The sequence below is a fragment of the uncultured Barnesiella sp. genome (assembly GCF_946496565.1).
In the GTDB taxonomy this organism is placed as follows: Bacteria; Bacteroidota; Bacteroidia; order Bacteroidales; family Barnesiellaceae; genus Barnesiella; species Barnesiella merdigallinarum.
Genome location: NZ_CAMMHD010000009.1, coordinates 55,638 through 113,308, shown reverse-complemented (window position 1 = coordinate 113,308; position 57,671 = coordinate 55,638). Strand labels below are relative to the sequence as shown.

Annotated in this window: 40 protein-coding genes and 3 tRNA genes (2 of these 43 cut by a window edge); 29 read left to right on the top strand and 14 right to left on the bottom strand. The window is 55.9% G+C overall.

Annotated features, from left to right (window positions below):
* Window positions 1-357 carry the end of a methionine adenosyltransferase gene (gene metK, locus Q1K76_RS06610; protein ID WP_087407961.1) on the top strand. It extends 966 nt beyond the left edge of the window, so 357 of the gene's 1,323 nt are visible here — the last part of the coding sequence; its start codon lies off the left edge, out of view; its stop codon occupies window positions 355-357.
* A gap of 140 nt (window positions 358-497) precedes the next feature.
* Here the strand turns inward: metK and Q1K76_RS06605 are convergent, their stop codons facing one another.
* On the bottom strand, window positions 498-1,328 hold the full coding sequence (locus tag Q1K76_RS06605) for a phospholipase A (protein WP_087407962.1): 831 nt from the start codon (window positions 1,326-1,328) through the stop codon (window positions 498-500).
* 334 nt (window positions 1,329-1,662) lie between these two features.
* On the opposite strand from Q1K76_RS06605, the gene Q1K76_RS06600 reads away from it, so the two are divergent.
* The 11 genes from Q1K76_RS06600 (at window position 1,663) to Q1K76_RS06550 (ending at window position 20,019) form a co-directional block, all read left to right on the top strand.
* A complete protein-coding gene (locus Q1K76_RS06600) occupies window positions 1,663-2,733 on the top strand; it encodes a DUF4369 domain-containing protein (protein ID WP_300132000.1) in 1,071 nt (356 codons plus the stop codon).
* Window positions 2,734-2,766: 33 nt separating this feature from the next.
* Window positions 2,767-4,308 (top strand): YifB family Mg chelatase-like AAA ATPase, encoded by a 1,542-nt coding sequence (locus Q1K76_RS06595; protein ID WP_300131997.1) that lies wholly within the window; start codon window positions 2,767-2,769, stop codon window positions 4,306-4,308.
* Window positions 4,309-4,484: 176 nt separating this feature from the next.
* A complete protein-coding gene (locus Q1K76_RS06590; RefSeq protein ID WP_300131994.1) occupies window positions 4,485-4,955 on the top strand; it encodes a T9SS type A sorting domain-containing protein in 471 nt (156 codons plus the stop codon).
* Window positions 4,956-5,018: 63 nt separating this feature from the next.
* Window positions 5,019-6,425, top strand: a complete 1,407-nt coding sequence (locus Q1K76_RS06585) for a CotH kinase family protein (RefSeq protein WP_300131991.1) — start codon at window positions 5,019-5,021, stop codon at window positions 6,423-6,425.
* Between the two features lie 148 nt (window positions 6,426-6,573).
* Window positions 6,574-7,695 (top strand): DUF5009 domain-containing protein, encoded by a 1,122-nt coding sequence (locus tag Q1K76_RS06580; RefSeq protein WP_300131988.1) that lies wholly within the window; start codon window positions 6,574-6,576, stop codon window positions 7,693-7,695.
* A gap of 154 nt (window positions 7,696-7,849) precedes the next feature.
* Window positions 7,850-10,465 carry a DNA mismatch repair protein MutS gene (gene mutS, locus Q1K76_RS06575; protein ID WP_300131986.1) on the top strand — a complete coding sequence of 872 codons (2,616 nt, stop codon included), beginning with the start codon at window positions 7,850-7,852 and terminating at the stop codon, window positions 10,463-10,465.
* Between the two features lie 12 nt (window positions 10,466-10,477).
* Window positions 10,478-11,734 carry a peptidase U32 family protein gene (locus Q1K76_RS06570; RefSeq protein WP_258326926.1) on the top strand — a complete coding sequence of 419 codons (1,257 nt, stop codon included), beginning with the start codon at window positions 10,478-10,480 and terminating at the stop codon, window positions 11,732-11,734.
* A 2-nt stretch (window positions 11,735-11,736) separates the two neighbouring features.
* On the top strand, window positions 11,737-14,751 hold the full coding sequence (locus Q1K76_RS06565; RefSeq protein ID WP_300131983.1) for a tetratricopeptide repeat protein: 3,015 nt from the start codon (window positions 11,737-11,739) through the stop codon (window positions 14,749-14,751).
* A gap of 22 nt (window positions 14,752-14,773) precedes the next feature.
* Entirely contained in the window at window positions 14,774-16,441 is a 1,668-nt protein-coding gene (locus tag Q1K76_RS06560) for a porin (protein WP_300131981.1), read from the top strand.
* A gap of 130 nt (window positions 16,442-16,571) precedes the next feature.
* Window positions 16,572-18,902 carry a type I DNA topoisomerase gene (gene topA / locus Q1K76_RS06555; protein ID WP_087407972.1) on the top strand — a complete coding sequence of 777 codons (2,331 nt, stop codon included), beginning with the start codon at window positions 16,572-16,574 and terminating at the stop codon, window positions 18,900-18,902.
* Between the two features lie 199 nt (window positions 18,903-19,101).
* Complete coding sequence (locus Q1K76_RS06550; RefSeq protein ID WP_300131978.1) at window positions 19,102-20,019, top strand: WYL domain-containing protein; 918 nt, start codon at window positions 19,102-19,104, stop codon at window positions 20,017-20,019.
* A gap of 10 nt (window positions 20,020-20,029) precedes the next feature.
* On the opposite strand, the gene Q1K76_RS06545 is transcribed toward Q1K76_RS06550, so the two are convergent.
* A complete protein-coding gene (locus tag Q1K76_RS06545) occupies window positions 20,030-20,833 on the bottom strand; it encodes a DUF3108 domain-containing protein (protein ID WP_087407974.1) in 804 nt (267 codons plus the stop codon).
* Window positions 20,834-20,855: 22 nt separating this feature from the next.
* The gene (locus Q1K76_RS06540; RefSeq protein WP_300131975.1) at window positions 20,856-22,727 is read right to left on the bottom strand and encodes an Ig-like domain-containing domain; all 1,872 of its coding nucleotides are present in this window, start codon (window positions 22,725-22,727) and stop codon (window positions 20,856-20,858) included.
* A 348-nt stretch (window positions 22,728-23,075) separates the two neighbouring features.
* Here Q1K76_RS06540 and secDF point away from each other — a divergent pair, with 348 nt between their 5' ends.
* The gene (secDF, locus tag Q1K76_RS06535; RefSeq protein WP_300131972.1) at window positions 23,076-26,075 is read left to right on the top strand and encodes a protein translocase subunit SecDF; all 3,000 of its coding nucleotides are present in this window, start codon (window positions 23,076-23,078) and stop codon (window positions 26,073-26,075) included.
* 157 nt (window positions 26,076-26,232) lie between these two features.
* Here the strand turns inward: secDF and Q1K76_RS06530 are convergent.
* Window positions 26,233-26,304, bottom strand: a tRNA-Arg gene (locus Q1K76_RS06530).
* Between the two features lie 54 nt (window positions 26,305-26,358).
* Window positions 26,359-27,084, bottom strand: a complete 726-nt coding sequence (locus tag Q1K76_RS06525; protein ID WP_087407978.1) for a DNA repair protein RecO C-terminal domain-containing protein — start codon at window positions 27,082-27,084, stop codon at window positions 26,359-26,361.
* Between the two features lie 167 nt (window positions 27,085-27,251).
* Between Q1K76_RS06525 and Q1K76_RS06520 the strand changes: the two genes are divergently transcribed.
* The 12 genes from Q1K76_RS06520 (at window position 27,252) to Q1K76_RS06465 (ending at window position 39,935) form a co-directional block, all read left to right on the top strand.
* Window positions 27,252-28,070, top strand: a complete 819-nt coding sequence (locus Q1K76_RS06520) for an AraC family transcriptional regulator (RefSeq protein WP_087407979.1) — start codon at window positions 27,252-27,254, stop codon at window positions 28,068-28,070.
* An 88-nt stretch (window positions 28,071-28,158) separates the two neighbouring features.
* Window positions 28,159-28,911: an SDR family oxidoreductase gene (locus Q1K76_RS06515; protein ID WP_300131970.1), complete on the top strand. Its 753-nt coding sequence runs from the start codon at window positions 28,159-28,161 to the stop codon at window positions 28,909-28,911.
* Between the two features lie 11 nt (window positions 28,912-28,922).
* Window positions 28,923-30,098 carry an aldo/keto reductase gene (locus Q1K76_RS06510; protein WP_258326844.1) on the top strand — a complete coding sequence of 392 codons (1,176 nt, stop codon included), beginning with the start codon at window positions 28,923-28,925 and terminating at the stop codon, window positions 30,096-30,098.
* Window positions 30,099-30,328: 230 nt separating this feature from the next.
* A tRNA-Glu gene (locus tag Q1K76_RS06505) sits at window positions 30,329-30,400 on the top strand.
* A gap of 36 nt (window positions 30,401-30,436) precedes the next feature.
* Complete coding sequence (gene rpsT, locus Q1K76_RS06500) at window positions 30,437-30,688, top strand: 30S ribosomal protein S20 (RefSeq protein ID WP_008862907.1); 252 nt, start codon at window positions 30,437-30,439, stop codon at window positions 30,686-30,688.
* Window positions 30,689-30,738: 50 nt separating this feature from the next.
* Window positions 30,739-30,810, top strand: a tRNA-Glu gene (locus Q1K76_RS06495).
* 270 nt (window positions 30,811-31,080) lie between these two features.
* Entirely contained in the window at window positions 31,081-33,036 is a 1,956-nt protein-coding gene (gyrB, locus tag Q1K76_RS06490; RefSeq protein ID WP_258326843.1) for a DNA topoisomerase (ATP-hydrolyzing) subunit B, read from the top strand.
* 130 nt (window positions 33,037-33,166) lie between these two features.
* Window positions 33,167-33,436 (top strand): hypothetical protein, encoded by a 270-nt coding sequence (locus Q1K76_RS06485; protein WP_087407983.1) that lies wholly within the window; start codon window positions 33,167-33,169, stop codon window positions 33,434-33,436.
* A gap of 256 nt (window positions 33,437-33,692) precedes the next feature.
* Window positions 33,693-35,837, top strand: a complete 2,145-nt coding sequence (gene rnr / locus Q1K76_RS06480) for a ribonuclease R (protein WP_300131967.1) — start codon at window positions 33,693-33,695, stop codon at window positions 35,835-35,837.
* A 171-nt stretch (window positions 35,838-36,008) separates the two neighbouring features.
* Window positions 36,009-37,874, top strand: coding sequence for a DNA topoisomerase IV subunit B (locus Q1K76_RS06475; RefSeq protein WP_300131965.1), 1,866 nt, complete (start codon window positions 36,009-36,011; stop codon window positions 37,872-37,874).
* Entirely contained in the window at window positions 37,855-38,328 is a 474-nt protein-coding gene (coaD, locus tag Q1K76_RS06470; RefSeq protein WP_087407986.1) for a pantetheine-phosphate adenylyltransferase, read from the top strand. The genes Q1K76_RS06475 and coaD overlap by 20 nt, the downstream gene beginning before the upstream one ends.
* A 14-nt stretch (window positions 38,329-38,342) precedes the next feature.
* A complete protein-coding gene (locus Q1K76_RS06465) occupies window positions 38,343-39,935 on the top strand; it encodes a S41 family peptidase (protein ID WP_258326841.1) in 1,593 nt (530 codons plus the stop codon).
* Window positions 39,936-40,021: 86 nt separating this feature from the next.
* Here the strand turns inward: Q1K76_RS06465 and Q1K76_RS06460 are convergent, their stop codons facing one another.
* The 5 genes from Q1K76_RS06460 to Q1K76_RS06440 form a co-directional block, all read right to left on the bottom strand.
* Window positions 40,022-41,005, bottom strand: a complete 984-nt coding sequence (locus Q1K76_RS06460) for an acyltransferase (protein WP_300131962.1) — start codon at window positions 41,003-41,005, stop codon at window positions 40,022-40,024.
* Window positions 41,006-41,320: 315 nt separating this feature from the next.
* Window positions 41,321-43,411, bottom strand: coding sequence for a M3 family metallopeptidase (locus Q1K76_RS06455; protein WP_300131959.1), 2,091 nt, complete (start codon window positions 43,409-43,411; stop codon window positions 41,321-41,323).
* Between the two features lie 19 nt (window positions 43,412-43,430).
* Window positions 43,431-44,510: an endonuclease/exonuclease/phosphatase family protein gene (locus Q1K76_RS06450; RefSeq protein WP_087407990.1), complete on the bottom strand. Its 1,080-nt coding sequence runs from the start codon at window positions 44,508-44,510 to the stop codon at window positions 43,431-43,433.
* A 7-nt stretch (window positions 44,511-44,517) separates the two neighbouring features.
* On the bottom strand, window positions 44,518-45,423 hold the full coding sequence (locus Q1K76_RS06445; protein WP_300131957.1) for a rhomboid family intramembrane serine protease: 906 nt from the start codon (window positions 45,421-45,423) through the stop codon (window positions 44,518-44,520).
* Complete coding sequence (locus tag Q1K76_RS06440) at window positions 45,404-46,102, bottom strand: rhomboid family intramembrane serine protease (RefSeq protein ID WP_300131954.1); 699 nt, start codon at window positions 46,100-46,102, stop codon at window positions 45,404-45,406. The genes Q1K76_RS06445 and Q1K76_RS06440 overlap by 20 nt, the downstream gene beginning before the upstream one ends.
* A gap of 250 nt (window positions 46,103-46,352) precedes the next feature.
* Here Q1K76_RS06440 and Q1K76_RS06435 point away from each other — a divergent pair, with 250 nt between their 5' ends.
* Window positions 46,353-46,625: an HU family DNA-binding protein gene (locus tag Q1K76_RS06435; RefSeq protein WP_300131951.1), complete on the top strand. Its 273-nt coding sequence runs from the start codon at window positions 46,353-46,355 to the stop codon at window positions 46,623-46,625.
* 252 nt (window positions 46,626-46,877) lie between these two features.
* On the opposite strand, the gene Q1K76_RS06430 is transcribed toward Q1K76_RS06435, so the two are convergent.
* Entirely contained in the window at window positions 46,878-49,031 is a 2,154-nt protein-coding gene (locus Q1K76_RS06430) for a cation:proton antiporter (RefSeq protein ID WP_300131948.1), read from the bottom strand.
* Window positions 49,032-49,274: 243 nt separating this feature from the next.
* Between Q1K76_RS06430 and Q1K76_RS06425 the strand changes: the two genes are divergently transcribed.
* Window positions 49,275-50,279: an aspartate-semialdehyde dehydrogenase gene (locus Q1K76_RS06425; protein WP_300131946.1), complete on the top strand. Its 1,005-nt coding sequence runs from the start codon at window positions 49,275-49,277 to the stop codon at window positions 50,277-50,279.
* A 122-nt stretch (window positions 50,280-50,401) separates the two neighbouring features.
* On the opposite strand, the gene Q1K76_RS06420 is transcribed toward Q1K76_RS06425, so the two are convergent.
* From Q1K76_RS06420 to dgt, 3 genes are read right to left on the bottom strand one after another with little or no spacing between them, the layout of a single operon-like run.
* Window positions 50,402-52,903 (bottom strand): family 20 glycosylhydrolase, encoded by a 2,502-nt coding sequence (locus Q1K76_RS06420; protein WP_300131944.1) that lies wholly within the window; start codon window positions 52,901-52,903, stop codon window positions 50,402-50,404.
* A gap of 59 nt (window positions 52,904-52,962) precedes the next feature.
* A complete protein-coding gene (locus Q1K76_RS06415; RefSeq protein WP_300131941.1) occupies window positions 52,963-54,201 on the bottom strand; it encodes a YgcG family protein in 1,239 nt (412 codons plus the stop codon).
* A gap of 14 nt (window positions 54,202-54,215) precedes the next feature.
* Entirely contained in the window at window positions 54,216-55,547 is a 1,332-nt protein-coding gene (dgt, locus tag Q1K76_RS06410) for a dGTP triphosphohydrolase (protein WP_300132011.1), read from the bottom strand.
* A gap of 226 nt (window positions 55,548-55,773) precedes the next feature.
* Here dgt and dut point away from each other — a divergent pair, with 226 nt between their 5' ends.
* Both dut and Q1K76_RS06400 read left to right on the top strand, forming a co-directional pair.
* On the top strand, window positions 55,774-56,214 hold the full coding sequence (dut, locus tag Q1K76_RS06405; RefSeq protein WP_289540995.1) for a dUTP diphosphatase: 441 nt from the start codon (window positions 55,774-55,776) through the stop codon (window positions 56,212-56,214).
* Between the two features lie 19 nt (window positions 56,215-56,233).
* Window positions 56,234-57,671: the 5' portion of a tetratricopeptide repeat protein gene (locus Q1K76_RS06400; RefSeq protein WP_300131936.1), read on the top strand. Its footprint extends 314 nt past the window's final position; the window shows 1,438 of its 1,752 coding nt (coding positions 1-1,438); it begins with the start codon at window positions 56,234-56,236; the stop codon falls past the right edge of the window.

Sequence of the window (57,671 nt, the reverse complement as noted above, 5' to 3'; positions counted from 1 at the left end):
GTATCCGACGAGATTCTGGTGCAGGTATCCTATGCCATCGGGGTGGCCGAGCCGGTGAGCATCTACGTGAATACCTACGGCAAGTCGCATGTGCCGATGAGTGATGCCGAGATTGCCCGTCGCGTGGGCGAGATATTCGACATGCGTCCCCGGGCTATCGAGGAGCGGTTGAAGCTGCGTAACCCCATCTATGAGGAGACCGCGGCTTATGGCCACATGGGCCGTAAACCGCAGACGGTGGTCAAGACCTTCACGTCGCACTACAACACCGAGCCGGTGGTGCGCGAGGTAGAGCTCTTCACCTGGGAGAAACTCGACTATGTGGATGTAGTGAAGAAAGCCTTCAATCTCGACTGACCGATAGACCGGTCGAAACGGAACCATACGAAGGGTGTGCCTGCGATTTTCGAACGGGTGCACCCTTCGCTCGTTTTCGACAGGGGTAATTCGGCGAGGCTGTTGGGGGATGCCTTTAGTATTTTATCGGGAAAGAGAGATTAGAAGTTGCTGAAATTCTGGGGTTTGATGACGAACCCGATACGCAGCCGGGAGTGGAACTTGTTGTAGTCGAGCAGTCCCTCGCCGTAGCCGTTGTAATATTGCAGGAAGAGATACTGGTTCTCGTTGGGGAAGAGGCGGGCACTCAGCTCGACGACGGTGTTGAAGTTGAAGTTCCAGCCGCTGCGTTTGGTGAGGATGATGGAGGCTCCGAATCGGCGGTTGTCGCTCAGGTAGCTGCCGGCCAGTTGGAAGATGCCGCAATACTTGAGTATGTCGCGGTTGTTGCCGCTGTCGATAATGGGTATCCAGGTTTTGAATTGCAGCTCTACGTTGTGATCGACGGCAAGTGCACCCATAAGCGAAATTTTGTTCCAGCTGCGAGACCAGATACTGTCTTTTCCGTTCGACTCATGCTCGACGAGGAGCGTGACCTGTCCGATGAAGCGGTCGTGGTAGATGACCGGGTGCGTGAGGCCTATGCCCGGATTGAAGTTGAGGTCATACATGGGGAGCGACTCTTGGAATACGTTCCAAAAAGCCTTTTGCGTGTAGGTGATAAAGAGGTAGGTATCGAAGGGCAGCTTGCTCTTGGTGAGTCGCTGGCTGATACTCAACTGAAATTTTACATCCGAATTTTGTCCGGTGGGTCTCCCGCCCAGAGTAGAACCCACGATGAAATAGTTGTCTTTGAAAAGCGAGAAGTAGGGGCGCTTGTCCAGCTCTTCGCGTACGCTGTCGGGATTGTACTTGGGTACATTGTTGCGTATCTGGGCATTGGCGACGACTGCCAGAAGGAGCAAGGGGAGGAGAATGGCAAAACGTTTCATAGACAAGGTATAAGATATTTTGCAAATATATAGAAAGTCGGGAGTATAAAAATAAGCTCGCTTGATTTTTATACCAAAAGGTGTATCCTGTATTCTACCAAAAGGGAAAAGGATTAACCGCTACAAGTGAAAACCGCGTTTTCACATGGTGTTGCGTCGTACCTCCTTTTGGAGGTGCAAATATAGGCTAACTTCTCGGAGATATATAGTCAAAAAGGTCGTTCTTTTTTGTCGTTTTTTCCAGAAAGTTCGGGCTCGGTCGAGGGTTTTGACCGATAAAGTTTGGCTTCTCCCGCAAATCGAGTACATTTGCAAGAAAAGAAAAAGGTTTTACATGAGCAAAATAGGCGCAATATTGTGTGTGGGTGTGCTGCTGTTGAGCGGTTGTGGAGGCAAAAGTCACGAGTTTTCGGTCGAGGGGACCCTCAACAACCTGGGCGGTCGGCCTGTCTATGCGGTTTACAGCACCGAGAGCGGTATCGTGGTCGATACCCTGCGTCCGCAAAACGGATATATCGCCTTTAAAAATTCGTCGGCCGAGCTTATTCCCATTCAGTTTTATTATTTCGACAAGACTCCGTTTACCCAGATTTATGTGCAGAACGGCGACCGCATCGAGCTTTCGGGCGACGGGCAAGACCCCTTCGGCCTGAAGGTGAAGGGCAGTTCGCTGAACAAGGAGCTGTTCAAGTTCAACCAGGAGAACAAGGAGCTGTTGCAAACCTGGCTGGCTGAGCGTAACGCCTCGGCTTCGGGTTCGCGCACCCCTCGGTACGAACAGTTGTGCCGGGAGCTGCAGGGGGTGGTGGCCGACTATGTGGGCAAGCATCGCGACTCGCCCGTGAGCGCCATCCTGTTGAGCAACTATCTGCTGGGCGAGGCCGATCAGGCCCGTTGCGATTCGCTCATTGCCCTGCTCGACCCCGGGGTGCTGGCCGGTGGGGCCGGAGCTCCGTTGATGCGCTATCGGGAGTTTGAGAATACGTTGAAAGCCGATTCGGTATTGCCCTACCTCTCGCTGGTCACGGTGGCCGATACCTCGTGGATAATCGATGCCCAGGAGGCTCGGGCCACGCTGCTCTGTTTCTGGGCAGCCGAGACGGCCGGGACCCGCAGCTACGAAACTTTCCTGGGCGATATGGCCGCCCGCTACGATACCGCCGTGCAGGTGATAGATGTGTCGCTCGACCGCGACAGTGCCGTATGGCGCCGGACGGTATCCCCCGACACCGTGCAGTGGACCCGGTTGTGGGCCAAGGGGGGCTACCTCTATGCCGGGGTGAAGTGGCTCGACATACACCGCCTGCCCTATCTGCTGGTAGCCGATTCGACGGGCCGGGTGGTGGCACGAGGTCTGTCGCCCGACTCGACCCGGGCCTGCATCGACCGGATGATTAAACCCTAATCGGGTGTATATAACCTGCTTAAATCTATTACTATGTTGGTGAAAGTTTTCGGAGCAGCCGTGCAGGGCATCGATGCCCTGGTCGTCACCATCGAGGTGAACTGCTCGCAGGGAATTCGATTTCTCATGGTGGGGCTGCCCGATGCGGCAGTCAAGGAGAGCCACGAACGCATTGTCTCGGCCGTAGAGCACAACGGCTATAAATTTCCACGTCGACAAGTCATTGTGAACATGTCGCCTGCCGACATCCGCAAGGAGGGGGCCTCTTACGACCTGCCTCTGGCCATCGGCATCCTGGCCAGCGACGGCAAGGTGAAGAGCAACCGCCTGGGCGACTACATGCTCATGGGCGAACTCTCGCTCGACGGTTCCATTCTCCCCATCAAGGGAGCTCTGCCTATCGCCATCAAGGCCCGCGAGGAGGGATTCAAGGGGCTGATTATCCCGAAGGCCAATGTGCGTGAGGCGGCCGTGGTGAACAACCTCGAGGTCTACGGGGTGGAGAACCTCACCGAGGTAATCCGCTTTTTCGATGGAGAGATGGAGCTGGAACCGACCGTTATCGACACCCGGGCCGAATTTTTCAAGGAGTGTACCCGTTTCGACCTCGACTTCAGCGACGTGAAGGGGCAGGAGAGCGTGAAGCGTGCCTTCGAGGTCGCTGCTGCGGGCGGGCACAACATCATACTCATAGGTCCGCCGGGGGCAGGCAAGTCGATGATGGCCAAGCGGTTGCCGTCGATACTCCCGCCGCTCACCCTGCAAGAGGCCCTCGAGACCACCAAGATACACTCGGTGGCCGGCCGTATGGAGCGGGGCAGTTCGCTGCTGTCGCAACGTCCCTTCCGGGCTCCGCACCACACCATCTCGTCGGTAGCGCTGGTCGGTGGCGGTGCCTATCCCCAGCCGGGCGAGATCTCGCTGGCTCACAACGGGGTGCTCTTTCTCGACGAGCTGCCCGAGTTTTCGCGTCAGGTACTCGAGGTGATGCGCCAACCGCTCGAAGACCGCAAAATCACCATCGCCCGGGCCAAATACTCGATTGAATATCCGGCCAGTGTGATGCTGGTAGCCTCGATGAACCCCTGCCCTTGCGGCTATTACAACCACCCCGACAAGGAGTGCATCTGCAACCCGGGGGCCATACAGCGTTATTTGGGAAAAATATCGGGTCCGCTGCTCGACCGCATCGACATACAGGTAGAGATTGTGCCCGTACCCTTCGAAAAAATATCGGATACCCGTCCGGCCGAGTCGAGCGAAGCGATACGTCGGCGTGTTGTGGCCGCCCGGGAGGTTCAGGCCGCCCGCTTTGCCGAGTATCCCGGCATCTACTGCAACGCCCAGATGACTCCCCGACTGCTGAACCGCTATGCCGCACCCGATGCCGCCGGGCTCAAACGGCTGAAGGATGCCATGGAGCGATTCCACCTCTCGGCCCGAGCCTACGATCGTATCTTGAAGGTAGCTCGCACCATTGCCGACCTCGACGGATGCGAGACGGTGCAGGTGCAGCACATCAACGAGGCGGTGAACTACCGCAACCTCGACCGCGAGAACTGGGGCGACCGTTGAGTAAAGGGCGTTTTTTTCGCCGGCGAAGCAGATAACCGGGATAGGGATAAAGACAATTTAAGAAAAATATCTATTTTTGCCGCGAAAAGGAGACCTTGATGTCCTTCGCGGGAAGATGATGCAATTGAGAATCCTTAAACTGATAACTGAAAAATATAACCATCATAACATTAGCAATGAAGAAAATAGGCTTGTTGGGCATATTCTTATGCCTGAATTTTATGCTGTACTCCGACACCCTGAAAAAGGTAATCGATGTGGAGTACAAGGACAACACGGTGGTGAGCGTGGTGCTCTCGCCCGATTTGACCATGAAGTTTGTCGACGATGCCCTCGTTTTTGAGAGTGCAGAGACCGACAACAGTTTTGCCTTGGCCGATATTTCGGGTTTTCGCTATACCAAGCGGGCCATTTCGGGAATCCACGAGGTCACGGGCGAGACCTTTGTCGTGACAGCCGAGTCGTTGCAGATAAACGGATTGCCCGCCGGAACGACAGTGCGGGTATACGACCTGAACGGCCGCGTGGTGGCCGACGCACAGGTCGACGGCGAGTTCCGTCTGGCGTTCGACCGGTTGCCCGGTGGGGTCTATGTGGTCAACTATGGCCAGGTGTCGCGCAAGATTATCGTCGCTCCACGAGGGTAATCCTTCCGATAGAGAGTTGTAATAAATAAAAGAATATCATACCAGTAGTTCAAATAGAAAAACATGAAAAAACTATTCCTCCTTCTCCTGTTGCTGCCGCTTTGGGTATACGGCCAACAGGCTCACCCCTGGCTTCACATATACCACAACGATGTCGATTTCAATTCGGTAAAGGCTACGGAGATTACCGAGATGACACATCGCCTCTCCGATAGCGACGATTCGCTCGACAGTCTCATTGTCAACACGAAAGAGAACCGCTTGTCGGTAGCTCTCTCCGATATAGACCGCTGTGCCGTGGGCACGAATGTTCCCACCGTGTACATCACGATACCCGACTATCCCAACTTGAGCGAACTCTATGACAAGGAGCTCTACCTCGATGCTCTGATCAGTATCGACGGCAACGGTGTAGTCGACGATTTGGAACCTACGGCCGTCTCGATCAAGGGGCGGGGCAACAGCACCTGGAACTATGTGAAGAAACCCTATCGGTTGAAATTCGACAAGAAGATTGCCATTTGCGGTCTGGCCAAAGCCAAGAGCTATGCCTTGATTGCCAACTACATCGACTGTACGCTCATGCGGAATGCCATCGCCTTGAAGATAGGCCAGTTGCTCGAGATGCCCTATACCAACCATTGCCAGCCGATACGGGTCTATTTCAACGGCATCTTTAAAGGGGCATACTTCATTACCGAGAAGATAGGCATTACGGGGGCAAGTGTCGATATCGACGAAGAGACTGGCATCTTGTTTGAGATGGATACCAACTTTGACGAGGACTACAAGTTCTGGTCGCGCTACTACAACCTGCCCATGATGGTGAAAGATCCCGACCTGAGCGAAATTGCCGAGTTGAAGGGGGTGACCCCCGAGTCGCTGTTGACCACCTGGGGCGATGATTTTACCGAGTTTGAGCGCAAGGTTTTTATGGGCGAGGATCTCTCAACCAGCCTCGATATGGAGTCGCTTGTCAACTACCTGATAGTCTATAACGTGTGCGGCAATCGCGAGCCCGTGTGGCCCAAGAGCGTCTATCTCTACAAGGCCAGTGCCGACGATCTCTATCACTTCGGTCCCATTTGGGATTTTGACTGGGGCTTTACCTACAACGACGGGGTGGAGAACCAGGTGACCGACAAACTGTTGCTGGAGATGTTCGACTATCCGCAATACGGTGGTCCGTTCCTGATGCAAATCAGCAAGACCCCCGAGTTCAGAGCTCTCTATAAAGAGAAATTCGACCATTTCAAGACCGACCTCTATCCCTTGTTGTTGGAGTATATCGACGAATATGCCGACACGATAGAGCCGTCGGCCATAGAGAATGGCGTGGTATGGCCGGCCGAACCGGGTCGGACCGAGGGGTCGTTTAATTTCAGGGAGAACCTCGACAAGTTGAAAGAGTGGATCCAAAATCGCATCGACTTTATCTCGGGCCACGAAAACTACGGGCTGTATAACTGATAGCGAACGGATAACGGGTATCCCGTTGTGATATGGAGCGGAGGGGAGAGACCACTGTTGGGGTCGACCTTCCGCTTTGTTTTTTTGCCCTGTTCGGTTGGATAAATCGGTGGCGTTGTCTGTATACCATATAAAAAAGAGTAGGAATATGGACACGAAGAGAGAAGAACGATTGTTGTCGTTGGATACCTTGCGGGGATTCGACATGCTGTTTATCATGGGGTTTGCCTCGTGGGTGGTCGCTTTGAACCGATGTTGCCCGACCGAGGTTGGAGAATGGCTTGCGGGGCAAATGTCGCATACGGTCTGGGACGGTTTTACACAGCACGACCTGATTTTCCCCCTCTTCCTCTTTATTGCGGGCATCTCTTTCCCGTTTTCGCTCGCCAAGCAGCGCAGCCGGGGGATGCCCGATCGCCGCATCGGCCTGCGGGTGTTGCGCCGGGGCGTGACCCTTGTGGTGCTGGGGCTGGTCTATAACGGCTTGTTGCAATTCGATTTTACCCAGTTGCGGGTGGCCAGTGTGCTGGGGCGTATCGGGGTGGCCTGGATGGTCGGGGCCTGGATTTACATGCGGTTGTCGAAGCGGTTGCAGTATCTATTCGTCGCATTGATTCTACTCGGCTACTGGTTGTTGCTGGCTTTTGTTCCTGCGCCCGATGCTCCGGGAGCCTCGCCCTTTTCGCCCGAAGGCAATCTGGCGGGATACATAGACCGCTGTCTGTTGCCGGGACGGTTGAACGATGGCAGTTTCGACCCCGAGGGATTGTTGAGTACCCTGCCTGCCATAGTAACGGCCTTGTTGGGTATGTATGCCGGCGAGATGGTCCGTTCTGCCCGCTTGGGAAGCGGAGCCCGTAAGAGCCTGTGGCTGGCGGGGACAGGTGCAGGGCTTGTCGCCGTGGGGTGGGTGTGGAATCAATGGTTCCCTATCAATAAAACCTTGTGGAGCAGTTCGTTTACCTGTTTTGCCGGAGGGCTCTCGTTTCTGTTGTTTGCCCTCTTTTATTATGTAATCGATGTGCGGGGCAGGCGGTCGTGGACCCTCTTCTTCCGGGTGATAGGTCTCAACTCCATCACCATCTATCTGGCCCAGCCGATGATAGGATTCTCGCATCTGAATCGTTTCCTGTTCGGCGGGCTGGCTTGCTGGGCAGGCGAATATGCCGGAGAGCCGGCGGGTGAGTTGCTCCTTCGTACGGGGTATGTGGTCTGTTGCTGGGTCTTCCTCTATTTTCTGTATCGCAAACAGATATTTTTGAAGGTATAGCGGTGCGCCGGGAGCTCCCGGCTGCACCGTTGTCGGGTTTCCGGGAGGGAATAAAACGGCGTTTACATTTTTTTTATTTCGCAAATTCGGCCGAAATCGCTACCTTTGTTTCTCTTAAACAGGATAGAAAACAAGAAGATAAAAGAAATAGATTGTGGCCAAGGAAATAGTTGAAACTCCGCTTATGAAGCAGTACATCGAGATGAAAGCCCTGCATCCCGATGCCATATTGCTGTTCAGGGTGGGAGATTTCTATGAGACCTTTTCGGGCGATGCCATCGTGGCATCTGAGATTCTGGGAATTACGCTTACCCGTCGGGCAAACGGTGCCGCCCAGTATGTCGAGCTGGCGGGCTTTCCGCACCATGCGCTCGACACCTATCTGCCCAAACTGGTACGGGCCGGCAAGCGGGTGGCTATCTGTGAACAGCTGGAAGACCCCAAGCTCACCAAGAAGCTGGTGAAGCGGGGTATCACCGAGCTGGTGACCCCGGGTGTGTCGATCAACGACAATATACTGGACCATAAAGAGAATAACTTCCTGGCCGGCGTTCACTTCGGGAAAAACAACAAGGTGGGCGTGGCTTTCCTCGACATCTCGACCGGCGAGTTTCTGGCTGCCGAGGGCGATTACGACTATGTAGACAAACTGCTGGGCAACTTCGCCCCCAAGGAGGTGCTGTTCGAGCGCACCAAGCGTAAACTCTTCGAAGAGCATTTCGGCAGCCGCTTCTTCACCTTCGAACTCGACGACTGGGTCTATACCGAAGATGCTGCCAAAGACCGCCTGCTGCGCCACTTCGAGACCAAGAACCTCAAGGGATTCGGCGTGCACAACATGCCTTGTGCCATCATTGCGGCCGGGTCGCTGCTTCACTACCTCGACATTACCCAACATACCCATATTTCGCACATCACCTCGCTCTCACGCATCGAGGAGGAGCGCTATGTGCGCCTCGACAAGTTTACGGTGCGCAGCCTCGAACTGCTCGCCCCCATGAACGAGGGGGGCAAGAGTCTGCTCGACGTCATCGACCGCACCGTCACCCCCATGGGTGCCCGCATGCTCAGGCGGTGGATTATCTTCCCCCTGAAGGATGTGAAGCCTATCGAAGACCGGTTGAATGGCGTGGAGTTCTTCTTCCGCCACCCCGAAGCTCGCGAGGTTATCGACCCGCAGCTCGACACCATCGGCGACATGGAGCGGCTCATCTCGAAGGTGGCCGTGGGGCGTATCTCGCCCCGCGAGGTGGTGCAGCTCAAGGTGGCCCTGCAGGCCATCGAGCCCATCAAGGCGGTGTGCGAGCAGAGCGACGAGCCGGTGCTGCAACGCATAGGCGAGCAACTCAACTGCTGCGCGAGCATACGCGACCGCATCGAGCGGGAGATTGTGCCCGATGCGCCCAACGTCTCCAACCGCGGCGGCATCATCCGCAAGGGGGTGAATGCCGAACTCGACGACCTGCGCGAGATTTCTACCTCGGGCAAGGATTACCTGCTGCACGTGCAGCAGCGCGAGAGCGACCGCACGGGTATCCCCAGCCTCAAGGTGGGCTACAACAACGTGTTCGGTTACTACATCGAGGTGCGCAATACCCACAAGGACAAGGTGCCGGCCGACTGGGTGCGCAAGCAGACCCTGGTGAATGCCGAGCGATACATCACCCAGGAGCTGAAGGAGTATGAAGAGAAGATACTCGGGGCCGAGGAGAAGATACTCTCGCTGGAGGCCCAGCTGTTCAACGACCTGATTCTGGCCCTCACCGAGTTCATCCCGGCCATCCAGCTCGACTCGAATCTGATAGCCCGGCTCGACTGCCTGCTGTCGTTTGTGAAGTCGGCCGTCGAGAACCGCTATATCCGCCCCGAAATTAACGACTCGCTCACCATCGACATCAAGGAGGGGCGCCACCCGGTCATCGAGAAGCAGATGCCCCCGGGCGAGAGCTATGTGAGCAACAGCGTGGAGCTCGACAACGACAAGCAGCAGATTATGATGATTACCGGTCCCAACATGGCCGGTAAGTCGGCCCTGTTGCGGCAGACGGCCCTCATTGTGCTGATGGCGCAGATAGGCAGTTTCGTCCCCGCCGAGGCGGCCAGCATAGGCATTGTCGACAAGATATTCACTCGCGTGGGGGCTTCGGACAACATCTCGCTGGGCGAGTCGACCTTCATGGTCGAGATGACCGAGGCGGCCGACATCCTCAACAACCTGTCGGAACGCAGCCTCGTGCTCTTCGACGAGTTGGGGCGCGGCACCAGTACCTACGACGGCATCTCCATCGCCTGGGCCATCGTCGAGCACATACACGAGCATCCCAAGGCGCGGGCCAAGACGCTCTTTGCCACCCACTACCACGAACTCAACGAGATGGAGCGCACCTACAAGCGCATTGTCAACTACAACGTCTCGGTCAAGGAGATTGACAACAAGGTGATATTCCTGCGCAAACTGGTGCGGGGCGGCAGCGAACACAGCTTCGGTATCCACGTGGCCAAGCTGGCCGGCATGCCCCAGAGCATCGTCAAGCGGGCCAACCAGATCTTGAAACAGCTCGAGGATGAGAACCGGCAGACAGGGCTGGCCAAGCCTACGGCCGAGATTGCCTCGTCGCGCGGTGGCGTGCAGCTGAGTTTCTTCCAGCTCGACGACCCCGTGCTCTCGCAGGTGCGCGACGAGATTCTGCGGGCCGACATCAACAACCTCACGCCGGTCGAGGCCCTGAACAAACTGAATGAGATAAAAAAGATAATCACCGGGAAATAACAGTGATTCATGATGAAGAGAAGCGATTTTGAAATTATGGCACCTGTGGGTTCGTACGACTCGCTGGCTGCCGCCATACAGGGAGGGGCCGACTCGATCTACTTCGGTATCGAGGGGCTGAACATGCGCTCCCGTTCGTCCAACAACTTTACCATCGACGACCTGCACGAGATTGTGCGCATCTGCAACGAGCACGGCATCAAGAGCTACCTCACGGTCAATACCGTCATCTACGACGAAGACATCGCCCTGCTGCACCGCATCGTCGATGCGGCCAAGGAGGCGGGCCTCACGGCCATTATCGCCAGCGACGTGGCCGCCATGACCTATGCCCGCGAGGTGGGGGTCGAGGTGCATCTGTCGACCCAGCTGAATATCTCGAACACCGAGGCGCTGCGCTTCTATGCCCGCTTTGCCGACGTGGTGGTGCTGGCCCGCGAGTTGAATCTGGAGCAGGTCACCCGCATTCACGAGGCCATCGAGCGCGACCACATCGTGGGGCCGGGCGGCGAGCCGGTACGTATCGAGATGTTCTGCCACGGGGCCTTGTGCATGGCCGTTTCGGGCAAATGCTACCTGAGCCTGCACGAGATGAATGCCTCGGCCAACCGAGGAGCCTGCATGCAGATTTGCCGCCGCTCCTACGAGGTGAGAGACAAGGAGACCGGCAATGAACTCGAGGTGGACAACGCCTATATCATGTCGCCGAAAGATTTGAAAACCATACACTTCCTCAATAAACTCATCGATGCCGGCGTGCGGGTGTTCAAAATCGAGGGGCGTGCCCGCGGTCCCGAATATGTGCGTACCGTCGTCTCGTGTTACAACGAGGCCATCGATGCCTGTCTGGCCGGCGACTTCACCGACGAGAAGATTGCCGACTGGGACCAGCGGCTGGCCACGGTATTCAACCGCGGTTTCTGGAACGGTTATTACCTGGGGCAGCGGTTGGGCGAGTGGACCCACAACTACGGGTCGGCGGCCACCAAGCGCAAGGTCTACATAGGCAAGGGGGTGAAATACTTCTCCAACCTGGGGGTGGCCGAGTTTCTGCTCGAGAGCGGGTCGCTGAGCGTAGGCGACGAGGTGGTCATCACCGGGCCCACGACCGGAGCCCTCTTCCGCAAGGTCGAGGAGATACGGGTCGACCTGAAACCGGTCGAGACCGCCGTAAAGGGCGACCGCTTCTCGATGCGGGTCGACGAGAAGATACGTCCGTCGGACAAATTGTATAAATGGGTAGATAGTTCGGAACTTAAATCGAAATAGTTATGTTCAGGAAACGAGCGATTGCAGCAATCTTGGGAATGGCCTGTGTGGGACAGCTCGCCGCCACGAAACAGGGCGTGCCGGCCTACAACGATTACAAGGCTTTGATAAACAGGGGTATCTCTCTCTTCGAAGAGAAGAACTACGTGGGTTGCTCCGATGTGATGCAGGAGGCGCGCCAGGGCGACCTGCCGCGCGAGTTGCGCGAGACGGCCGACTGGTATATCGCGCTGGCCGAGGCCCGCAACCATTCGCCGCAGACGGTAAGTCTGCTGACGGCTTTCCTGCGCGAATACCCCGAGTCGTCGCACACTCTGCAGGCGCGGTTGGCTCTGGCCGACTATTACTACGACCGGCAGGAGTATGCCCGGGCCTTGAAGGCCTACCGCTCGATCAACGTGAGTCTGCTCACCGGCGACGAGGAGGACCGCTGGGGTTACCGCACCGCCTGTTCGCTGTTGAAGACCGGCGAGCCCGCGTCGGCCAAACCGCTCTTTCAGATTCTCATCGGGAAAGATAAATTCAAAACCGGCTCTACCTTCTATCTGGCCTATATCCAGATGAACGAGGGCGACGACCGGGCGGCATTGAGCAACTTTGCCAAGGTCTCGGGCGATGCCCGATACGGCTATTCGGCCCGGCTGCACATGCTGCAAATCTACTTCAAGCAGAAGCGTTTTGCCCAGGTGTTGAGCGAGGGTAAGGAGTTGCTCTCGCACACCACGACCGATGCCGATGCCTATACCGAGTTGCTTCGTCTGTTGGGCGAGAGTGCTTACCACGAAGGCAACGACACCTTGGCCGCCGACTACCTCGAGCGCTATCTGCAACGCACTGGCCAGCCGCAACGCTCGGCCCTCTATGCGATGGGTGTGATGGCCTATCGTCAGGGCGACGATGTGCGGGCCATCAACTATCTGGGCCAGGTGACTGTCACCGACGATGCCCTGTCGCAAAATGCCTACCTCTACATCGGGCAGGCTTACCTGCGGGCCGGCGACAAGAACAACGCCCGCATGGCCTTCGAGATGGCCTCGCAGGGCAACTACGACACTCAGGTGCGCGAGACGGCTCTCTATAACTACGCCCTCTGTCTCTACGACCGGTCGGCCTCGCCCTTCGACAATTCGGTGGGGGTGTTCGAGCGTTTCCTCAACGAGTTCCCCGAGTCGCGCTATGCCGACCGCATCAACGACTACCTGGTCGAGGTCTACATGACGACCCGTAACTACCGGTCGGCCCTGGCTTCAATCGAGAAGATACAGCGGCCCGACAGCAAGATACTGGCCGCCAAGCAGCGCATCCTGTTCCAGCTGGGTACCGAGGCGTTTGCCAATACCCGCATCGAGGAGGCCCGGCAGCTTTTCACCCAGGCTATCGGCGTGGGCAACTACGATGCCGACATCCGCGCCAAGGCTTCGTTCTGGCTCGCCGAGTGCCTGTATCGTCAGGAGCAATACGGTGCCGCGGCCCGCAACTACTCGGCATTCCTCTCGGCCTGCAAGGACAAGCGCAGCGAGATGTATGCCCTGGCCTGGTACGACTGGGCCTATTGCCAGTTCAAGCAACATAACTTCGCGCAGGCGCTCGACGGCTTCTCGCGCTACCTCTCGGCACAGACGGGGGCCGACAAGCGCATGGTGGCCGATGCTTATGCCCGCACCGGCGACTGCTACTACTACGCCCGTCGCTATGCCGATGCCGAGCAATATTACGCACAGGCGCAGCAGACCTATCCGGCCGGCGGCGACTACGCCCTCTTCCAGAAGGCATTCATGGCCGGGTTGCAGAAAAATCAGGAGCGTAAAATCGAACTGCTCGACCAGCTCATCGCCCAGTATCCCCGCTCGGGTTATCTGGCCAATGCCTGGTTCGAAAAGGGACAAGCCTATACGATACTCAACCGCAACAACGAGGCCATAGCCAGCTACCGCCAGCTGATGGACAACTATCCCCAGAGCGCGATAGCCCGTAAGGGCGGCCTGCAGCTGGGCATGGTCTACTTCAACAACGGCCAGACCGACGAGTCGGTAGCCGCCTACCAGCAGGTAATCGAGCGCTATCCTACCAGCGAAGAGGCCCGTGTGGCCGTGGCCGACCTCAAGTCGGTCTATGTCGAGAAAGATGCCGTCGATGCCTATGCCACCTACCTCAACCGCGTGGGGCTGGCCGAACAGGCACCCGTGGGCGAACTCGACTCGCTCTCCTACATGGCTGCCGAGCGCACCTACATGACGGGCAAGGGGGCGGCCTCGCTCGAGAAATATCTGCGCAACTACCCGGGTGGGGCCTTTGTGGTGCCGGCCCACTTCTATGTGGCACAGGCTGCCTTTGCCGCCAAGGAGTATGACAAGGCCCTCGCCTCGTTCGACTATGTGGTGACCCACAGTCCCGACGGCGAGTTTGGCGAGGAGTCGTTGGCCCGTAAGTGCGAAATCCTCTATCTGAATGGCCGTTACGACGAGGCTCTCGAAGGTTTCAAGGCCCTTGAGAAGAAGGCCACGACGGCCGAGAACAAGCAGGCGGCCTGGCTGGGCATGCTGCGCATAGCCCGCAACAAGCAGCAGTACGACCTGGTACTCGCTGCCGCCGAAGGTCTGCTGGGCGAGAGCAAGCTGTCGCCCGACCTGCGGCAGGAGGTACTCTTTGCCCGGGCCGATGCCTGTGCCCACAGCGGGCAGGGCGAGAAGGCTGCCGCCGACTGGCAGGAACTGGCCCAGGATACGCGGTCGGAGTATGGTGCACAGAGTGCCTACCTGCTGGCCCAATATCAGTTCGACAACAAAGCCCTCAACAATGCCGAGAAGACCCTGAACGCCTTTATCGACAAGGGCACCCCGCACAGCTACTGGCTGGCCCGGGGCTTCCTGCTCATGGCCGACATCTACGAGAAGCGGGGCGAGACCTTCCAGGCCCGGCAGTATCTGCAGAGCCTGCGCAACAACTATCCGGCGAGCGACGACGATATAAGTGCCCGTATCGACGAGCGGCTGGCCCGATTGGGAAAAACGGAGTAGAACGATTCAATACATGTAACTTATGAAACGGTTTTCTTTTTTGACGATACTGATCATTCCCTTCGCCCTGTCGGCACAGCAGGCCGACTCGCTGCGTCGGGAAGTAACCATAGAGAAAGACTTTACGCCCATCGTGCGCGATGCCTCGAAAATCAACACCCTCCCCGAGGTCGAGGCGCCTACGGTCACCCGGCAGTCGATACAGTACAGCGACTGGACGGTTCCGGCTCCGCTCGAGGCCCGCGCCGTGTTGTTGCCGGCCGGCGGTTTCGGCGACCCGGCCCGCGAAAACCTGAAGCGCGGCTATTTCGATTTCGGTCTGGGCAATTACTGGAACATGGTGGGCAATGCCGGCTACCGCATCCTGCAAAGCGAGAAAGACCAGTTGGGCGTGTGGCTGCAACACCGCTCGACCTGCGGCTCGGTAGACTACAACCAGACTCTGCCGGGCTATGAAACCTCGCGTACGATGAGGCAGCTCGAAGAGCGGGTGGTGGCCGACTATCGCCATTCGTTCGAGAAGCTCGACCTGGGTATACGGGGCGGCTATCGGTACGACTCGTTCAACTACTACGGCCTGCGTTTCCCCGGTGTGCAGGGCATCGCCTCGCCCGGGCAGGAGATAAACCGCTTCTTCCTCAAGAGCCGCATCGCCTCCAGCAACCCCGATGCCCAACTGCGCTACTCGGCATCGCTGGCCTACTACCGGTATGGCTACCAGCGGGGCTATCTGCAAGGCGACAAGGGGGCTGCCGAAAATGTGGTAGCTGCCGATTTCGCCCTCGTGGCCCCCATCGACCCCAGCAGCGACATAGCACTCGACGGCGCGTTCGACTATGTGGGCTACAACCGGTTGCCGTCGGCATCGGGCTATGGCATGCTGTCGCTCAATCCGCGGTATAGCTGGCACAACGACCGGGTGTCGCTCTCGGCCGGTGTGAAGGCCGACATCTCGTTCAACAACGGCACCATCTTCCGCTTTGCCCCCGATGTGCGTTTCGACTGGACCATCGTGCCCGACCTGCAGTTCTACACCCTACTCACCGGAGGCAAGCAACTGAATACCTGGCATCGGGTATCGGCCCGTACGCTCTACTTCAATCCCTCGGCCGTGGTCGACAACAGCTATACTCCGCTCGATGCCCGGCTGGGGCTGCGGGTCAACGCCCTGCGCGGCTTCTCGATAGGTATTTCGGGCGGCTACGAAATCGGTAAGAATGTTCTTTTCCTCGAGCCCGAACAGACCGTGAACGGCCAGTTTACCGGCGTGTCGCGCTTCTGGGGTATCGATGCCTATGCCTGGAAAGCCGGTCTCGACCTCTCGTATCGCTACGGTACCCTGTGGGAGGCTTCGGCCCGGGTCGACTATTGCCGCTGGACCACCACGGGCGGCGGTCAGGTGGTATCGTATGATCGGCCGCAATGGCAAGGCGGGGTGAATGTGCGTTACAATCCGCTCGCTGAACTCTCGCTCGAGGCGGGTTACGACTTTGCCGCCGTGCGCAAATACGGCGTGCTGGGCGCCATCCCCGACATGCACCTCGTGCGTGTGAAAGCCTCGTATGCCTTCACCTCCTGGTTCTCGCTTTATGGTCTCACCGACAATCTGTTGAACCGTAAATACGACATCGCCTACGGTATGCCGGCTCAGGGAATCAGTTTCATGTTCGGAGTCGATTTCAAATTCTGATTCCCGGTCTCTGCGGTACCTTTGTCTCCGATACTCGGGCTATACATTATTTAATAAAAAAGTAGAAAAAAAGGCTGTTTTACAATTCGATTTCCTATTTTTGCGCAAAATTTGAACGAAAGTTGCGTGTATGGCGAAGAATTTGGTAATAGTAGAGTCTCCGGCAAAGGCTAAAACAATAGAGAAGTTTCTGGGAAAGGACTACGAGGTCCTCTCGAGCTATGGTCACATTCGGGATCTGAAGAAAAAAGATTTCAGCATAGATATTAACGACCATTATAAACCTATTTACGAGATACCTGCCGACAAGAAGCAGGTGGTCGACACCCTCAAGGCCGAGGCCGCCAAGGCCGATATGGTGTGGCTGGCTTCCGATGAGGACCGCGAGGGAGAGGCTATTGCCTGGCACCTGTTCGAGGTGCTGAAGCTGAAGCCCGAGAAGACCAAGCGTATCGTGTTTCACGAGATTACCAAAGATGCCATTCTGCATGCCATAGCCAATCCGCGCGATATAGACATGCACCGGGTCGATGCCCAGCAGGCACGCCGGGTGCTCGACCGCATCGTGGGCTTCGAGCTCTCGCCGGTGCTGTGGAAAAAGGTGAAACCGGCACTTTCGGCCGGTCGGGTGCAGTCGGTAGCCGTGCGGCTGATTGTGGAGCGCGAGCGCGAAATCGCCGCCTTCAAGCCCGAGGCTGCCTATCGGGTAGTGGGCGAGTTTGTCCTGCCCGGCGGTGAGGTGCTGAAGGCCGAGTTGAACCAGCGGCTCAAGACCGAAGCCGAGGCGATGGCTCTGCTCGAGGCCTGCAAGACAGCCGCTTTCTCGATTGGCGATGTGACGGTGAAACCCGCCCGCAAGTCGCCCGCGGCCCCCTTTACCACCTCGACCCTGCAACAGGAGGCGGCCCGCAAACTGGGATTCTCGGTGGCCCAAACCATGATGGTGGCCCAGCGGTTGTACGAGGCCGGACACATTACCTACATGCGTACCGACTCGGTCAACCTCTCGTCGCTCGCCCTCAATACGACCAAAGACGAAATCATCAAAACGCTGGGTGAGAAATATCTCCACACCCGCAACTACCATACCCACACCAAGGGGGCACAGGAGGCTCACGAGGCTATCCGCCCCACCTACATCAGTCACCGCGAAATCAACTCGTCGTCGCAGGAGAAGCGGTTGTACGAATTGATTTGGAAACGTACCATCGCCTCGCAGATGAGCGACGCCGAGCTGGAGAAGACCACGGCGACCATCACCATATCGGGGCGCAAGGAGTATTTCGTAGCCGTAGGCGAGGTGCTGAAATTCGACGGTTTCCTGAAGGTGTACATGGAGTCGACCGACGACGAAGGCGATGCCGAGAGCAACGACAAGATGCTGCCCCCCCTGACCCGAGGCGAGGCGCTGACCCTCTCGACCGCTACCGCCACCGAGCGATTCTCGCAGGCTCCCGCCCGCTACACCGAGGCCAGTCTGGTACGCAAGCTCGAGGAGCTGGGTATCGGCCGTCCGTCGACCTATGCGCCCACCATCTCGACCATCCAGCAACGCGAGTATGTCGAGAAGGGCGACCGCAAAGGGACCGAGCGCAAGTACCACCTGCTTACGCTGAGCAAGGGCAATATCCGTGCGGTCGAGAAGAGCGAGATTACCGGCGCCGATAAGGGCAAGTTGTTGCCTACCGACATCGGTGTGGTGGTGACCGACTTCCTCACCGAATACTTCCCCGAGATTCTCAACTATAATTTCACGGCCAACGTCGAGCAACAGTTCGACGACATTGCCGAGGGCAAGACCGTGTGGAGCGACGAGATAGACCACTTCTACAAACTGTTCCACCCCGTGGTCGAGAGTGCCATGGCGCTGCGTCTGGAGCACAAGGTGGGCGAGCGTGTGCTGGGTACCGACCCGAAGAGCGGCCGCCCCGTGTCGGTGAAGATAGGCCGCTTCGGGCCGCTGGTACAGATAGGCACCCCCGATGACGAGGAGAAGCCCCTGTTCGCCTCGCTGCTCAAGGGTCAGTCGATGAGCACCATCACCCTCGACGAAGCCTTGAAACTCTTCGAGCTGCCCCGTACGCTGGGCGACTACGAGGGCAAGACGGTGGTGGTAGGTATCGGTCGCTTCGGTCCCTATATCCGGCACGACGGCAAGTATGTGTCGTTGCCCAAGGAGTACACCCCGCAGGGCGTGACGCTCGACGAGGCCATTGCCCTGATCGAGCACAAGCGCGAGGAGGAGAAGCAGCGCTTCATCAAGAAGTTCGACGAAGACCCCGAGCTCGAGTTGTTGAACGGACGCTTCGGCCCCTACATCGCCTACAAGAAAAAGAATTACAAACTGCCCAAGGGCACCGAGCCCGCCTCGCTCTCTTTTGCCGACTGCATGAAGATTATCGAGGAGGCCGACAAGGCACCGGCCAAGAAGAAACCGGTCCGCAAGAAATCGACGAAATAAGAGGCGGTTTATCCTATTGCAGCGAACGCTTTGTCCCCAACCGGGGAGCAAAGCGTTTGTCTTTTTTTGAGCACTCTTTTTGAGAATACGAGGTACCCTGTGGCAGGCCCGGCCGACGGGGTGTCGCACAATTTGCCGCAGAGATGAGGTAAATTTCGAAAGGTGTGCTTATTTTTGGAAAAGATAAAACAGAGCGTGTATGGCAAAGGAGCTTTTCAATCGATATGTGTGGCTTATCGACCTGCTGCAACGCTACGGCCGCCTCACCCGTCGAGAGATCGACGAGTTGTGGATGCGAAGCGAATACTCCGAGGGGAAGCCGATGGCGCGGCGTACCTTTATGAATTACCGGCAGGCGATACAGGAGATGTTCGACGTGAATATCGAGTGCGACCCCTCGACCTACGAATACTACATCGAAGACCCCGAGGCCCTCGAGGGTAACGGGGCCCGGGTGTGGGCGCTCAATACCCTCTCGGTCAACACCCTGCTCAACGAGAGCCAGGAGCTGCGCGACCGCATCGTGCTGGAGAATATCCCTTCGGGACAGAAGTTCCTGCGCCAGGTCTTCGAGGCGATGAAGGAGAGCCGCATGGTGTGGCTCTCGTACCATTCGTTCCGCCGGATTACGGGGTCGCGCACGCTGGTGGCCCCCTACTTTGTGAAGCTCTTCAGGCAGCGGTGGTATGTGGTGGGCCTCCCGGCAGGAGAGCGCAGAATCAAGACCTATGCGTTGGACCGCGTGACCTCACTCGAGTTGAGCGACCGCACCTTTGTCTATCCCGAGGGGTTCGAGCCGGCCGACTATTTCAAGGATTGTTTCGGCATTACTTACGGCGAGCAGCTGGCCGAGGAGGTGGTGTTGCGGGTCTCGGCCCTCCAGGCCAACTACCTGCGCACGCTGCCGTTGCACGAGAGCCAGGTCGAGAGCGAGCGCGGCGACAGCCATTCGGTTTTCCGCTACCGGTTGAAGATTACCCCCGACCTGGTGCAGGAGCTCTATGCCCTGAGTTTCTGGCAAGCCGAGGTGTTGGCTCCGCAGTCGTTGCGCGAGGCGGTGGCAGCGCGGTTGGCCGAGAGTCTGGCCGGTTATCGGGGTCCGTTGTCACAGCGTTGAGCCACGTGGCTCAATCGCCGGTATAGACCGCCTTCATCGAGCCCAGCGCCAGTTTGCCCTCCACCTTCAGGGGGATGCGCCGCGAGTCGGTGCTGATCCAGGCCGAGATGTTGTCGCTCGTCTTTTTGCCCGAAGTATCGTAGAATCGGAACCGCACCTTGAAGGTGCTGTACTCCTTTTTGTTCTGTTTGAGAATCTCCTGTCCCAGATACTCGATGTCGAGGTATTCGAGGCTTTTTCCCGAGAAGATTTTGGTCTTGTAGAGCTGGTTCATGGTCATGGCCCTGAAGTCGAAGGCCCGAATCACATAGAAGATGCTGAGCATGTCGTAGACGATGCCCGGCTCGGTGAGGGTGTAATCCTCGATGGCATTCCGCTTGGGTCGGTAGAGCCGTATCTTCCCCGTGGTAGCCGATTCGGTATGGGAGTAGTGCACCTCGTCTTTGCGGTAGGTACCGCCCTCGTCGGCGAGCTTGGCATAGTAGATGGGCAGCAGGTTGCTGTTGCGGCGCATGTCGGCTACGAGGGTGTCGCGCACCCGGAAGATGTTGTCGGCAAAAGGCAGCGTGCGCGCCGTCATCACCGAGTGGTAGCTGTTGGGGCGGACGGTCAGCTGCAAGGTAGCCGTGGCGGCCCGTTTCCAGAGAAACCCCAGTTGGTAGATGATGTCGTAAGTGAGGTTCTCGGGTTGCACTCCCGGTAAGGTTTGTGCCTGGGAACTCGTGACCGACAGCAGGCTGCCGGCGAGGAGAGCGAGTGTCAGCACGGCGAGGCGTGCCTTTGCAACGATAGACGTATGACTCTGGGTACACATGGCCTTGTAAGAGTTAAGCAGGTCAGTAACTTCGTTTCTTCTCCTTGGGTTTGTTTTTCTTGATTTTGTCGGGCTTCTGTCGGTCGACGGGGGTGGCGTATATGTCCCACTCCTGTTCGATGTCCCAGTTGGCCTTCAGTTCCAGCTCCTGGGGGTAGTACGACACCTCTTCGGGCTGTCGCTTCTCGGCATAGTTGCCGGTATCGTATTTGCCGTTCCCGTTGCTGTCGATGTAGAGTCGGGCATAGTAGGTGCCCGGGTTCATGTACATGAATTCGGCCCCTCCGTTGACGACAGGAGCCGACCTCACCGGTTTGTCGCCCGAGTCGAGAATCTCGACGATGGCCGAGTCGGTAACTCCGGTGATGGCAAGGTAGAGGTTGGCATAGTCTTCGAGAGCCTTCACCTTGAATTCTTGCGTGTAGTCGTCGGTGAAAAGCCCGTAGATATTGGTGAAGGCGGTCGAGTCCATCACCACGCGGTAAGCCTCGCCAGGCGTCCACTTGTAGGAGAGGGTATAGTCGCGTATGGCTATCGAGTCCTGCTGGAAGGTGACAAGCGAGTCGGCTACGGGAATCCACAGCGTATCGCGTTTCTGCTCGAGGTGAATCTTGCCCCGGTCGTAACTCTGCAGCGGTTCGGCAAAGGAGAATCGCAGCGGGCGGTACAGGTCGAGCGAGCCGCTCGTCTTGGAGCTCATCTGCAGAAATTCGATTTTGGGAGCCTCGATCGAGTCGCCCTCCTCTTTCTTCTTCTCTTTTTTCTTGGTGTTCTTGTATCGCCTCATGGTGAACTTGAGCGTATCGTTGTAGAGCGACAGTTCCCGGAGCGAGTCGGTGCGCAGGTACTCGGCGGCAAAGAGCAGGGTATCCATGTTGTAGATGGTCGAGTCCTTAATCCAGTATTGCAGGCTGTCGTTGTGGGGCGACCGCTCGAGAATGGCCCAGTCGTCGCTCTCGAAGTTGAGCGGCGTCAGGCGGGGCAGCGAGTCGGCCGGAGCCTTGAAGTAGATGTTGAGCCGGCGGCGGTCGGTGCGCTCGGTCTTGTCGAGGTATTGCGACTGAAACCCCTCGTTGAACGAGGTGAGCAGAATGTCGTTGGGGTAGAAGTGGGTGTGGTTGTACTCGATGATGGTGTCGATGGTGACACTGTCCTTCCACAGGGTATCGACATGCAGCTTGACATCGGCCGTAGGCACGACGATGGAGTCGAAGAAGGCAATCTCTTCCGACGGGTTGTCGAACTTGTAGTCGCGGTTGAGGTCCTTGAGGGCGAAGAGCCGATATTTGCCCGGGGCCACGTTGCGTATGGTGAAGTGCCCCAGTTCGTCGGAACTGGCGATTCGCTCCAGCGGCAGCTTCTGGAAGGCCGAGTCGTCGAGGTTGCTGTGCAATCCTACCAGCATGCCGGTCACCGGCTCCAGGTCGCTGGCATTGAGCAGGATGCCCGACACCTGCAGCGAGTCGATGGTGGGGCCTGTCGAGAAGGAGTAGGCAAAGCTGTAGAGCGGGTTCTTCTCGTTGTTGTCGACAATCGAGTTTGAGAAGTCGATGGTATAGGTGGTGTTGGGCAGCAACGAGTCTTTGAGCTCTACGGTCACCTTGCGCCCCAAGGCCCGGATTTCGGGCATGTCCTTTTGCGGGGGCGATACGATCACCTTTTCGCCCGGGCTTTCGACCTGGATGATTTCGTCGAATTCGATTTCGACCCGCTGTTTCGACACGTTCAATGCGCCGGGAGCCGGGGTGCTCTTGACGAATACCGGCGGGGTCTCGTCGCGGGGCCCTCCTCCGGGGCGCGACATGTTGGCACAGGAGTATATCGACAGCACCAGCACCAGAGCGGCGGCAAACCGATAGGCGGTCGTGGGGGAAATAGGTCGTTTCGAGTTCATTGTCAACGGTTTTGAATATCAAAGATAGTACAAAAAAATGATAGGGCCCAATTCCGGCCGGTACAGACCGGTAGCGGGTACTCTCGATTCGGGTACAAAGATAGCATCCCCACCGCTATGCCGCAAGAAGATAGAACCCTTTCCCGAGGGGCGGAGGAGTGTTGGTGCACCCTTATGCAAAGATATAACAAAAAGCGCGACCACATTCTTCTTTTCGATTATTCGGCAAAAAGAGCGTTAATAATAAATAAATCGAATAATTTTGGGCATCTGTGAAAAAATAATATATCTTTGCACCTTGATAAAAATACGAAAATCAATTAAAACAAAAAATAAAGTACTAATCACATGCAAAACAAAGGATTTATTAGAGTCATTGCGGTTTTGCTTACACTTATCTGCTTGTTCTACATTTCGTTTTCGGTTGTAACCACTGTTTACAACAACAAAGCGAAAGAGTATGCCGCCGGCGATGAGGCGAAGTATAAACATTATATCGACTCTATCTCTACGGAAAAGGTGTATTGGTGGTATTATACGTATCAGCAATGCCGTGAAATGGAAATAGGTTTGGGCCTCGACTTGAAAGGCGGTATGAATGTAATGCTGCAAATTTCGGTGGCCGATGTGCTCAAATCGTTGTCGAATAACAACCCCGACCCCAATTTCAATGCGGCTATTGCTGCCGCACAGGCTGCACAAGCCGGGAACAACGATTTTATCGCTTCGTTCTACGACGAATACAGAAAAATCGATCCCAATGTGCGCCTCTCGGCTATCTTCAGCACCTTCCAGTTGAAAGACAAGATTACGCCGAAGTCGACCAACGAAGAGGTAATAGCCGTTTTGCGCAACGAATTGAACAGTGCGGTAGACAACTCGTATAATGTATTGCGCACGCGTATCGACGGCTTCGGTGTGGTTGCTCCCAATATCCAAAAGTTGGAGAAAGACGGTCTTATCTCGATAGAATTGCCGGGTATCAAAGAGCCCGAACGTGTAAGAAAACTGTTGCAAGGTAGCGCAAACCTCGAGTTTTGGGAAACTTATAAGCTCGACCAGCTCATTGCCAAACTCGATGCTGTAAACAACGCTCTGGCTGCTGCCAATGCCGGCCAGACTACCGACTCGGTAGCTGCCGAGGCTCCCGTTACCGAACCTGCACCGGCTGCAACCGACACGACGGCTACTGCCGCTGCCGCTACGGGCGACAGCACCGCTCGGTCGCTGAAAGCCAAACTGCAGAAAGAGGAGTCGGATGCCGAAATGATGGCTCGTTTCCGCAAACAGAATCCGTTGCTTTCGCTGATGAACTATACACAAGCCTACGGCGGTTCGCCGGTAATCGGTATTGTGAACAAAAACGATACGGCTGCCGTAAACAGCATGTTGTCGAGCAAGATTGCCCGCGACATCCTGCCCAGCGACCTTATCCTGCGCTGGACGGTGAAACCCATCGACGAGAAACAAACCATGTATGAACTCGTTGCCCTTAAAGCCGGTAAAGGAGGAAAAGCTCCTCTGGGCGGCGACGTGATTACCGATGCTCGCGACGATTTCGACAAGATTAAAGGCTCGGTAGTGAGCATGACCATGAATGCCGAGGGTGCCAAGACGTGGGAGAAACTGACCCGCGACAACATCGGCAACGCCATCGCTATCGTGCTCGACAATCAAGTATATTCGTTCCCCAATGTATCTGGTGCCATCACGGGTGGTAGCTCGGAGATTACGGGCGGATTCTCGCCCGAAGAGGCCAAAGACTTGGCCAATGTGCTCAAATCGGGTAAGATGGCAGCTTCTGTAACGATTGTACAAGAAGACATCATCGGTCCTTCGCTGGGCCAGGAGGCTATTCAAAACGGATTGATTTCGTTCTTGGTCGCTTTGGTGCTGCTGATGGCCTATTTGATTATCATGTACGGCTGGACGCCGGGCCTTATTGCCAGCTTCGGTGTGATATGCAACCTTTTCTTCACTGTGGGTATTCTTGCCTCGCTGCAAGCCGTGCTCACCCTTTCGGGTATTGCCGGTATCGTGTTGTCTTTGGCTATGGCGGTCGATGCCAACGTGCTGATTTTCGAGCGTACCAAAGAAGAATTGCGTGCGGGTAAGAATATGAAATCGGCGGTTGCCGATGGTTACAAGAATGCATTCTCGGCAATCTTCGACTCGAACTTGACCTCTATCATCACGGGTGTGATTCTGCTGATTTATGGAACGGGTCCCATCTTGGGCTTTGCCACAACCTTGATTATCGGTATCGCTACTTCGTTCTTTACGGCTATCTTTATCACCCGTCTCATTTTCGAGGCTGGTCTGAACCGCGGGAAATTCAATAATATGACTTTCACTACGGCTATTTCGCGTAATTTCCTCACCGATACCCACATCAATTTCGTAGGGTTGCGCAAGATAGGTTATATCTGCATTCTGGCCGTAATAGCCGTGTTTGTCGTTTCGTTCTTCACTCGTGGAATGAATCAAGGTATCGATTTCTCGGGAGGCCGTAACTATGTGGTTCGATTTGAACAACCGGTAAGCCCGCTCGAAATCGAAAATATGCTTGAGCCTTCGTTCGAAGGACATTCGTTGTCGGTAATCACCATCACGAGCAGCAATCAAGTGCGTATCTCGACCAATTACCGTATTGCCGATAACGGCGAGGAGGTTGACCGTGAAATCGAAACAAAACTCTACGAGGGAATGAAGAGCCTGCTGGGCGATACTACCTATGAAGAGTTTTCCAAGAATATGATTCAGAGCCGCCAGAAGGTAGGCCCGACTATTGCCGACGATATTAAGGTGGGAGCCTATTGGGCAGTCTTTTTCTCGTTGATTGCGATGGCTCTGTATATCTTGCTCCGATTCCGCAACATCGCGTTCAGTGCGGGTACGCTGGTTTCGGTAGCCTTTACCACTTTCTCGGTAGTGGGCTTGTACTCGCTGCTTTATGGAGTTTTGCCCTTCTCGATGGAGATCGATCAGAACTTTGTCGCTGCGGTATTGACGGTTATCGGTTACTCGGTGAACGATACGGTGGTAATCTTCGACCGTATTCGCGAGGAAAAAACGCTCTATCCCAAGCGCGATTTGGTAACGTCGATTAATAGCGCCTTGAACAGTACGTTGCCTCGTACAATCAATACGGGACAAAGTACGATTATCGTGTTGCTGTGTATCCTCTTGTTGGGTGCTGAGTCGGTTCGTAGCTTTGCATTTGCCATGCTGTTCGGTGTAATCATCGGTACGTTCTCGACCTTGTTCGTGGCTACGCCCATCGCTTACGAAATCCAACGCCGCAGCATTGCCAAGAAGGCCGCCAAAGAGGCTGCCGCTGCCAAATAAAGCAGGCGCTTAAGCATAAGAAAAAAGGGATCCGAGTTTTCGGATTCCTTTTTTTTGTCACCTTGGGTGGCAAGTCATTGTCTGTGGCAGGGGCCGGGGCTGGCAGTCACAACAAAAGGGGCTGAACCGAGAAGTGTATCCGGTTCAGCCCCTTTTGTACCCCCGCCGAGAATCGAACTCGGATTTAAAGTTTAGGAAACTTCCGTTCTATCCGTTGAACTACAAGGGCATTCAGCCGACAAAAGTAGTATAAAATTTTATATCCGTCAACCCTTTGGGCCGATTAGTCGAAGAGGGCTTTCAATATTTCGGGCGAGTGCAGCTCGTCGATGCCGGGCTGGTGCAGGCGGTAGTAGGTGAGTATGCGGTCGAGCACGGCGTTGCGTTCGCCCCGGTTGAAGCGGAAGTAGCGCAGGTTGTTGAAGTCCATGCGGGTGAGCTGCGCGAAAATTTCGGCCTCGCGGGGCTCGAGCGTATAGGCATGTAGCGGGCGGCTGGGGGTGAATATGCCGTTGAGCATGTCGAAGTAGTAGCCCGGGTGGTAGCTCTCCATGTTGGGACTGAAGCCGAGAAATCCGCACAGTTGCAGCAGGAAGCAGAGGTGAAAGTTGGCTTTGCCCTCGTCGATGAGATTGAGCACCTGGATAGCCTGGGCAATGAAGGCGAAGAGCTGCGGGTTGGGCTCGGGCATCTTGAGGGTCTGGCCCAGCATCTCGGCCAGGAACAGCGTCTCGGCATTCTTCACCGGGTCGGTATAGATGTTTTGCAGGGGGAGCATGGTGCGGGCCTCGACAATCTTTTGCAACTCGCGGGTGTTGCGATGGTCGATGTCGAGTTCGAGAATCGAGAAAGGCATGAAGAGCGGGCGGTACATGCGGGCTTTCCGGCCGTTGCCCTGAGGGAAGAGAAAAGCCATGCGACCATACTCACGCGTGTAGAGGTGAGCCACCGCTACCTTGTCGTTGTAGGGGATAATATGCAGAACGATACCTAAGGTCTTTTCGAGCATTCGCGTAATAAGTTTAGTGCAAAAATAACTTTTTTTGAGCAAAAGGGAAGAGCCTCTAAGCGACTGTTTTAACAAGAGTTTTAAGTGGGAAAATGATAAAAGAGCCTCACAGCAAAGGGGGCTCTGGAATATGAGGTTATATTTGTACTATCATGTAAAAAAAAGGTATGGAACGGTTGGAAGTTTTTGATTACTCGAATGTGCTTATTGCGAGTTATTTTACCGATAACCGGGGTTGTGCCCACGAGAATCGAGATCATACGCTCATCTATTTATGCTCGGGTGAGCTGGAGATTGAGGAGCGGGGCCGACGTACCGTGCTGCGTGCGGGCGATTGTGCATTTATGCGGCGCGATAACCGCATGTGGTTGCAAAAGCGCATTGTAGGCGACAAGCCTTATCACTCGATTGCTTTGAAATTTTCGAAGGCATTTCTCCGGGAGTTTTATCAGCAACGGCTCGACCCGAGGGAGATTCCTGCCGAGAGTCGCCGGGAGAGAGTGAGTCTGTGGATATTGCCACGCGACCGGGCCGATGTGCGCTCGTTGTTCGAGTCGGTGATTCCCTATTTCGAATCGGGGGAGAAACCCTCCGAGGAGATACTGAAACTGAAAATGGTCGAAGGGGTGTATGTGTTGTTGCATACCGACAGCAGTCTGTACGCCTCGTTGTTCGATTTTGTGGAGCCGTGGAAGATCGATATTCTCGATTATCTCAACGAGAACTACATGTTCGACCTTTCGTTGAGCGAAATTGCCGGTTATACAGGGCGTAGCCTCGCTACGTTCAAGCGCGATTTTGCCAAAGTGAGCGACCTTACTCCCCAAAAGTGGATTATCCGGCGGCGACTGGCTGCCGCTCACGACCTGATCAAGAGCGGGCACCATCGCATTACCGATGTTTGCTACGAGGTGGGGTTCAAGAATCTGGCCCATTTCTCGCGAGCTTATAAAGAGGTTTACGGAGTTCCGCCATCGGCAAAATGAGCTTCTGGGTAAAGTAGATTGAGCCCCGCAACGGGTTTGTTGCGGGGCTCAATCTTTATCTTTGCCTTATAAACAATCAACTACAAGTATGGGAACTATGCAAGGAAAAGTCGCTTTGGTTACCGGGGCAGCGACCGGTATAGGGTTGGCTTGCGCCGAGGCTTTTGCCCGGGCTGGAGCTACCGTAGTGATGGTCGATATTAACAAGCCGACAGACCAGGCAGCCCGGCTGGTGCAAGCGGGGTACGCGGCCGTACCCTACCGCTGTGATGTCTCCGATACGAAGGCTGTAGAAGAGATGATAGGTTGGATAGTGGCCACCTATGGCCGGTTGGATGCCGCGCACAACAATGCCGGCATACAGACCCCGCAACGGCCCATGGCCGAGATTACCGACGAGGAGTTTGACCGCACGGTGGCCGTCGATCTGAAGGGGGTATGGAACTGCATGCGTTACGAGATACGCCAGATGCTCAGGCAGGGCGGTGGTGCCATTGTCAACACCTCGTCGCAAGGCGGAGTCACGGGCTTCCCCGGGCAGGCTGCCTACATAGCCTGCAAGCATGCGGTCATCGGTCTCACACGTACGGCCGCTATCGACTATGCCGCCCAGGGAATACGCATCAATGCCGTGTGCCCGGGTGTGATACGAACCCCGATGGCCGAAGAGTTGCTTCGGCGAAATCCCGATTTGGAACAAGAGCTGGTGCGCGATATTCCGGCCGGCCGCATGGGGCGTCCCGACGAGATTGCCCACGCTGTGCTGTGGCTGTGCTCCGACGATGCCAGTTTTGTAGACGGCCACGCTTTGTTGGTCGATGGTGCATTTTCGATTCATTGAGAGAGGCAAACATGAAAGAAGAGAATCGAACAGGAGCAATAAGCCGCCGGTCTTTTTTCAAGCGGGCGGCTGCGGTCGGAGCCGCACTGGCTCTGCCTTCGGGAATAGAACGCGTTTGGGCCGGGGAATCGCCGGCTGTCGATAAACCGCAGGCCGATCAACCGGTAGGGGAGGCAGCTACGATTGCCACCCGCCGGGTATTGGGCAGCGGAGCGGCAGCCTTGGAGGTATCGGCTCTCGGGTTCGGGGTGATGGGCATGATCTATAATCGCAGTCAGCACCCCGGGAAAAGGGAGTGTATGGCTCTGCTGCATGAGGCTGTGGAGCGTGGGGTAACTCTCTTCGATACGGCCATTATCTACGGACCGCTGACCAATGAGCGGTTGGCGGGCGAGGCGCTGGCCGCCTTTCGCGACCGCATTTGTGTGACGACGAAGTTCGGCCACGAGGTGATTGACGGGAAAGCGACCGGTCGGCAAGACAGCCGCCCGGCTACGATTCGTCGTTATTGCGAGGAGTCGCTGCGTCGGTTGCGCATCGACTGCATCCCCCTCTTTTACCAGCATCGATTCGACCCGCAGGTACCCATCGAAGAGGTAGCCGGCACGTTGGGCGATTTGATTCGCGAGGGCAAGGTGCGTTGTTGGGGGTTGTGCGAGGTGAGTGCCGAGACTATCCGCAAGGCTCACGCCGTGCAGCCGCTCACGGCGATACAGAGCGAATATCATCTCATGCACCGGGCTGTCGAGGAGAACGGCGTACTCGACACCTGTCGGGAGTTGGGCATCGGCTTTGTGCCGTACAGTCCGCTGAACCGGGGCTTTCTGGGTGGTTGCATCAACGAATATACCGCCTTCGACCCGAATAACGACAACCGTCCCACGCTGCCACGATTCCAGCCCGAAGCCATCAGAGCCAATCTGCGCATCGTGAATGTGCTGCAAGAGTTCGGCCGCACCCGGGGTATGACCTCGGCCCAGGTGGCGCTGAGCTGGCTGTTGCAAAAGGCCCCGTGGATAGTCCCTATCCCGGGCACCACGAAGCTGTCGCATCTGGAGGAGAACCTGCGAACCCTCTCGTTTGAGTTGCCGGCAGCCGACTGGCGGGCACTCGAAGCGGCTGTGGCCGAGATTCCTGTCGTGGGCGACCGATACAATGCCGAACAACAGCGTCAGGTAGGTTTTTGAGTCGGTGAATCAATATCCCGATAATCGGTTTCAAGAGGTCCCCTCGTCCCGTATCGAGTTGAACAGGGGTTATATCGAGGGGCGAGGGCGACCCGAAATCGAGTAGTAAAAGGGGGTAAATGAAAGATTTTTAGGGAAAAATTTTGCCAATTCAAAAAACCGCTCTATATTTGCACTCGCATTTGGAAAGGGCGCCTTACTTTTTACATCTAAGGCGCATTTTTATCAAGGGCCCATTCGTCTATCGGCTAGGACGCAAGATTTTCATTCTTGAAAGAGGAGTTCGATTCTCCTATGGGCTACGAATATAAAAATAAAATAATTAGGAGACTATTGAGATGGCAAATCATAAATCGTCGGAAAAAAGAATCAGACAAACACAAGTGAGAAATTTGCGTAACCGTTACTACGCAAAAACTGCTCGTAACGCCGTTCGTAAATTGCGTGCTACTACTGTAAAAGAAGAGGCCGCCGCTTTGTATGTAAAAGTGAGCTCGATGTTGGACAAGCTGGCTAAGAAAAATGTAATCCACAAAAACAAAGCCGCTAACCTGAAATCGAAATTGGCTCTCCACGTCAACAAATTGTAATTTCGTAGAGATTGAAAATCGGCAGGGACACCCCCGCCGGTGATAGGTACGGCCCATTCGTCTATCGGCTAGGACGCAAGATTTTCATTCTTGAAAGAGGAGTTCGATTCTCCTATGGGCTACTTTAAGAGTGCGACAGTAACGGCTGCCGCACTCTTTTTATATTCGGTCGGTCGAGGAGGACCGGCGATGTGTAAAACCCGTGGCGTTTGTCTCTGAAAGGGTGCGATTTCTTGGCGTGATATTTCGTCATTCCAACTTTTTTCTCTATTTTTGTTTGTTCGTGGAGAGACGGCTTTTCGAGCCGCTTCTACCGTGTTTTTCCCGTAAGGTACCGGTCTGAAAACCGGAGGAGGGAAAGACCTCAATACAAATAAAAAGATTCGGATAATATGTCAGAAGGAACAGAAAACAAAACTTATTCAGCCGATAGTATTCAAGTGCTCGAAGGGCTCGAGGCCGTTCGTAAGCGCCCGGCCATGTATATTGGCGATATTGGCGTCAAAGGTTTGCATCACCTGGTCTACGAGGTAGTCGACAACTCAATCGACGAGGCTATGGCCGGTTATGCTACACACATCGAGGTGTATATCAACGAAGATAACTCGATAAAGGTGGTCGATAACGGTCGTGGTATCCCGGTCGACATGCACGAGAAGGAACACAAGTCGGCCCTCGAGGTAGTGCTCACGGTGCTTCATGCGGGTGGTAAATTCGACAAGGGTTCTTACAAGGTATCGGGTGGTCTGCACGGTGTAGGTGTTTCGTGTGTGAATGCCCTGTCGACCTATCTGCGTGCCGAGATTCGCCGCGACGGCAAGGTCTATATGCAAGAGTATGCCTGTGGAAAACCGCTGCACGATGTCGAGGTGATTGGCGAAACCGACGAGCGGGGTACGACGATTATCTTCCACCCCGATGCCTCTATCTTCACGACTACGGTCTACGACTACGATATTCTGGCACACCGCCTGCGCGACCTGGCCTTCTTGAATGCCGGCATTACGCTGTCGCTGACCGACCGTCGGGCAGTCAACGAGAACGGCGAGTTCCGGAAAGATGTTTTCTATTCGAAAGAGGGCTTGAAAGAGTTTGTGCGCTACATCGACTCCAACAAGGAGCACCTGATCGACGACGTGATACACATCTCGACCGAGCGTCAGGGTGTCCCCGTCGAAGTGGCCATGACCTACAATACCACCTACAACGAGAACGTATACTCCTACGTCAACAATATCAACACCATCGAGGGCGGTACGCACCTCACCGGTTTCCGCCGCGGTTTGACCCGTACGCTGAAAAAGTATGCCGAGGATTCCAAGATGCTCGACAAGGTGAAGGTCGAAATCAGCAGCGACGACTTCCGCGAAGGCCTTACCGCCGTTATCTCGGTGAAGGTGATGGAACCTCAGTTCGAGGGTCAGACCAAAACCAAGCTGGGTAACAGCGAGGTAATCGGTGCTGTCGATACGGCCGTGAGCGAGGCGCTGGCCAACTATCTGGAAGAGCATCCTGCTCAGGCCAAGGCCATCGTCGAGAAGGTAATCATTGCTGCTACGGCCCGTCATGCCGCCCGCAAGGCTCGTGAGCTGGTACAACGCAAGTCGCCCCTCTCGGGAGGCGGGCTGCCCGGTAAGCTGGCCGACTGCTCGTCGCGTAACCCCGAGGAGTGTGAGATATTCCTCGTCGAGGGTGACTCGGCCGGTGGTTCGGCCAAGCAGGGCCGCGACCGTATGTTCCAGGCCATTCTGCCGTTGCGCGGTAAGATTCTGAATGTCGAGAAGGCCATGGACCACAAGGTATTCGAAAGTCAGGAAATCAGCAACATGTTCAAGGCGCTGGGCGTAACCATCGGTACGGCCGAGGATTCGAAGCAGGCCAACATCGAGAAGCTGCGCTACCACAAAATCATCATCATGACCGATGCCGATGTCGATGGCGCACACATTGCCACCCTGTTGCTCACCTTCTTCTTCCGCCGCATGCGTCCGCTCTTGGAGCAAGGCTACGTCTATCTGGCCACGCCGCCGCTCTACAAGTGCAAGAGCAAGCGGGGCAAAGCCGAGGAGTATTGCTGGACCGACCAGCAGAAAGACCAGTTCTGCGTGAAATACTGCGACGGCAACGAGCAGTTGATGGAGACGCAGCGTTACAAAGGTTTGGGTGAGATGAACCCCCACCAGTTGTGGGAGACCACCATGGACCCCGAGAACCGTATCCTCAAGCAGGTGACTATCGACAATGCCGCCGAGGCCGACCGCATCTTCTCGATGCTGATGGGCGAGGATGTAGGTCCGCGTCGCGAGTTCATCGAGTCGAATGCCACCTATGCCAATATCGATGCTTAATTGCTGAAACCAGATACGAGTCAGCCCGGTTGTTCAATATCGGGCTGACTTGGTTTAAATAGAGTTGTAACACTCCCCGGGCGATGCCGCGCTGCATCGGGGCCAGGGAAGAATAAAAGAGAGTCGTGTTATGGAACGGAAAGCGTTGAACAGTCTCGGCTACATGGAGCTGATAGCCTTTTTTATCTTTGTGCTGTTTTTGGTCGGCGTCTATTTCGACCTCACTTGGTTGCAAGCGGCCATGGCCGTCTGTTTTGTAGGACCTGTAGCGGGTATTCTGCGCTATCCCAGGCGGTGCAAGTCGACGGGCGAGCCTTTTGTCAAGGCTCGTTTCGCCTGGTCGTTCATCACGCTCTTCCTCTATCTGGGTATGGCCTTCGGGCTGCTCAAGGTCTTTTGAGCTTATGTAACAACAGCGGGGGGGAGTGTCGCTCTGTGCCGCGGGGTACGTGGCCGGGCGGTTGTGAAATAACACCTGTTTTTTCGCTCAAAAGTCCAGAATAAGTTCCCTTTTTATTTGTTTCTACCGACGTTTTCGCTATCTTTGGATAGCCATAGGAGACGAGGCGGCAAGGCCTGCGTGAGAGTGAGGCCGTTATCGCCATCCGACTCCTGCCGTTCACGATTGTTGTATACCCACATTAAACCCCTATAAGATGAAACAGACGAAGAAAAAAGATTCCAAGCGAATCAAAAAGGAAGATATGCTGGCCTTGATGGTCGAGTTCTTCAATCAGGACAGAAAGCGGGTGTTTAATTACAAACAGGTCGCTCATGGGGTTGGGGCCAAGACTACGCCCCAGAAACAGATGGTGTTCCAGTTGCTCGAGGGCATGGCCGAGCAGAACTTCCTGATCGAGGTCTCGCCCGGCAAATACAAGGCCAACAGCCGGGGCACCGAGGTGGTAGGCCGTTTCGAACGTCGTTCGAACGGTAAGAATCATGTCATTACCGACGACGAAGAGTCGATTTTCATTGCCGAGCGCAACTCGATGCACGCCATGGACGGCGACCGGGTGCGGGTGCTGGTCTATGCCAAGCGCAAGGGCCACGATGCCGAGGGCGAAGTGGTCGAGATTATCGAAAAGAATCCGCAGACCTTTGTGGGTACACTCGAGGTGCAGAAGCACTTTGCCTTCCTGCTTACCGACAACAAGGTGCTGGCCAACGACATATTCATTCCCAAGAATGCCCTCAAGGGGGGCAAGACGGGCGACAAGGCGGTGGTGCGCATCACCGAGTGGCCCGATCGGGCACGAAATCCCTATGGCGAGGTTATCGACATTCTGGGACCGGCCGGTGAGAACAATACCGAGATTCATGCCATCCTGGCCGAGTTCGGGTTGCCCTATCGCTACCCCGAGGCTGTGGAGAAGGCGGCCAACAAGATACCCGACACCATTACGCCCGAGGAGATTGCCGCTCGCGAGGACTTCAGAGAGGTGACCACCTTTACCATCGACCCCAAGGATGCCAAGGACTTCGACGACGCCCTGTCGATTCGTCGTCTCGACAATGGCCATTGGGAGGTAGGCGTGCACATTGCCGATGTGAGCTACTATGTGAAGCCCGGCAGCATCATCGACAAGGAGGCCGAGCACCGCGGTACGTCGGTCTATCTGGTCGACCGTGTGGTACCCATGTTGCCCGAGCGGTTGTGCAACGACGTCTGCTCGCTGCGCCCCGATGAAGAGAAGCTCACCTTCTCGTGCATCTTCGAGCTGAACGACGAGGCCGAGGTACAGAAGTCGCACATCGCCCGCACCGTCATTCGGTCGAACCGCCGCTTTGCCTACGAAGAGGCACAGGCCGTCATCGAGACCGGCGAGGGTGATTACAAGGAAGAGATACTTACGTTGAACGACCTGGCTCAGAAACTGCGCAAACGTCGGTTTGAGCACGGCTCCATCAACTTCGACCGTCACGAGGTGAAGTTCGACATCGACGAGAACGGCAAGCCCATAGGGGTCTACTTCAAGGTATCGAAGGAGGCCAACAAGCTCATCGAGGAGTTCATGTTGCTGGCCAACCGTACGGTGGCCGAGTTTGTGGGCAAGCCCAAGGATGGCCGCAAACCCAAAGCCTTTGTCTATCGTGTACACGACCTGCCCGACCCCGACAAGATGTCGTCGTTTGCTGCCTTCATCACCCGCTTCGGCTACAAAATCAAGACCGAGGGCAGCAAGAGCGACCTGTCGAAAGGCATCAACAGCCTGCTGGCCAAGGTGCAGGGACGTCCCGAAGAGAACCTGGTAGAGACCATTGCCATACGGGCCATGGCCAAGGCCATCTATACGACAGTCAATATCGGCCACTACGGACTGGCTTTTGACTACTATACCCACTTTACATCGCCCATACGCCGGTATCCCGACCTGATGGTACACCGGCTGCTCGAGCGCTACATGGCCGGCGGCCGCAGCGTGAACGTGCAGGCGCTGGAGGATGAGTGCGAACACGCTTCGGATATGGAACAGCTCGCTGCCAGTGCCGAGCGTGCCTCGATCAAGTACAAGCAGGTCGAGTACATGAGCGAGCGGTTGGGACAGGAGTACGACGGTGTCATCTCGGGCATTACCGAGTGGGGACTGTATGTCGAAATCAACGAGAACAAGTGCGAGGGGCTGGTACCCATACGCGACCTCGAGGACGATTACTACGAGTTCGACGAGAAGAACTACTGCCTCATGGGGCGCCGTACCCACCGCATCTATCGGCTGGGCGATCCCATCCGCATCAAGGTGGCTCGGGCCAACCTCGAGCGCAAGCAGCTCGACTTTGCGCTGGCCGAGCAGCAATAGCCGGGTTGGGCGAAATCGAATTTTCACGGAGTCGGGCAAGGCGTTTACGCCCTGCCGGGCTCCGTTTTATTTCTTAAAAAGGTCGTAAAAAGGGAGTTATTCTTTTTTTACTCTTTTTTTAGCGTTATCTTTGTGTGGAAAGCCGGTACAGAGCCGGCAGGATAGAATTTTATGGAAGAAAATACAAATGTAAATATCGACTTGGAATATGGCTCCGACGCCATCAAGACCCTCGACTGGAAAGAGCACATCCGTCGCCGTCCCGGTATGTATATCGGCAAGCTGGGCGACGGCTCGCACGCCGACGACGGCATCTATGTGCTGCTGAAAGAGGTGCTCGACAATGCGCTCGACGAGCATATGATGGGCTTTGGCAAACAGATAGTCGTGGAGATTTCGCCCGAAGTGGTTTCGGTGCGCGACTACGGCCGGGGTATCCCTCTCGACAAGGTGCGCGACGTATCGTCGAAAATGAACACCGGCGGTAAATACGACTCCAAGGCCTTCAAGAAGTCGGTGGGGTTGAACGGCGTGGGTATCAAGGCGGTGAATGCCTTGTCGTCGAGTTTCTTTATCCAGTCGTATCGCGACGGCATGAGCAACTCGGTGAGCTATGCCCGGGGCGAAGTCATCTCGGAGAGCGGCCTCACGCCTACCGACGAGCTCAACGGCACGCTGGTGCAGTTTGCCCCCGATAATACCATATTCAAAAACTATGCCTATCGCGAGGAGCTGATTGTGCCGCTGCTCAAGAACTATGTGTTCCTGAACACGGGGCTCACCATCTTGCTGAACGGGCGTAGATACCACTCGCGCAACGGTCTGGTCGACCTGCTCAACGAGAACATGACCACCGATCCGCTCTATCCCATCATTCACCTGTCGGGGACCGACATCGAGGTGGTCATCACCCACGGTAACCAGTATGGCGAAGAGTACTACTCGTTTGTCAACGGGCAGCACACCACCCAGGGCGGTACCCACTTGACCGCCTTCAGAGAGTCGGTGTCGCGTACCATCAAGGAGTTTTACAACAAGAATTTCGAGTATACCGACATTCGCAACGGTATGGTGGCCGCCATCAGCATCAAGGTAGAGGAGCCGGTGTTCGAGTCGCAGACCAAGACCAAACTGGGCTCGAAAGACATGGGCCCCGAAGGACCTACGGTGGCCAAGTTTATCGGCGACTTCCTGAAGAAGGAGCTGGACAACTACCTGCACAAGCACGGCGATGTGGCCGAGGTGATGCTGAAAAAGATATTGGCCTCGGAGAAGGAGCGCAAGGCTATTGCCGGGGTGACGAAGCTGGCCCGCGAACGGGCCAAGAAGGCGAGCCTCAACAACCGCAAGTTGCGCGACTGCCGCATACACTACAACGATGCGAAGGGCGACCGGCGCGACGAGAGTTGCATATTCATTACCGAGGGCGACTCGGCCAGCGGCTCGATTACCAAGATTCGCAACGTAGAGACTCAGGCCGTATTCTCGCTGCGGGGGAAGCCCCTCAACACCTACGGCCTCACCCAGAAGGTGGTGTATGAAAACGAGGAGTTCAACCTGTTGCAGGCGGCCCTCAACATCGAGGAGGGTATCGAGGGGTTGCGCTACAACAAGGTGATTATCGCTACCGATGCCGATGTCGACGGCATGCACATACGTCTGCTGATGATTACCTTCCTCCTGCAGTTCTTCCCCGACCTGATCAAGAAGGGGCATGTCTATATTTTGCAGACCCCCCTCTTCAGGGTGCGCAACAAGAAGGAGACCTACTATTGTTATAGCGACGAAGAGCGTATCGCTGCCATCGAGAAGTGCGGGGCCAATCCCGAGGTGACTCGATTCAAAGGGTTGGGCGAGATTTCGCCCGAGGAGTTCCGCCAGTTCATCGGCCCCGATATGCGCCTCGACCAAGTATCGTTGCGAAAAGAAGACCTGGTGAAAGACCTGCTCGAGTTTTACATGGGCAAGAACACCATGGAGCGACAAAATTTTATTGTACAAAATCTGGTTATAGAAGATGACACCAACCTCGTCTAAACGAATCGCCGTATTTCCCGGGACTTTCGACCCCTTTACCATCGGCCACATGTCGATTGTAAACCGCGGGCTCGAACTGCTCGACGAAGTGGTGATTGCCATCGGTATCAACGACTCGAAACGCACCTATTTTACGGTGGAGCAGCGGCTCGACATGCTGCGCGACTTCTTCCGCGACAATCCCCGCGTGCGGGTTGTCTCGTACGACAGCCTCACCATCGACCTGGCCAGGGAGTGGAATGCCCGGTTTATCTTGCGGGGCATCCGGTCGGTCAACGATTTTGAGTATGAAAAGACGATTGCCGACGTAAATCGCAAGCTCTCGGGCGTAGAGACCATCATTCTGTTTACCGAACCCGAGCTGACCCACGTCAGCTCCACCATCGTGCGCGAGCTCTTGCGCTTCGGTCACAGTGTGGACGAGTTTGTACCCAAGGGTTTGAAACTGGTATAATTTGACAACAAACGATGAAACGACTGTTTTTTGCGATACTCCTGCTGGCTGTGACCGCAGGAGCCGTACGGGCGCAGGGCCAGAGTGAAGGCATGCGCAAACTGAGTCTGGCCGATTTTGCCATCACCAACCTCTATGTCGACGAGGTCGACGAAGCGAAGCTGGTCGAGGATGGCATACGGGGCATGCTCGAGAAACTCGACCCCCATTCGACCTATACGACTGCCGAGGAGACCAAGGAGATGAACGAGCCGTTGCAGGGCAACTTCAGCGGCATCGGCATTCAGTTCAACATGAACCGCGACACGCTGTATGTGATACAGACCATCGTGGGGGGCCCCTCGGAGAAGGTGGGCATCCTGGCGGGCGACCGCATCGTCTCGGTCAACGACACGGTGATTGCCGGGGTGAAGATGAAAAATACCGACATTATGAAACGCTTGCGCGGCGAGGCCGGCACAGTGGTGCGGGTGAGCGTGTTGCGCAAGGGGGTGAAGGAGCCCATCGAGTTCAGAATCGTACGCGACAAGATACCCATTTACAGCATCGACGCCTCGTATATGGCCGACAAGGAGACGGGCTACATACGGGTGAGTCGCTTTGCCGCCACGACCGACAAGGAGTTTTCCGATGCGCTCAAGGCATTGAAAAAGAAGGGTATGAAAAACCTTATTGTCGACCTTCAGGGTAACGGAGGCGGATACCTGGTGAGTGCTATCGGCATGGCCGACGAGTTTCTCGACGACGGGCAGTCGATTGTCTATACCGAAGGTCGCCGTTCGCCTCGCGACGATGCCTTTGCCACCAAACAGGGGCTGTTCCAGAAAGGGAAACTGGTGCTGCTGGTCGATGAGAGTTCGGCCTCGGCCAGCGAAATTCTGTCGGGAGCCGTGCAGGATTGGGACCGTGGCGTGATTGTCGGTCGCCGCACCTTCGGCAAGGGGCTGGTACAACGGCCTATCCCCTTCCCCGACGGTTCGATGATACGTCTGACCGTAGCCCGCTACTATACCCCGGCAGGGCGCAGCATCCAGAAACCCTACGACAAGGGACACGAGGCCTACGAGCGGGAGCTGCTCGACCGTTTCAACCACGGCGAACTCATCTATACCGACAGTATTCATTTCCCCGACTCGCTGCAATATCAGACCTTGAAGAGCAAGCGTATCGTCTACGGTGGCGGGGGAATCATGCCCGATGTATTTGTGCCGCTCGACACTACCATCTATACCGATTTTCACCGCGATCTGCTGGCCAAGGGGGTATTGAACCAGTATCCTATCAACTACCTCGACAAGCACCGCAAGGAGCTGACGAGCCGTTACAAGAATGTGGAGCAGTTTGTCGAGGGTTTCACGGTGACCGACGAGATGCTTGCCGACCTGCTGAAGATGGGCGAGGCCGAGAAGGTGAAGTATGACGAGGAGCAGTACCAGAAGTCGCGCAATCTCATAGCCTTGCAGGTCAAGGCGCTCGTCGCTCGTGACATGTTCGACACGGCGGCCTATTTCCGCATTATGAACCCCGAGAATCCCTCGTTTGTCAAGGCGATGGCGATTATCCACGACGATGCCGAGTATAACCGATTGCTCCAACCTCGGGAGTAATCGGTAGCCACACCATAATCAAGCGGAGCGGATGAGTCATTGACTCTTCCGCTCCGCTTGGTTTTTATCTCATACGATACGATGGACTATCGTCTCTTCCCCACAGCCCAGGGGATATACTTGTTCACTACCGGAATGAGCAGGTAGATGACGAGCAGGGTGAGGGCGAGGGCAATGGCTCCGGCCAGCAGGTCGGGCTTGCCGGTGATGGCACAGGCTATCGGTTGCAGGGGTGCCAGCAGGATGACGTGGATGCCCATGATGAGCAGCGACGATTCGCCGCAGGTACGCACAAAACGGGCCAACGGCGAGCGGTTGCCCTCGGCATAAGAGAGGAGGGCAAGGAGGGCCGCAAAGAGGGCAAAGAACTTGACCAGCGAGAGCACCGGCCACTCGATCGGCAGGTATTGCACGGCGATGAACAGCGCCAGCCCGAGGAGTGCCACGAGGTATCGGTGCGAACTGCGGGCCAGGTATCGGGCCAGCGGCAGCCCGAAGAGGTTGCCGGCGATGAAATAGGGCAGACTCTCGAGAGCCACGTTGACCATGAAGAGGGTGCGCCACTCCTCGATAGCCGGGTAGCCGACGTAGATGGCGGCTATCACCAGCAGGAACCAGAGGGTGCGATGCCGCTGTGGAATGAGTCGGTTCAATACCCAGAAGATAAGTTGCATCACGAAGAGGCAGACCAGAAACCACAACGGAATATTGACCGAGAGGTAGAGCGACCCGCTGTCGATGGTGAAGAGTTGCAGCACGGCACGCCAGTCGAACCCGTGTAGAGTGTGGTGGTGAGCTACGTGGAAGAGCAGCCGGGCGAGAAAGGAGAAGAGATAGAAGACGAGAAAGGGAACGAGTATCGTCCTCACCCGCTTCTTCAGGAAGGGGACGAAGGGTTCGTCCTTGAAAAAGGTACCCGACAGGATGAAGAAGATGGCGCTGATGAGAATCAGGTCGCACCAGTGGGGGTGAAAGGTGTGTTTCCACACGATACCCATGATGGCAAGGCCTTTGAGCAGGTCGATGCTGTCGATGCGCTTCTTGTGTGTCTGGGGTACAGGGTTTTCCATCTCTTGCGGTTAAACGGTGCAAAGATAGTGAAAGGTGAGAGCAGAAAGTCAAGTTTACTTGAACTTTATGCAGAACCGAATCTTATCTTCTACAAAGATAGTGAAAGGTGAGAGCAGAGGCAAATGAAAACCTTGTTTTCAAATTTGACCATGCCGAACCGCATCCTTTCTTATGAAAAGATAATGAAAGTCGAAGGCAGAAAAACAAGCTCGCTTGATTTTTATGCTGGCCCCTTTGAAGATAATACAAATATAGCAAGGGCTGCCCGATTTTTACCAGGCAGCCCTTGCAGGTCGAATGAGCTTATTCGTGTATTATTTCAAACCGCGGTTACGGAGCAGTGCGTCGGGGTTGGGGTCGGCACCGCGGAATTGGCGGTAGAGTTTCATGGGGTCTTCGCTGCCACCCTTCTCGAGGATGTTTTCGCGGAAGGCTTTGGCGGTAGCCGGGTCGAAGATACCGTGTTCGATGAAGGCATCGAAGGCATCGGCATCGAGCACCTCGGCCCAGGTGTAGCTGTAATAGCCGGCACAGTAGTCGTTGGTGAAGATGTGCGAGAAGTAGGTGCTGCGATAGCGGTAGGTAATCTCGTCGATGAGTCCGATAGATTGAGCTACCTCTTTCTCGAACTGGCGTACGTCGTACTCTTTGGCTTCGCTGATTTCGTGCCAGCGCATGTCGAGAATCGAAGCGGCAATGAGCTCGGTGGTAGTGAAGCCCTGGTTGAATTTCGAAGCGGCCTCCATCTTCTCGATGAGCGAGTCGGGAATCACCTCACCCGTCTTGTAGTGTTTGGCGTAGAGTTTGAGTACTTCGGGATGAGTAGCCCAGTGCTCGTTGATTTGCGAGGGCAGCTCCACGAAGTCGCGAGCTACGTTGGTACCGCTTACCGAGGGGTAGTGGCAGCGGGTGAGCATGCCGTGCAGGGCGTGGCCGAACTCGTGGAAGAGCGTCTGTACCTCGTCGATGGTGAGCAGGGCAGGCGTGTCGCCGGTAGGTTTGGTAAAGTTGGCTACGTTGTAGACGATGGGGCGCACCTCGTTGCCATCCTGTACATAGGCTTCGCGGAAGTTGTACATCCAGGCACCGGCCCGTTTGCTGGGACGGGGGAAGTAGTCGGTATAGAACACGGCCAGGTGTTTGCCGTCGGCATTCTTCACTTCGAAGGCACGCACGTCGGGGTGATATACGGGCACATCCTTCAGCTCGGTGATGGTGATGCCGTAGAGCTTGTTGGCCACCATGAAGGCCCCTTCGCGCACGTTGTCGAGGCTGAAGTAGGGTTTCAGCTCATCTTCGTTGAGGTCGTATTTGGCCTTGCGCACCTTCTCGGCATAGTACCACCAGTCCCAGGGAGCCAGTTTGAAGTTGCCGCCTTCGGCATCGATAATCTTCTGCATGTCGGCCACCTCTTCCTTGGCCCGGGGGATGGCATATTCCCACACACGGTTGAGCAGGTTGTTCACGTTCTCGTCGGTCTTGGCCATGCGGTCGTCGAGGGCAAAGTCGGCGTAGGTCTTGAAGCCCAGCAGATTGGCCTTTTTAAGGCGGAGGTTGACAATCTTCGACACGAGAGCCTTGTTGTCGTGCTCGTTGTCGTTATCGCCCTTGTTGATGTAGGCCTTGTAAACCTTCTCGCGCAGGGCGCGGTTGTCGGCATACTGGAGGAAGGGAATGCGGCTGGGAGCGTCGAGGGTAAATACCCATTTGCCGGCCAGGTTGCGGGCGGCAGCCTCGTCGGCAGCGGCAGCCACTACGGCTTCGGGCAGTCCGGCCAGGTCGGCCTCGTTGTCGATTACCAGCTGGAAGGCATTCGATTCGGCCAAGGCATTGTCGCCATACTGAATCGAGAGCATGGCCAGCTCCTTGTTGATTTCGCGCAGGGTATCCTTGGCCGCCTCGGAGAGGAGGGCGCCGGCCCGTACGAAATCTTTGTAGTGGTTCTCGAGCACTTTCATCTGTTCGGCGTCGAGACCCTCGTTTTCGCGGTTGTCATATACCGCTTTGACACGCTGGAACAGCTTGTCGTTGAGTGAGATGTTGTCGTAGTGCTCGGTGAGTCGGGGCGAAATCTCCTTGGCGATTGCCTGGAGCTCGTCGTTGGTATCGGCCTCGGTGAGGCTGCTGAAGATGAGGTTTACCCGGGTGAGCAGCAGGCCGCTGAATTCGAGAGTCTCGATGGTATTCTTGAAGGTAGGAGCCTCGGGGTTGTTGACGATGGCTTCGATTTCGGCATCGTGTTGCTTGATAGCCTCTTCGAAAGCAGGCATGTAGTGCTCGGTCTTGATCTGGTCGAACGGCGGTACGCCGAACGGAGTGTTAAATTCGCCCAAAAGCGGATTCTCTTTTTGATTGCAGGAAATCATCATAAGAGCGGTTAACGATGTGACTAAAAGTTTTTTCATGTGGTATAATATTACTGTGTTAATGAATTTCGGCAGGGGGCTCCCAGGCAAATCGTACCAGGAGCGGGTAGTGGTCGGAACTCTTGTAGCGCAGCCGTTCGAGCCAACGCGCCTCCATGTTGCCCTTGTAGAGAATGTGGTCGATGCGGAACCAGAACCGGTTGGCGTGGTAGGTGATACCGGGCCCCAGACCCAGTTCGTTGTAGGCGTTGCGGAATCCCATGCGGCGGAACCGGCGCACGGCATAGGAGAGGGGCGAGTCGTTGAAGTCGCCGCACACGATTACGTTGCCGGCGAGCTCTTCGATTTTCTCGGCCGTGAGGTCGGCCTGTTTGTTGCGGGCCCGGGCCGCATTGACAAGTTTGGAGAGCAGATGCTTCTTCACCTCGTCGAGGTAGTCGGTATTGGGGTGTGCGGTAATCTCGTGGTAGAGCTCCTTGTCGGTTTGAGTAAGCCCGATCGACTCCATGTGCTGGTTGACGACGGTAACCTCGCGCTCGCCTATCTGTACCCGATAGGCCGCTACGGCACTCGATTCGGAGTAGACGGTGTCGAAGAGCAGTCGGGCCGGATATTTCGAGAGGAAGTTCATGCCGTGGCTCGTGGGTATCCGGTAGGGATAGCGTGCGTGGATGCTGTCGATTTGCGCCTGCGCAACCTTCAGGCCGGGGTTGGGGTCGGCCAGTTCGGGCGCCTCTTGCAGGCACACCAGGTCGGCATCCTGTGCCAGCAGGAACGAGATGGTGCGGTTTTGGGGTGTATCGCTCCCCTCGTAGTCGAGCAGGAAATAGACGTTATAGGTCATCAGCGTGAACCCCGGGGCGCTGTTGTCGGGCGGCTGGGGCTTGTGTATGGGACAGTAGCGGGCTATGCCTCCCCAGGCCAGTACCAGGGCCGCCACGGGTACCCAGATATAGCGCGGGTTATAGGCGAGCCATACGAAGAGAAAGGCCACGCACACGAAGAGGTTGAGGGGAAAGAGCAGCTCGAGCAGAATGCCCACGCGGGTGGGACAGTAGGCCGAGTAGGCTCCCATGATGAGGAGTAATCCCCACAGGGTATTGAGTATCAGTAATATGATTTTGACGACATGTTTCATATCCCGGTTATTTTTTCCCGGCCTCGAAGAGCCGCTTTTTCTCTTCGGCCGTCAGCGAGGTGTACCCCGATTTCTTGATTTTATCGAGAATGGCGTCAATCTCGTCGTTCTCCCGTTTTTTGCGGGCCCGATATTCCATATCGGTTTCGGGTCGTGACGAGGTGCGATAGGCGGTGCGGGCCGAGGGGCGTTTCACGCGGATGCGGGGCCGTGGCTTGCAGACCGTCACGATGCGGTCGATGAGTCGGTTGAGCGGAGCGGTGAGGTCTTTTCCCTTCTCCCAACGCACGATGAACCAGTAGCCCAGCAGGGCACCGCCCAGGTGAGCAATGTGGCCGCCGCCGTTGGCCGAGGTGACGCTGAGCAGGTCGATGAGGATAGTGACGATAGCAATGTATTTCAGCGAGATAGCCCCGAGAAAGAGCAGGTTGATTTTATAGTCGGGCATGCGGAAGGCGGTAGCCACCACGATGGCGATAATCGAGGCCGAGGCTCCGCACATGAGCCCCTGCTTTCCCTCGAAATAGGGGAAGAGGTTGTACGAGAGCAGGTAGAGCAGTCCGCCGGCAATGCCGCCCCACAGGTAGAGCCCCACCATCTGCTTCTCGCCGAAGGCGGTGAGGAATATCTGCCCGAACCAGTAGAGCCACAGCATGTTGAAGAGGATGTGCCACACGTCGTAGTGTACGAACATGTAGGTGAGCAGAGTCCACGGATGGGTGATAAACTCGTAGGGATCGGAGGGCATCTCGATGTAGGGGAGCACAATCGAGAGGTCGATGTTGAACAGCAGGAGTACAACCCCCGTGATGCGTAGCAGCAGGAACACCGCTACGTTGATATAGATGAGTTTCAGCAGTACCGAGCCTTGCCCGAACTGCCGCTTGAGGTTGTCAATAATAGAAGCCGCCACCGCCTATTCCTTTCTTTTTCCAATAGCGTATGAGGAAGAATCCGAAGAGCATGCCTCCCAGGTGGGCAAAGTGAGCTACACCGCTCATGGTGCCGCTGATACCGAATATCAGTTCGAGGAGGCCGTAGAAGATAACAAAATATTTAGCCTTGATGGGTATGGGGATAAACAGGATGAAGAGCGGCGCGTTGGGGAACAACATGCCAAAGGCGAGCAGGATACCGAAGGCGGCTCCCGAGGCTCCCACGGTAACAAACTGGTTGAGCAGCATCGAGGTTTGGTCCCAGCCCAACTGGGCTACCGTAGCGTCGATGGCCGAATGCAGTTCGAAATACCAGGCCAGCTCCTGTATCAGACCGGCTCCTATACCGGTGGTGAGGTAGTAGAAGATGAACCGTTTGCCACCCCACACCGCCTCGAGTGTACGGCCGAACATGAAGACCGAGAACATGTTGAAGAAGATGTGGTCGAAGCTGTTCGTGTCGTGAAGGAACATGTAGGTGACCAACTGAATGACGTTGAAATCGTCGGCTTCGATGTAGTGCAATCCCAGCAGATAATTCAAGTCGATGCCGGCAATTTTGGGCAGGGTCAACGCAGCCAGCCACACAATGAAGTTGATGATGATAAGATTGAGCGTGACGGGCGGTATCGATCCCAAAAAAGATCTGTTTTGCATAAATAATCGTTCTTTTATTGACGAGGGTAACTGCCTTGTAGTCTAAGACATAAAACAGATTATCCCCTGATTTTGCAAGCAAAAATAGTGATTTTTCAAGGATTTACTCAAATATGGGTGTGTTATATTATAAAATAGCGACTTTTATTATATTTTTTTACTTTATTGTTTGCACTATATCATTTTAATATTTACATTTGCCGTGCTGCTCTTCAGGGAGATTATTACTTAACTTTTAATTATACATGTTATGAACAAGACTGAACTTATCAATGCTATGGCCGAAAAAGCCGGTTTGAGCAAAGTTGACGCAAAGAAGGCATTGGACGCTTTTGTAGAAGCAGTTTCGGAATCACTCGTAAAAGGGGACAAAGTGGCTCTTATTGGTTTTGGAACTTTTGGCGTTGCAGAGAAAGCTGCTCGCATAGGTATCAATCCGGCAACTAAAGAAAAAATCACTATCGCTGCCAAGAAAGTGGTTAAATTCAAAGCTGGTGCCGAGTTGGCCGACCAAGTAAAATAAAGAAGTTATTTTATGGTAGCATAAAAAAAGAGAGACTTACGAGTCTCTCTTTTTTTGTTGGGTGGTTCCCAAATAGTTGTCTATGCGTTTGAGGAGTGGAACGGGTGCAGCCCGCGGCGTATCTATACCGGGACGTTGGAACGCCGTGCTGCGACACTTCAATCCGGTAGAGACGAAAACCAATGGCACATCCGCTCTTTGTCGGGTGCGAGTGCAGGCACAAGGGATGGTAGGGCGGTAACCTTGCCGGTATTACAATTCGATTTTCTTTTTGCGATTGCGGTGGGTCCACCGTTTTTTGTAGGCGATGAGTTGTCGGAAAATCTTTTCGATACCCAGAATTTCGGAGTGGCTGAGCATGTCGTGCGACATGGGTTCCATGAACGAAGCGGGGGCCGGCTCGGCGGTACCGAACTGCTCGGGATAGAGTACGATAAGGTTGTTGTCGACGAAGTATTTCGAAAGGAACGAGGGAATGTTGTCGGCGTCGGCATTGAACGAGACCGAAGTGGGACGTGCGCTCACGACGATGAAAAGGTCGTCGTCGAGCACTACATTGGCCAAGAGCATGAAATCGTCCCAGCTCTCGAGCACTTCAAACTCGTTGCGGATGTTGTATCGACCGGCTCTCAACCGGGCTTTCAGGTAAGGGATAGTCTCGGCATAGGCATAGAAGATGGCCCGGCAGCCTATCTGTTTGGCCATGTTGGCTATCCGGTCTATCCATCGGGCAAAGCCCGTTTCATATTCGGCCTTGCGAGGTACGGCGATGACGATGCGGGTAATGGTGTTGATGGGGTTTACACACTTCGAGATGAGAATCATCTTGTTGGTGTTCTTGAGCAGCGACTCGATTTTGGCACCGAAGAAGGTATCGACGATATTGGCCTTGTGGTGCAGACCCAGCACGACCTCGGTAATGTTCCGCTCCTTCATGGTGTGGATGATGCCGCTGGTGATGTTCATGTCGTACCGGGCGATGGGAATCAGTTTGGTATCGGCCGATGAGGCTACTTTACCGGCAAACTCGAGAATCGACTGCGAGCGGTAGTTGCTCGTCTTGCTGTCGTCGGTCACATGCAGGGCATAGAGGGGAGTCCGCTTTTGGGGCGACTTGAGCAGCAGGGCCAGGTTGATGAGGTTCTCGATGGTGCTGGGGTTGGCGATGGGTATCAGTATCTGTTCGCTCTGTACGGGCGATTTGGAAGATTTCGGGTCGTTGTTCTGCATGTCGACGACCATTTGGCGGGCGGCTTTCTCGGTGACCAGCGTACTGATGATGCAGGTAACCAGAATCATCACGATGGTGCCGTTGAGGATTTCTTCGTTGAATAGCCCGATGTCGTGACCGATAATCACGGCGGCCAGTGTAGCGGCGGCCTGGGCGTTGCTCAATCCGAAGATGAGGTTGCGATCCACTTTGGTCATGTGGCAGGTTTTCTGGGTGAGCCAGGCGGCAATCCATTTGCACAGGGTGGCGACAACCGACATGTTGATGGCGACGATGAGCGTATCGGTGCCGCTGACGATAACCCGCAAGTCGATGAGCATACCTACCCCGATGAGGAAATAGGGAATGAATAGCGCGTTGCCTACAAATTCGAGCCGGTTCATCAGCGGCGATACATTGGGAATGAACCGGTTGAGTACGATGCCGGCAAAGAAAGCTCCCAAGATGGCCTCCAACCCGATGACCTGCGCCATGTAGGAAGCAAGGAAAACGAGTGCTAAAATAAAGATAAACTGGGTGACGTTGTCGTTGTAGTTCTTGAAAAACCAGCGGGTAAGACGCGGATAGATGTAGAGTATGGCCAAGCTGTAGATGATGATGTTGACCGACAGTCTGAGCCAAAAGAACTCGGTGAGGTCGCCTCGCACCATACCCGAGATGACCGCCAAAATGATGAGTGCTCCCAGCACGGTGAAGATGGTGCCGGCAATGGTGACGGGGACGGCCCGGCTGCGCGAGATTCCGTACCGGCTGATGATGGGATAGGCGATGAGTGTGTGCGAAGCATACATGCTAGCCAGTAAAATCGAGGTCATGAGGTCGAGATGCAGCGTGTAGTAGCTGGTAATCGTACCCAGAATCATGGGGACAAGAAAGGTGTAGAGGCCGAAGATTATACCGTCTTTGCGGGTCTTTTTGAAATCGTTCATATCGATTTCAAGACCGGCCAAAAACATCAGGTAGAGGATACCTACGTTGCCGAATATTTCGAAACTGCTGTCGCGGGCCAGCAGGTTGAGGCCGTTGGGCCCGATGATAACCCCGGCGATGATGAGTCCGATGATGTGTGGAACCCGTATGCGGTTGAGGAGTATGGGCGCAAGCAGGATGATAACCAGTACAATAAAGAAAATCAGTACCGGATTCTCAATCGGTAGAGAAGTAATGCTGCCCATGACTCTGTAATTTTGAGATGCTGAAACTGTAAATATGCAACAAAAATACAAATAAAAGTTCGCTCTTGCAAGCCATACGCTCCCTTCTGTTTGAAAAATATCGCAAATGTCTAAAATGTAGCGGTAAGAATATAATTATTACGTTTTGATATTATTTTGCTTAAATAGTTGTATATTTGCCTCTCTTTTTTGGAGAAAGATAATACACGAGAAATTAACGTATAAAATTACAGAAGAAAGAAGATGAAAGTCGCTATTGTGGGCGCCAGCGGCGCCGTCGGACAAGAGTTCCTAAGGGTTTTGGACGAGCGGAATTTCCCGATCGACGAACTGTTGTTGTTCGGATCCTCTCGGAGTGCAGGACGTGCTTATCCCTTCAGGGGTAAACAGATTGTAGTCAAGGAGCTGAAGCACAATGACGATTTCAAGGGCGTGGATATTGCTTTCACCTCGGCCGGTGCCGGTACCTCGAAAGAGTTTGCCGAGACGATTACCCGCTACGGTGCCATCATGATCGACAACTCGAGTGCTTTCCGCATGGACGACGACGTGCCTCTGGTAGTGCCCGAGGTGAATGGCGACGATGCTTTCGTGCGTCCCCGCGGAATTATCGCCAACCCCAACTGCACCACCATACAGATGGTTGTGGCCCTGAATGCCATCGAGGCCCTCTCGCACATCAAGCGGGTGCATGTGGCTACCTATCAGGCTGCCAGCGGTGCCGGTGCATCGGCCATGGCCGAGCTGAAGAAACAGTTCGAGCAACTCGTGGCCGGCGAGCAACCCACGGTCGAGAAGTTCTTCTTCCAACTGGCCTACAACCTCATTCCCCAGGTCGATGTCTTTACCGACAACCTCTATACCAAGGAGGAGATGAAGATGTATAACGAGACGCGCAAGATTATGCACTCCGATATAGCCGTGAGCGCAACCTGCGTGCGTGTGCCGGTGATGCGGGCTCACTCCGAAGCCATCTGGGTAGAGACCGAGCGTCCCGTATCGGTGGCCGAGGCCCGCGAGGCTTTTGCCCATGCCCCGGGTGTGGTGCTCGAGGACGATCCCGAGAATCGCGTATACCCCATGCCGCTCTTCAAGGCCGGGTGCGATCCGGTGTATGTAGGCCGTATCCGCAGCGATATATCCAACCCCAACGGGTTGACCTTCTGGACCGTGAGCGACCAGATTAAGAAGGGTGCTGCCCTGAATGCCGTGCAGATTGCCGAGTATCTGCTGGCACACAAGCAATAAACAGGCCCCGTGGTTTTCAAGAAAGGGCTCTGCCCGTATTGAAATTTGTATTGTTTATAAATGACCGACAGCCGCATGGAGTGCTCCGTGCGGCTGTCTTGTTATGGGGTGTCGACGTGAGGTCAGTCGTTGTTGACAAAGGTAGAGGTGAGACTCTCTTTCCCCAGGTAGAAGAGTCGGGCCTTGACAACTTGAGCCTGGCAGTCGAGGGGTTCCTCCCAGCGGGGCGACTCGGCCGTAGGCTCGCTGCCGTCGGTGGTGTAGCGTATCTCGGCTTGCGGGATGGGCGAGTTGGCATAGAGCTTGCCGTCGACAATCTGCACACCGGGTTGGGGGATGTGGAAGTTGACCCCTTCGTGGGCGAGGCGAGGCATTTCGACTGCCGCAATCTTGGCATTGTAGATGGCACGGGCCTCTTCATAAAGAGCCTCTTTGTCGTCGGTCGGGGTGGGCGACCAGTCGGGGGTGGCATTCCAGCCGCGCTCTACGAGGCCGAAAATCTTGGGGAAGATGTAGTATTGCGCCTGTTCGAAACTGCCCAGTGTCTCGGCAAAGAGCTGCGCCTGTATACCCTTGATGCGGGGGCGGGCCTGTGGCTGGAGGGCCACCTTGCCCTGGTGGGCCTTCTTGAGATTCTTGGGGTTGCCGGCCATGTCGGTGCGGGCCGAGCAGTAGATGTTGTAGGGGAGCATGTTGTACGAGGCAAATTGGTCGACATAGCCACCCCAGATGAGTCCCGGCTCGTCTTTGTGGGAATTGTAGGCCAAGTCGAGGTAGAAATTGCTGACATTGCAGAGAATCACGCCATATCCGTCATTAGCCACGGTGTAGGGTATTATGTCGCTGCGTCCGGTGGTGCGCCAGCAGTATACACCGTCGAAGCGGGGTGCGATTCGGGCGTTCAGCTCGGGTGAGTGGTTGAGGGCAACCTCTTGCCACCCCGATACTTTTACACCTTTCCCGGCCAGCATGGCCGATACCTGGTCGAGGAAGTGTTCGGCCAGTTGGTGCGGGTGGGTCATACCCTGCTCTTTCATAAACCGCTGGCAAGAGGGCGACCCTTCCCACGAGCCGTGGGGCACTTCGTCGCCACCGATGTGAATAGCGGCCAGCGGTACACCGGCTTCGCGGTACATGGCGATAATCTCGTCGCTCACCTTCTCCATGAAACGGTAGACCGAGGGGAGCGACACGTTCATGATGTTGTCGGTATAGGCTTGGGCCGAAACATATTTCGAGGTATCGGCTTTCTCGGAGAGCAGGTACTCTTTGGCACCCTCGGGGTCACTGTCTTTCAATCGGTTGTAGCGAGCTTTCATGGCAACGATGGCTGCGCGGGCATGTCCCGGCGACTCGATTTCGGGGATAACGGTGATGTGACGGCTGGCGGCATATTGCAGCAAATCGATAAAATCCTGGCGGGTATAATAGCCGTTGGCTGTGGCGGTGGTATCGGCGGGATTCCAGCCTCCGTAGTAGTTGGGGTAGAGGCATTGGCTCTCGTCGCGGGTAAACCCGCGGTGCGCCCCCACCGAGGTGAGCTCTTCGAGTCCGGGAATCTCGAGCCGCCAGGCTTCGTCGTCGCTGAAGTGGAAGTGGAAGGTGTTGATTTTGTACGAGGCCAGCAGGTCAATCAGCCTGAAGAGGTCGGCCTTGCGGGTGAAGTTGCGGGCGATGTCGAGCATCATGCCGCGGTAGAGCAGGTCGGGGTAGTCGTCGATGGCTACGTTGTCGAGCCGGGCAGGGATGTTCTGCCGCTTCAGCAGCGAGAGCAGGGTCTGCGAGCCGTTGAAGATGGCGTGAGGCGTAGCCCCGCTGACGGTGATGTAGTTGTCGCGGACATCGAGCCGGTAGTGCTCGTCGTTGCGGGCCTGGGTGTTTTTGGCGAAGTGGCAGAGGGCGATGACGGTCTGCCCGTTGTCGGTGACGTGGTAACCTATCTTTTCCAGTTCCTGCACCAGCAGGCGAGCTTCATTGGCAAAACCCTCCTCGACGCTGAGCGAGATGTTCTCGGAGATAACCGACACCCCCGTGCGCGGGGTCACCTCTTTGAGCGAGGGCAGCATGTCGTAGGTTTGCGGAGTGTAGTCGGTCTGGAGCGCTTCGTTCTGGGCATAGCAGGTAGCCCCGTCGGGGTAAGGGGGAGCCACCCGGTCGGGAACGGTCCACTGTGCTTCACGGGTGAAGGGTGCGATGGTGAGGGGTATGGATACCGGCTTGTCGTCGCTCTGCACGAAGAAGGGCGACTTGGGGGTAAATTGGGTTTGGGTGAGGATACCCCTGTTGAGGTAGTGTATGGCGATGGAGTCGCCGGGGGCAAGCGGTTGCCACGAGTCGGCAGGGGTCATCTTGTAGTATCCGGGGTTGACCATCTCGATTGTCACCGGTGAGTTTTCGTAGTTCTTTACCTGGCGGGGCGAGAGTTGGGTGTAGTAGATTTCCCATCCGGTTTCGAGCGGCTTGTCCGAGGTATTGACAAGGGTGAAGGTGCTCCCGTAGAATCCGGGTTCCTCTTGGTTCTCGCCCATCTCCCATTGCAGGGATACGGGGCTTTGCGGCGTCGTCTTGCAGGCGGTCAGCGAGCTTATGGCCAGCGCAGTGAGCAGAAGATGCGATTTTTTCATGTTCATGGTATGTTTAAGTGATGAATGATGATTGTCTGATGCGTGAGGAGACCGAAGCACTACCAGCCCGACGAGGCACCACCGCCGCCGGTGGAGCCTCCACCGAATCCGCCGCCGAAACCGCCTCCACCGAATCCTCCGCCCCGGCCCGAACCGCCAATGATGGTGGCCGCTGCAACGACGGGGATGATGTAGACTTTGCGGTCTATCTTGTGGCAATGGGCACAGATGTAGCGCTTCTCGCCCAGTCCGGTGCTTACGGCGGTAGCCCGGCGCAGGATATGGTCGCCTTCGAGGCTGTAGGCCCGGCTGTGGCAGTAGGGGCACCGCTGGTATTGGGTGAATTGGTTTTCGTAGGGATAGACGAGGGTGTTGCCGCACTGGTCGCAGAGCCACACGTCGTAGTCGACCGAGTTGAGTTGCTCCTCGGTATTCTCCTGCGGGGTGAGGTAGAGGTTGTCCTCCTCTTCGTTCAGCTTGCGCATGGTGCCGCCGCACGATTCACACTTGCGGGGTTTGTTGCGCAGCCGTTTGAGCCGGCGGCTCAGCCCGCCGTAGAGCAGCCACACGAAGAAGGGGAAGATGAAGCTGCCGACAAGCAGGAAGGGGCGGAAGGCCACCAGCCGCTTGTATTGCTCATAGGGCCCTTTGCGGGCATAGCGGGCCACTATCCACAGCATGGCAAAGAGCAGGATGTGCGAGACGACGAGCGAGATGGTGATGTAGCCGTTGAATATCTTGCCCCAGTCGATTTCTATCCCTTGGACCTGGGGAGCTGCCGTAATCTCCTCGGCAGCGGCGGGGTCGGTGAGTATGCGGGTGACGGCCGTAATGCCGTCGGTCATGCCCTGGTTGTAGTTGCCCTCCCTGAAGCGGGGCAGGATGTAGCGCGACTGGATGCGTTTGCAGATGGCATCGGGCAGAACCCCCTCCAGTCCGTAGCCGGTGCGGAAGGTGATGCGCCGCTGGTCGAGCACGAGCAGCACGAGCAGACCGTTGTCGTTCTTTTTGCCGATGCCCCACTGGGTGAAGAGTTCGGTGGCGAAGAGGTCGGTATCGGTCTGGCCGATCGACTGCAGGGCTACGACGGCCACCTCGCTGGTGGTGGCCTCCTGCAGGTCGAAGAGCATGCGGTCGAGCGTGTCGACGGTCTCGGGCGAGAGTATCCCGTCGGGGTTGCTTACAAACCGCCGGCCGTCGGTCTGGTGTACGTTGGGCACTTGGGCGGGGGTATATTCGACCGCCCGCAGCAGGGGGACGAAGAGAAGGAGCAGAAGTATCGTGCAGAATCTTTTCATGCGTGTATTCGTGTTTAAAGCGAGGGGAGGCTCATGCCGTTGATTTTGCGATAGAGGTCGAGGGCATAGACGTCGGTCATGCCCGATATGTAGTCGATGACCGCCTGTACCTTGCCGTAGAGCGTGGGGGCGTGCATTTCGTATTGCTCGGGTACCTTGTTGAGCAGCAGGCGCGAGTAGGCCTTGTCGGGGAATCGCACGGCATCGAGAAACTTGTCGAGCAGCACCGAGATGATGCGGTTACCGGCCAGCTCGATGTCGAGTACGTCCGACGATTTGTAGATTTTTTCCATCGCCGTAGCGGCGCAGTTGCGGTAGGCCTGGCAGGGACGGTCGGAGATGTGGTCGACCAAAGCCCCGGTAAACCGTCCTTCGAGCAACGCCTGCTCTTCGCGGCAGAAGAGGGCCGAGCATTCGTCGATGAGGGTGCCGATGACGCAGGAGCGCAGGTAGACAATCTGCTCGTTGAGGTCGGTCACCACCTTGAGCACGTCGAGAATGTGCTGTTGCCGCTTCGGGTCGAAGAAGTCGAGGAAGAGCCCCTTCACCGTTTCGGTGGTGAGAATCTTCAACTTGTGGGCATCCTCGATGTCCATGATCTGGTAGCAGATGTCGTCGGCCGCCTCGACCAGATAGACCAGCGGGTGGCGGTGGTAGCGCTCGCCGCTGTCTCCCTCGGGGAGCATGCCCAGGTCGTTGGCGATGCGCAGGAAGTCTTCCTTTTCTGAAGTGAAGAAGCCCGACTTGCCCCGCTTGGTCGACTGGATGGACGAGTAGGGGTATTTCACGATCGAGGCAAGAGTCGAGTAGGTGAGTGCAAAGCCGCCGGGCCGCCGGCCGTGGAACTGGTGGGTGAGCAGGCGGAAGGCGTTGGCATTCCCCTCGAAGTGGGTGAAGTCTTGCCAGTGGTGCTCGTTTCGCAGCTCCTGTTTCAGCACCTGCCCGTTCCCCTCGGAGAAGTAGGTGGCAATGGCCCGTTCGCCCGAGTGGCCGAAGGGGGGATTGCCCAGGTCGTGGGCCAGACAAGCCGCCGAGGTGATGGCCCCCAGGTGGTTGAGCTTGTGGCACCAGGGCTCTCTGCTGTATTTCTCGGAGAGCGTGGCCGACACGTTGTTGCCCAGCGAACGCCCCACGCACGAAACCTCGAGGCTGTGGGTGAGCCGGTTGTGCACGAATATGCTGCCCGGCAGCGGGAATACCTGGGTCTTGTTCTGCAGGCGGCGGAAGGGCGCCGAGAAGACCAGGCGGTCGTAGTCGCGCTGAAAGTCGGTGCGGGTGTGGCGCCGCTCGTCGTGGTACTTCTCCATGCCGAAGCGTTTGGAGGTGATGAGGCGGTCCCAGTGCATTTGGGTAGGGGGTTCTTTGGCTTGCATGTTTCTGAATTCTTGTCAATAATCTGTGCAAATGTAGTAAAAAAGAGAGACAAAAAGTGGTAGAGCGACAAAAACCTCGGCCCCGTTTGGACGGGCATCGCATTAAAATATAAAAAATAGGGTGCTTTATTGATAGGATTTCGTTATTTTCGCAGATTAAAAGAGTGAAAATAAGTATTCTTTATAAACGTATATTCCGATGAAGGTTTCTGTCAAGATAGTCAACAAGTCGCATCACGCGCTACCCTCGTACAGTACGCTGTTTTCGGCCGGTATGGATATTCGCGCCAACCTGTCCGAGCCGGTGACCCTGGCTCCCCTCGAGCGCAAGCTCATTCCCACCGGTCTCTATATCGCCCTGCCCGAGGGTTACGAGGCGCAGATACGGCCGCGCAGCGGGCTGGCGCTGAAGCATGGCATCACCATACCCAACACGCCGGGCACCATCGATGCCGACTATCGGGGCGAGGTGGGCGTCATCGTGCTCAACGTCTCGGACAAGCCCTTTACCATCGAGGATGGCGAACGCATCTGCCAGATGGTGGTGAAGGAGTATTGCCGGGTCGAGTGGGACGAGGTCGAGTCGCTCGACGAGACCGAACGCGGAGCCGGCGGATTCGGTCATACGGGTGTGAAATAAAAAGCCTCTGGACGAAGTTATGATGAGGATGATGAGCATGCGAAAATATGGAACGATAGCGCTGCTGTGCGTAGCGTGGTGTGTCGCCCTGACCGGTTGTGCCCTGCATAAGAGCGGTACCCGGGGTGAACTCTCGGCCGAAGAGCGCCAGAAGTTCGAATACTTTTACCTCGAGGCCGAGCGCCAGAAGGCTCTCGACCACGACGATGCGGCATTCGACCTGATGAGCCGGGCCGCCGAAATCGATACCGCCAGTGCGGCCGCCCGTTTCTTCCTGGCTCCCTACTACCTGCGTCTGGGCCTCTACGACCAGGCTCGCAGCGACCTGCGCTATGCCGCCGAGCAACACCCCGAAAACTATTGGTACAACGTAGTCTATGCCAACTTTTCGCAACAGATCGGGCAGCACGACGAGGCGATACGCATCTGGTCGCGGTTGCTCAAACAGAATCCCGACAAGGGCGAGATAAATTCGGCCCTGGCCGAAGCCTATACCGCCAAGGGCGACCTGAAGTCGGCCGTGGCCTGCTACGACAGCCTGGAGCTGTCGATGGGCATCATGGCCCCCATCACCATCGAGAAGCTGAAGCTCTACGAGCGTATGGGCGATATGGATGCGATGGTTTCGGAGGCCGAGAAACTGCAACGCACCTTCCCCCAAAATACCGACTACATGCGGCTGTTGGGCGACATCTACCTCGAGACGGGGCGCGACTCGTCGGCGCTGGCCATGTACGACCGGGCCCTGAAAGTGGAGCCCGAGAACGGCTACGTCTACCTGTCGAAAGCCGGCTATTACGAGAAGAAGGGCGACTCCATCGCCTACAACAACGAGATACGGAATGCCTTGACAAGCCGTCATATCGACGTGGATACGAAGCTGAACATCTTCAGCACCTACATTGTGGACCTGATGAAGAAGAAGCAGGAGCTGAATCGGGTCGATTCGCTCTTTGCCGAGATGCTCGAGCAGTATCCGCAGGAGGAGCCGGTACACCGGCTCTTCGGCATGTACCTGTCGAGCCGCAAGGAGTTTACGCGGGCCGAGGAACAGTATGCCATCGCTACCGACCTGGCCCCCTCCAACCCCGAGAACTGGCTGCAGCTGATAGGGCTGTACCTCTATCAGGAGAAGTATGCCGACGTGATACGGGTGGGCAAACGGGCCATACAGTATGTGCCCGACCAGAAAGATATTTACATGTATGTGGCGGTAGCCAGCACGCAGGCGAAGAGTTATGCCGAGGCGCTCGAGATGCTCGAGACGGGGCTCACCTATGTCGACGAGGGCGACAACGGCACGAAGTCGTTTTTCTACGGGCAGATGGGCGATGTCTATCACTCGTCGGGCGACCGCGAGAAGGCCTATGCCATGTACGACCTGGCTCTGTCGTACAACGCCTCGAACATACCGGTGCTCAACAACTACAGCTATTTCCTGGCCATCGAGGGGCGCG

Bases quoted from the DNA above. Each gene is read 5' to 3' on its own strand.
- gyrB (WP_258326843.1), top strand. From the start codon at position 31,081: ATGTCAGAAGGAACAGAAAACAAAACTTATTCAGCCGATAGTATTCAA.
- Q1K76_RS06435 (WP_300131951.1), top strand. From the start codon at position 46,353: ATGAACAAGACTGAACTTATCAATGCTATGGCCGAAAAAGCCGGTTTG.
- Q1K76_RS06455 (WP_300131959.1), bottom strand. From the start codon at position 43,411: ATGAAAAAACTTTTAGTCACATCGTTAACCGCTCTTATGATGATTTCC.
- Q1K76_RS06540 (WP_300131975.1), bottom strand. From the start codon at position 22,727: ATGAACTCGAAACGACCTATTTCCCCCACGACCGCCTATCGGTTTGCC.
- dgt (WP_300132011.1), bottom strand. From the start codon at position 55,547: ATGCACTGGGACCGCCTCATCACCTCCAAACGCTTCGGCATGGAGAAG.
- Q1K76_RS06520 (WP_087407979.1), top strand. From the start codon at position 27,252: ATGGAACGGTTGGAAGTTTTTGATTACTCGAATGTGCTTATTGCGAGT.
- Q1K76_RS06465 (WP_258326841.1), top strand. From the start codon at position 38,343: ATGAAACGACTGTTTTTTGCGATACTCCTGCTGGCTGTGACCGCAGGA.
- Q1K76_RS06450 (WP_087407990.1), bottom strand. From the start codon at position 44,510: ATGAAACATGTCGTCAAAATCATATTACTGATACTCAATACCCTGTGG.
- Q1K76_RS06485 (WP_087407983.1), top strand. From the start codon at position 33,167: ATGGAACGGAAAGCGTTGAACAGTCTCGGCTACATGGAGCTGATAGCC.
- dut (WP_289540995.1), top strand. From the start codon at position 55,774: ATGAAGGTTTCTGTCAAGATAGTCAACAAGTCGCATCACGCGCTACCC.
- Q1K76_RS06550 (WP_300131978.1), top strand. From the start codon at position 19,102: ATGGCAAAGGAGCTTTTCAATCGATATGTGTGGCTTATCGACCTGCTG.
- Q1K76_RS06605 (WP_087407962.1), bottom strand. From the start codon at position 1,328: ATGAAACGTTTTGCCATTCTCCTCCCCTTGCTCCTTCTGGCAGTCGTC.
- secDF (WP_300131972.1), top strand. From the start codon at position 23,076: ATGCAAAACAAAGGATTTATTAGAGTCATTGCGGTTTTGCTTACACTT.
- Q1K76_RS06510 (WP_258326844.1), top strand. From the start codon at position 28,923: ATGAAAGAAGAGAATCGAACAGGAGCAATAAGCCGCCGGTCTTTTTTC.
- Q1K76_RS06475 (WP_300131965.1), top strand. From the start codon at position 36,009: ATGGAAGAAAATACAAATGTAAATATCGACTTGGAATATGGCTCCGAC.
- Q1K76_RS06415 (WP_300131941.1), bottom strand. From the start codon at position 54,201: ATGAAAAGATTCTGCACGATACTTCTGCTCCTTCTCTTCGTCCCCCTG.
- rnr (WP_300131967.1), top strand. From the start codon at position 33,693: ATGAAACAGACGAAGAAAAAAGATTCCAAGCGAATCAAAAAGGAAGAT.
- Q1K76_RS06420 (WP_300131944.1), bottom strand. From the start codon at position 52,903: ATGAAAAAATCGCATCTTCTGCTCACTGCGCTGGCCATAAGCTCGCTG.
- rpsT (WP_008862907.1), top strand. From the start codon at position 30,437: ATGGCAAATCATAAATCGTCGGAAAAAAGAATCAGACAAACACAAGTG.
- Q1K76_RS06460 (WP_300131962.1), bottom strand. From the start codon at position 41,005: ATGGAAAACCCTGTACCCCAGACACACAAGAAGCGCATCGACAGCATC.
- Q1K76_RS06515 (WP_300131970.1), top strand. From the start codon at position 28,159: ATGGGAACTATGCAAGGAAAAGTCGCTTTGGTTACCGGGGCAGCGACC.
- coaD (WP_087407986.1), top strand. From the start codon at position 37,855: ATGACACCAACCTCGTCTAAACGAATCGCCGTATTTCCCGGGACTTTC.
- Q1K76_RS06590 (WP_300131994.1), top strand. From the start codon at position 4,485: ATGAAGAAAATAGGCTTGTTGGGCATATTCTTATGCCTGAATTTTATG.
- Q1K76_RS06430 (WP_300131948.1), bottom strand. From the start codon at position 49,031: ATGGGCAGCATTACTTCTCTACCGATTGAGAATCCGGTACTGATTTTC.
- Q1K76_RS06595 (WP_300131997.1), top strand. From the start codon at position 2,767: ATGTTGGTGAAAGTTTTCGGAGCAGCCGTGCAGGGCATCGATGCCCTG.
- Q1K76_RS06585 (WP_300131991.1), top strand. From the start codon at position 5,019: ATGAAAAAACTATTCCTCCTTCTCCTGTTGCTGCCGCTTTGGGTATAC.
- Q1K76_RS06560 (WP_300131981.1), top strand. From the start codon at position 14,774: ATGAAACGGTTTTCTTTTTTGACGATACTGATCATTCCCTTCGCCCTG.
- Q1K76_RS06570 (WP_258326926.1), top strand. From the start codon at position 10,478: ATGAAGAGAAGCGATTTTGAAATTATGGCACCTGTGGGTTCGTACGAC.
- Q1K76_RS06565 (WP_300131983.1), top strand. From the start codon at position 11,737: ATGTTCAGGAAACGAGCGATTGCAGCAATCTTGGGAATGGCCTGTGTG.
- Q1K76_RS06440 (WP_300131954.1), bottom strand. From the start codon at position 46,102: ATGCAAAACAGATCTTTTTTGGGATCGATACCGCCCGTCACGCTCAAT.
- Q1K76_RS06580 (WP_300131988.1), top strand. From the start codon at position 6,574: ATGGACACGAAGAGAGAAGAACGATTGTTGTCGTTGGATACCTTGCGG.
- Q1K76_RS06545 (WP_087407974.1), bottom strand. From the start codon at position 20,833: ATGTGTACCCAGAGTCATACGTCTATCGTTGCAAAGGCACGCCTCGCC.
- Q1K76_RS06525 (WP_087407978.1), bottom strand. From the start codon at position 27,084: ATGCTCGAAAAGACCTTAGGTATCGTTCTGCATATTATCCCCTACAAC.
- topA (WP_087407972.1), top strand. From the start codon at position 16,572: ATGGCGAAGAATTTGGTAATAGTAGAGTCTCCGGCAAAGGCTAAAACA.
- Q1K76_RS06425 (WP_300131946.1), top strand. From the start codon at position 49,275: ATGAAAGTCGCTATTGTGGGCGCCAGCGGCGCCGTCGGACAAGAGTTC.
- Q1K76_RS06600 (WP_300132000.1), top strand. From the start codon at position 1,663: ATGAGCAAAATAGGCGCAATATTGTGTGTGGGTGTGCTGCTGTTGAGC.